The organism is Coprococcus sp. AF16-22, from assembly GCF_003461545.1.
GTDB classification, from domain to species: Bacteria; Bacillota; Clostridia; order Lachnospirales; family Lachnospiraceae; genus Coprococcus; species Coprococcus aceti.
The window spans coordinates 1-57671 of the sequence record NZ_QTXH01000003.1 but is presented as its reverse complement, the minus strand read 5'-3'; the positions used below and the strand labels follow the sequence as shown (position 1 = coordinate 57671).

Here is a 57671-nt window from a genome sequence, read left to right as displayed (position 1 = left end):
TTGAATAGGCACTCTCATAGGCTTGACATGTCCCCAGCTTTCGTGTCAGTGCGCTCTCTGCCGAAGACCATTTCAGGGAATGATCGTAATCAAGCTGCTGCAACAGCCAGTCATGCAGCCACAATGCCTTTTCATAGTCTGAACCATCAGTCTCCTTGCTGCACTTTTTTACAGCAGCATTCACGATGTCACCCACGCTCGGATAAGCCCTGTCAGATACCTGTATATTTGTGCTCACACGCATATAATAGACCCCTGAGGTTTTATCCATTACATAAAACCTGAAGTTATAGACTCCCGAAGCAGTCATTGTGAATTCAAAGTCGTGAGATTCGCACTCATCTGTGTATTGAATCCACGCTCCGCGGCTTGGATCCGCCACGGATTCAAAGCTGTACTCACCCGGATCGGAATAACTCGGTGCATCCATTCTGAACAAATACCGGCCACTGCCACCATCCGCTGAAACATGGAATGTTGTATCCTCTCCTAATTTCGGTTCGTTCCATTCAACCTTTAATGCGACACCTTTTTGAGGATCACTTTCAGCACTGTACTTGTATTCTGTAACTCCCTCTTGGGGATTTGTTGATGAACCAGAAGATTCTTCCTGCGCATAGCCTATCACACGAATCGTCGATACACCTGTCATCACCAGTATTAATGTCAACATAAATGTTGCTAATTTCCTTTTTATCATAAGCAATACCTCGTCACTTTCACAAATCATGCACCCTTAAATCTACTCCCCATGCCTCTTCACCTCAATCCTGCCTCTTCCACTCTCCTTAACATCATAGAGGGCGTTATCCGCCTCCTCATACATCTCGTTGAATGTCAGTTCAGTTCTTGCGATCACCGCACCCATGGAGATTCCTGTTCCTCCCTCTGTGGCCTTCACAGTCAGGTTCACCTTGTCAAATATCTGCTGGGCACGTTCCCTTATCACGTCATCAGACACACTCTTGTTGAAGAACAGCATGGCTGCAAATTCATCACCGCCCATACGGCATGCATGGTCATCACCGCGGAGTGCCGCCTGCAGTGTCTGTGCCACAAGGACAAGATATTTGTCGCCATTGTGATGTCCGTAGGTGTCGTTGTACTGCTTGAATCTGTCTACATCCATCATGATCATCACCGCTGTGTGCGTACACTCAAGAAGTCTCTGCTCCATGTCACTTCTAAATGCCGCATGGTTCAAAAGTCCTGTGAGGGGATCTGTACGATAGGTATTCTCCCAGTTTCTGAGTCTCACATCCGCCTTATTCTGCTCCGCATCTGTCAGCATCTTCAAAGCATATGTACTTGATACATCCACTATTACTATTTCTCCTCTGTCTTTTTGAAGTGCCGAATCATAAAACATTCTTCCAGTGCACAATACATATATATCCCTGCCATCCTTCCGGTGTATCTTGTGTTCCTGAAATACAAATGTGCTCTTTGCCAGATTCGCATTTACCTGACAAAGATATTCCGTTTTATCCTCGTCCGGTATAAGGTCGATCTGGGTTATGATATTATTCTCTATGTCCTCCTTGCTGTAACCCGTAAGCTCCTCAAAATTATCGTCTACAGATATGATCCTCCAGTTTTCATCCACCAGATATCTGCTATATTTGACTGCATGTACACGAAACGCATCCTTGCCATATTCAGTAGAATCCACCATCTGTCTGCGCGCCATAATCCGGATCTCTGTCTGTTCGTCGTCTGTGCTGGCACCATCACCATCAGCGTCCGCCAGACCATCTCCTGGGGCAGTTCGATCACCAACATTCTCTCCATTACCATCTGCACCGACACCACCATCAGCAGCCCCTTGCTTTGAGTCAGCTGCCAGCGAATCTGCATACTTCTCTGATACAAGCCTTATAAACTCCGAAACTATATATGGATCAAACTGGCTGCCCGCGCAGCTCTTTAATTCTTCTATCGCTTTTGATATCGGCATGCCCTTTCTGTAAGGTCTGTCATTGATCATTGCGTCAAATGCATCGACCACCGCGATCACACGTGACAGAACCGGTATGCTTTCACGGCTCAGTCCATCCGGATATCCATTTCCATCCCATCTCTCATGATGATGCCTTATCTCCTCCGCGATCTGTCTGAGTTCTGTGTTGCTCATGGCGATCTCATAACCCTTCTCAACGTGGGAACGCATGATCTTCCATTCCTCATCCGTGAGTTTTCCCGGTTTGTTAAGTATCTCCATAGGAACTCCTACCTTTCCTATGTCATGGAGCAGACAGAGCAGCGCCAGCTTGCTCTGCTGGCTATCTGACAGCTCTATTCGTCTGCCAAGCTCAGCCCCCAGCTCCTGTGTACGACGCACATGCTGTTCCGTATCGCTGTCGCACTCCTCAAGAGCCCTTATAAGCGATGTCAGCATATCTGAGTGCGATGATTCACTGTCCACAAGCTTTTTTGTCTTCATGGCTGTTGCCGCATCAGTGATTGCAGCGACGATGCTCTGTCCCTCATCCGCAGCCACCCCCACTGCATACTGTATACTTCCATTATACTGTTCTTTGACCTTTTCAACACATGCCGCCATCTCTTCCTCACTGCTGTGACTGCAAAGTGCTATCAGGTGCGCATCAATACCCCTGACATAATATGTTCTCTCTGGAAAGTTCTTTCTCATGATGCCCGCAAGTGCATTTATCCTCTGGTCACCCGCCTGATTACCACGAGTGCTGTTGATCACAGACAATCCGTTGATATCGCATATTGCCACTCCAACCGGAAACGTAAAATGGTCCACCTCTTCCATGGCAAGTCTCTGAAAGCTATCCCATTTCTGAAATCCTGTAAGCATATCCGTCTCCAGAGATATATCAGAAAATACAAACATCTGACCAAGTCTGCGGCCTTCCTTGTTGTCAAGCCTTCTGATATCGCACCTTAAAGGTCTGTCTCCATCATCACCTTTTATATAGCACTGCAGAGAAAAACTGTCGTCATCAGCTGCAAGATCAACGGACAGATCATACGTCTCAAGAAACTGCTGCAGATTCTCACATTTGCAGAGGAGTTCCTTTCCAAGGAAATCATCCGCCCTGTCATTGTGCAGGATCAAATGATTGTCATAATCAAACAAAACTATTCCCTGACCTATATTCTCGAATATGTTTGTCTTTAGTTTGTTGAGCATTCCATGGGTTGAATAATTAAAGCAGCTCCAGTACAGAATATATGATGTAAGACTGTAACCGCAGATGGAATAATCCAGAAGTTTGTACACCTCCGCTCCCGGAACGTAGAGAAATATTGCATTTATCCCAACGAGCGCAAGAAGTCCCAGGATGACACTGCTGTACTGCAAACGATATTCATGTGGGATCTTGCAAAGCTTCTTTACAAGGAGTATGAGTACTACACACACCAGCGCATATGAAAAAACCAGATGCATATCATACAGCGGTTTCATATCATAGCTGTATTTTGCTATCACGGTGTCTCTTCTAACATACCCTATCGCTATATTTTTGAATGGGTTTATGGCAAATATTACAAGCTCATACAGACAGTAAAAAAAGCATACGCCTATCGCTGCTCTTCCATACTTTGAAAAACGTCCTTTTGTAAAATAAACAATAAATATGAGCAGACACACCAGCATATAATCAATGCTTACGAAATATATACTCGACATGACGGACATGGCCATATACGAATCGCTTATAATGCTGATAAGATAACTGATATCAACTATAGCTGCTCCTATGCAGGCAAGCCCCAGAAACCTTCCCGTCGTCTTATTCTTTTTTATGGATTTCATACCCAGTATAATATCTGTAGCGGCTATTATGATCGACGAAAAGACATATGTCTTCAAAACGACTTCATTCATACTCATTCCTCCTGAAGCGCAGCAAAATATGGTTATATTTTACTACGTATCAAGATATGGGGCAATGTGGAAATTTTATCTATTCTCTCCCTTTTGAACATAAATTTCACTTGGTCTGACGGAATTCAAATATTGAACACACCTGTATTTGATGATAAAATCTACTATATTTATTGAATTTGGAGAACTAAGATGCAGAAAAAAATCGCTCTAATAAATGATGTTACAGGATTCGGAAGATGTTCCATCGCTGTCATGGCGCCGATAGTGTCCGCCATGAAGATCCAGGCAGTCACTGTGCCGACGGCAATACTATCTACACATACACAGTTTCCTATATTTTACTTTGATGACTACACACCCAAAATGCGGGATTACATCCAGACCTACAAAGATCTGGAGCTGCAGTTCGATGCCATATCAACAGGATTTCTCGGTTCTGAAGAACAGGTTGATATAGTTATCGACTTTATCAAATACTTTAAAAACGAGAAGAATTTTGTTATCGTCGATCCAGTCATGGGTGACTACGGCAAGCTGTACCCAACCTATACCGCGTCTATGTGCAGCAAGATGAAGGAGCTTGTAAAATATGCCGACATTATCACTCCTAATCTGACGGAGCTTTGCACCCTCCTTGATCTTCCATATCCGGAGCACACTGTGACCGTGAACGAGCTAAGGCAAATGTGCATGACCCTGGCGGAGCAGGGACCGGAACATATCGTTGTGACAGGAATACATTTCAATAAGACTCAGATAGCCAACTTCATCTACAACAAGGATGAGGATTTCCAGATGGTCATGGTTGACAGGATCGGCGGCGACAGGAGCGGCACTGGAGATGTGATCGCAGCCATCATTGCGGGTATGTATCTGAACGGACACAGCGTCTATGAGTCCGTGAAAAAGGCCGCTTCATATGTATCAAAGTGCATAAGCTACTGCGTTGAGAACAATGTTCCGGAGAACTGGGGATTGTGCTTTGAGATGTACATGAAGGATCTGACGGAGGAATAACTTAAACGATTGGAGATTCAACTATGGTTTTATACACTGTAACCGGAAAAGTCGGTGAGGAAGGTTACCTCGACATTGCAAAGAGCGGGGATCTCACAGGCAAAAATATATATGTAAACATGACAAACAAATGTCCATGCAGCTGTGTGTTCTGCCTGAGGCAGACAAAAAAGCAGCAGGAGAACAATACTCTCTGGCTGAAGGATGGCGAGCCTTCTATAGAGGAGGTTCTGGAGCTTTTCTCAAAGTATGACCTGAATATCATAAATGAACTTGTATTTTGTGGATTTGGCGAGCCTCTTGAGAGACTTGAAGACGTGTGCGCGGTGATCGATTCACTGAAAAACACATATCCCAATCTCAAAGTCCGTCTCAACACCATCGGACTTGCCAATCTTATATATGGGAGAGATGTCACACCAGAGCTTGAGGGCCGATTCGACACTGTATCAATATCCCTGAACGCCCCTGATGAAAATGAATTTCTTGAACTGACCAGATCACGCTATGGAATCCAGTCCTACGCGGCCATCAAGGATTTTGCCGTTCTTGCCAAAAGGTACGTGCCACACGTTGTCATGACAGTTGTTGACAAGGTCATGCCCGAGGATAAGATCAAGCGATGCCGCCAGATATGCAAGGATTTAGGCGTGACTTTGAGGGTCCGTCCATTTGAAAATTAATCGCAATTTACAGTGACACTTACAAAGGAGGTACCGCTATGTTTCAATCTCTAGAGTTAAAACACCCAAGATTTTATCAGGTATTTCGCCTGTTCATCGTCGTATTTGCATCTATACTATACGCATGGAATCTCCGATGCTTTGCCAAGACCGCAGGGCTGTTTCCAAGCGGGTTCTCCGGAGCATCCCTGCTTCTCCAGAACATTGGAATAAAATTTCTGCACATAAGCGTGCCTTTTGCAGTTTTCAACATTGGGCTGAATCTGTTTCCCACATACATATCATACAAATATATCGGCAAAAGATTCACCCTCTATTCGATCATAGTCATACTTCTGTCGAGTATATTTGTGGATATCCTGCCATCATATGTATTTACGGACGACATAATGCTTGTAAGCCTGTTCGGCGGTCTCATCAATGGACTCGCCATCAGCCTGTGCCTGAACGTTGGAACCAGCACCGGGGGAACTGATTTCATCAGCATATTCCTGTCCCACCAGAAGGGTATAGATGCGTGGAACTACATACTGCTCGGAAACATCGTGATGCTGATCGCAGCCGGTGCACTGTTCGGCTGGTCAAAGGCTCTGTACTCCATCATCTACCAGTTCTGCAGCACGCAGGTGATCCAGCTTCTATATAAGAGATATAAGAAAGAAACGTTGTTCATCATCTCCGACAAATCAAATGAGATATATCACGCCATCAAAGATCTGACAAATCACGACGCCACATTATTCACCGGGATCGGCTGCTATGAGGAGAAGGAGAAAACCCTTATCTATTCTGTCATCAACGCCGAGGCAAAGCGTGAGCTCATCCCGATGATCCGTGGAATAGATGAGCACGCGTTTATCAACGTGGTCAAGACCGAGGAGCTGGACGGTAGATTCCATGATATTCCGCACGACTGATGATCAATGAACTGCCACTTGTATCCGAACGATCATAATACCTTTACGAAATGAACGCACAATAAACATTCCTATCACCAAATACATATCTCTTATAAGTTGGCCTTATACAGCGTACCGCACCTCTTCATCCACACAAATGCTCCCACGCATATCACTATGGATATAAATGATCCAGCCGGTGCCGCAAATCCCATCGGGAACAGGGTGTCTGGATACATGACAGATGCCAGATATGATCCCGGAATTCTTGCACATACTATGGCTATCATATTGTGAATAAACCCTATATAGGATTTGCCATAGGCACAGAAATATCCGGTGAAACTGAAATGTATTCCCGCAAATACGCAGTCCACTATATAACTGCTGATATACTGAACTCCCATCGCTACAACTACTTTGTTCTTACTAAAGAGTCCCACAAGTTCCGGTGCAAATATTTCAACTACCGCAATAGCTATGGCTCCGTATACCACTATGATCCCCAGCGCATACCTTAGTATCTGCTCCGCCCGGTCATGCTTTCCTGCGCCAATATTCTGTGCGGCAAGTGCCGATACTGTGGCGAGCATTGACGATGGAACTATGAAGATAAAGCTTATCATCTTCTCCACAACACCCACTGCCGCCGCGTCATTTACACCACGTTTATTCGCAATGACGGTTATGATGATGAATGCTATCTGTATGCATCCGTCCTGAACAGCCACCGGGAGACCGATCTTCACTATCTCGCCGAGCACGTTTTTTCTCGGAACAAAGTCATTTCTCGTGAGCTTCAGCCCGGTATTCATCCTCTTTATTGCGGCAAATGATATGATGACACTGAACGTCTGAGCCAGCGTTGTTCCAAGTGCTGCGCCAAGAGGGCCCATGCCGCAGGCGCCTATAAATATATAATCAAGTGCAATATTAAGGCCGCATGCAACCGCGATGAAGTACATTGGACTTTTGGAATCGCCGAGTCCCCTGAATATGGAACTTATCACGTTGTATGCTGTTATAAATGGAATTCCTATAAAGCAGACTATCAGGTAATCGGTGATTCCTTTTACAGCCTCCTTGGGTGTATCCATGACCGCAACTATTGGATTTATAAAAATGAGCAGCATTACTGTAAGTACTACTGATATTATCATGAAGATGGTGACTGTATTTCCGATGGCAGCCTGGGCATCCTGAAGCTTTTTTGCTCCCACTGCTTTTCCTATGACAACAGTTGTTCCCATGGCAAGACCAACCAAAATCACCGTGAGCATATGCATGACCTGAGATCCATTTGCAACCGCTGTGGTGGCCCCGGCATCATTGCCACAGAACTGTCCTATGATGAACAGATCCGCCATCCCATATAATGTTTGCAGAAAATAAGATAAAAGATAAGGCAGCGCAAAATACGCCATCGTCTTTGGCACACTTCCGGTCGTAAGGTTCTTCTCCATTATGTATGTCCTCGTCTTTCATGTTGATGGGGACGGAGATACCTGTCCCCTCCGTCCCCACATGATATTAAACCTTACAACAGTTGTAATGTCAACACATCAACTCTACCAAGGATACTGTCCTTTCTTGGCATATGGCAGGAGTTTTCCGTCAAACTTGATGATGACTCTGTGGTTGCCCTCGGCATCCTCAGTCACATCCACGTCAAGGCCAAAATCGATGGCACTCATGATGGCATTTCCGCCCTGCTCGTGGATTATGTCCTTGATGGCAGGACCATATGTATCAATGACCTCATGAAGTCTGTAGAGAATAGGATCCGTGTTGCCTTTATATGGGTGCTCTGCAAGAAATGCCGTGGCTGACTTATCTATTCCCAGTGCTTCTGCAAGCTTATCGCAATATTCTTCAGGCACATACTGCTGTCCCTCAAATGCTGATGCGAGCCATACTTTATTCACACCTATTTTCTCTGCCAGCGCCTCGTATGTGAGTCCGCTTGCCTTTTTTGCTGCCTTCATAGCGTCAAGTTCATCTGCGTGCTGCAATCTGATAAGATAATCTGCATTGTTCATCGGTGGCATAATATCATCCTCCTCAAAAATCTGTACGGATATAAAATCCATCATAAAAAAATAGAGGCACTGCAAGATTATGCAGTACCTCTTTGTACATCTGAGCTAATAATAGTCCTCTATCCCCAATATTGCAATACACAACATTATTTATTTTAATTTAATTCTTCAAATATCTATGCCAATCTGAACATTGTCATTCTCTTAATCACATACTTATCATGCAACTATTATGGACATAAGATAGAATGGTGTTGTACCCACACTCTCATCATCAAGAACCGTTATCTCAAGTGTGTGTTTCTTCTTCTCACCATGATGAAGCACAGGCTCTATATACAGACAGTCACCCCAGTCCTCATCAAAATTGCCATCAAGCAATATCGGATGTGCAGTATCCCCATCAAGCACAGCCTGCGCCCTGACCGCCGGTCTTGATATGGTCTTTCTGTACTGAATTCCTATGCAGCTTCCCTCAAGTTCAAATGTTATGCTATCACCGGCATGTACACCTGTCCATCCATTCTTGAAATGATCAAGGTGTCCCATCTTCTCATGAGTATCAGCCCTGAACCCTGAAAGCTTAGGACATATCTCGCGTATGGTAAGCCTCTTTGCATACTCATAAGCATTTGCGGTAACAGGGGTAGGAAGTACACATGAGCAGGCTGATTCGTCCTGGATATCATTCTCTGTGTCCGCGCCAGCATCTGCGGTATCCGTATTTGAGTCATCAGCCAAATTCTCATCTTGTATGAGATCCTCCATAATTCTCTCAAGAAACTTTGTTATCTCACCGGCTACCAGGCCATGTCCCTTGTCATTTGGATGAAGTCCATCCGGGGTTATGTCGATCCTGTTATATTCTCCCGCCTTCATCCGCCTGTATATGGTATCGTACACGCTCACATGCGGCACTCCATAATGATCTGCAAGTCGGTTGTGGATATCCTGGGTGCTCACACCCGTGTCGTAGAAAACGTTATTGAGCACCACCACCGCCGGTCTTGATGACCAGCAAAGCAGTGTTCTCAGCACACCTTCAAAGGTCTCTTCACAGTATATGTTATCCACATCATTTACGCTAAAATCCACCACAACTAGATCCGGCTGATACATGAGCACATCAGTGACCGCTCTTGACACCCCATAATAGGAATCCGTACCGCCGATTCCGCCATTCACATAATTGAACTTTGCCTGTGGAAATGTATCACACCACCACTTGTATACCCTGTATGCATAAGTATTTTCATGCTCCGTCGCCAGACTTCCCTGCGTTATCGAACCGCCAAGGAAACCTATTGTAAGTTCCTGTCCACTCTGGGCGCGCTGTATAACTGATTTTATTCTTTCAAGATCATAATTTTCCATGGTTCATCCTCCATATTTGAACATCAGCTCATTAATAATCCTATCTTACCTCTAAGTTAGGATATAATTTAATTCCACCCCTCAATTTCGAGACCTTCTATATATTCGGTCAGCTCCGTTGCCATCTCACACGCCTCCGGTATCCTCAAATGTCCTGGCGTGCCGCATCCGTTTCTTCCATATACATAATGAGTTATCATTTTATCATTCATAGTGTCAACCACTTCATCTATAGCCTTGTCCCATGAACAGTCGTGACAGAGAAGTGTGGTACAGCAGATTATGTGTGCATCCGGATATGTCTTCCTGAGTTTTCCCAGAAATTTCATGTAATGGTCACGCCACGTTTCCGCCTGCCTGCCGTTATAGTCATCTTTCATAAAATCATACGGATGGTTGTCATTCTGTCCTATAGCAACTATAACAACCTGAGGTGTGTACTGAGAGAAATCCCACTGTGTCACCGGACCAAATGTAGGGTTGTAGTGAACCTTATCCCACACACTTTCCATGCCAATCCGATTCGGCTCTTGGAACCATCCTATCCTGTCCATGAGAGCTATCCCTCCCTGGGCTATGTCATGAATCTGTGCTTTCAGCTTTCTTGCAGTAATCCACGCATACGAATACCAGCTATTAGAATAACCGCCATTGTGTACCGGGTCTTCCTTTCCAACGCAGTCGACAGCCTCCGATACCTCGCCCGCTGACACCGAATCTCCATACACCTCTATTCGCCTGCCTGACAGCGGTTTCAAAGGAAGAAGTCTCTCCCCATCTCCAATCTCATACTCAAGTATTGTTACCTCATGGCATGCATCCTGTCTCTTGAAGAACAGTACACAATGTTCATTTGTATCGTTATCCGGAACAACTATATCAAGTTCTGTAATTCCCTCTTTATTTAAAAGATAACTTCTCTGCGACTGATCGATTATACATCCAAGATAATTGTCCCAATAGTTATTCCTGTTGGACACCTTTATCTTAAGAGTATTGCCCGTAAATTTCATCTCCGCAGATGTACAAGGATATACCCACACCGGCTTCTCCGCATCTGTCCAGTCAATACGTCCTGTATACCTGATCATAACATCATTTGGCTTGATCTTCATAATATTGTCTCCTGTCATTCCATTTGTTCTATATACATTATACATTTCTGTTTTCATATTAGTTAAGCTCTACCTAATAGTCAAACTTAATTTAGTTAAATATTAATTATTTTTTAATCACTTTAAACAAAATATGATTGAGAAGGTAGTTTCATATCTATAACACACCCCCATATACGTCTATTGATTATTTTTAACTGCAGTTCTATTATATGAAAGTAAACTATTCAATACATTTTGTAAGGAATGAAATCTATGAAAAGAGTAAACTTTGAAAATGGAAAGATAACTCAAAATATACTCGGTGTGGCCATGCCTATGCTAGTGGCTCAGCTCATAAGTCTTCTGTACAACGTGATCGACCGGATCTACATAGCAAGAATACCTGATGTGGGCACCGCTGCTCTCGGCGGAGTCGGTCTCTGTTTCCCGATCACCATCATAATCACTGCCTTCAGCAATCTGTTTGGCAGTGGCGGTTCCCCTCTGTTCTCAATCAGAAGAGGGATGGGGGATGATAAAACCGCAGATACCATAATGAATACAGCCTTCACTATGTTATGTGGTGCTGCCATTATTCTCATGGCTGTCGGTATGATATTTGCAAGACCGCTGTTGGTCCTGTTCGGAGCATCGGAAAGCGCACTCACATATGCGTACCCATATATGATGATATATCTGCTTGGCACTCTGCCATCCATGGTATCAACAGGCATGAACCCATTCATCAATGCACAGGGATATTCTGTAACAGGTATGCTGACAGTGGCCGTCGGTGCTGCCGCCAACTGTATTCTCGATCCCGTATTTATATTTGTCCTACATCTCGGCGTCAGAGGTGCGGCCATAGCCACCGTGATATCGCAGATCATGTCTGCCGCTTTTGTCCTCTACTTTCTGAAGAACAAAGCCGAATTGCAGGTAAAGTTGCTTTCATTGGGACAATTCAGGGAGTGTGTGACATATGCAAAGGATATTGTCAGTCTGGGAACCGCTGGATTTGTGATGCAGCTCACAAACAGCCTTGTATCAATATGCTGTAACAGTGTCCTGTCACGTACCGGAGGCGATGTCTATGTGTCAGTCATGACCATCGTGTCAAGCGTCAGACAGATCGTCGAAACTCCTATCTGGTCAATAGCCGAAGGTGCTTCCCCAGTCATCAGCTACAATTATGGAGCCAGAAAGCCCGATCATGTCAAAAAATCCATAGCCATCATGTCTCTGCTTGCAGTGATATATATGGTCATAGCATGGGGAATCATCCTGATTGCTCCGGGAGCACTTATATCTGTATTCAGCTCAGACAGTTCACTTATAAGTGACTCCATCCCGGCTCTCAAAATATATTTCGCTGCATTTGCATTTATGCTGCTTCAGTATATCGGCCAGACTACTTTCAAATCGCTGAACAAGAAAAAGCAGGCGATTTTCTTCTCTCTGCTCAGAAAGGCGATCATCGTAGTCCCTCTTACATACCTGCTGCCGTATGCTTTCCATCTCGGAACAAATGGCGTATTCATGGCTGAACCTATATCAAATATACTCGGAGGAAGCGCATGCTTTTTCACAATGCTGTTAACCGTAATACCGGAGCTTAACCGGATGGAAAAATAAAAATGATCCCACAGATATCCATAATAATATCTGTGGGATCAATAATTCTCTCTCTATTTTATTGTCTGGTTAAACTGCTTATCATCTAAGCTGCCTTCTTATCCTGAGTCATGTCTTTTGCATCTGGAGCCGTGATATCCTCTGATTCACGGTGCATCTTCTCACCCCAGTTTTCGTCCACAAAGCATTTGATTGCCGCTACAAGTGCTATAACCCCAAATGTATAAGCCAATATATCCATTGCCATAATTATCTCTCCTTCACTGGTAATCTCTATTACATTTAATTCCCAATGAAGGTGCGTTTCTTCCCGTCTGACCTGTGTATATATTCCAGGAGTATCCACCTGCGGCTGTTCGTCACCTCAGGACATCTGCCTGCAGATGCACATACACAGAATATCAGACTTAAGAGCAATGCCACAAGGACTGCCGACAGCATCCATGTGTCGTCTATGGATTCTTCCGAATTTCCCGTGCGGATATTCCTTGTCTGGATCGCGATTCCCGCAGAGCTGTCCACCATGAGAACATCGTTGTTACCGGCATCTATTCCCCGGCTCTCACCCAGTGATGATATTGAGTGGGCGGAGTAATTCCTGACATTCACGTTGTAAAGCCCACAAACTCCAAGATATGAGACGCACATAACCACAGCAATTATCCATGCATATATATTGTAATGCGCTCTGCATCCTGCCATATGTGCCACCTCCCATACTTGATAAATACATCTGTCTTACTTACCATGTATTATATTATATAAGGGAGTTTTTTTCTTCCGATACACCGCTTCTTTAGCTGTCTCTTTGCCGTTTATTTGTCAATTCTTATCCTGCTCAGGCTGGACAACCTCTATCCTGAACACATTGATCGTGTCCACATCAGGACAACAGAACACTGCAGTTCCCGGCTCATTTCCCGGGATGGTTCCACCATATCTAAGAATATCCACATATGGAAATGCCACATGCATGGCCATGGGACAGAGCTGCCCTCGCTCAGTATCAAAATCGTAGCTGTCACCTATCTTATGCCCCCTGTGGCAGCCGTGAGGGCCTTTGCGGTCTATGAGTGTTATCTTGATCTGCGGTCTGCTCATTCCGTTATCACCTCTATGTACTGTTCAAGAGGGATTCCCTTGTACTTGTCAACATTGTCCTTGTTCAAGGCTATAAGCTTCTCCACCACTTTCATGGCTGACTGCACACTGTCTTCTATGCTGTGTCCGCCTCTGTACTTTCCGATAAGCACAGCAGAGAATATATCACCGGTTCCCGGAAATCTCACAGGAATCTCTGTATATGGGAACACGTTCATTTTGTCTGTCTCGCCATCCAACAGGAGAGTGCTTGTCTGTCCATCTATATTCACGCTGGTAATAACTACGGTCTTTGCCCCATATCCGTGAAGCGTATGTGCCAGATCTTCGGCCTCCGCCATGGTCAGTATCCTCTTGTCAGTGTATTTGCTGGCAAGAAATGCTGCTTCTGTGCAGTTTGGCACTATGAGATCCGCCACTTTGCACATCTGTCTCATATAGCCAACCGTATTCTCCGTAACACCGTTGTACAGGATTCCGTCATCGCCCATGATCGGATCGACAAATATAAACGCACCCTGGTCTTTCTTCTTCTCACAGAACTCAGCCACAAGCCTGGTCTGTTCCTCCGATACAAGAAATCCGGTTGCTATGGTGTCAAATGTAAATCCAAGCTCACCCCACACTCTCATGCTGTTCTTCATATATCCGGTCGTCTCAAGTATATCGAACTTCCCGTAGTCCAGTGTATTTGACACGAGTGCCGTCGGAAGGTTGTACACTTGGAATTTCATGTTGGACATTATCGGTATCATCGCTGACAGTGCAACCTTGCCATAACCAGCCATATCGTTTATAAGCAGTATATTATTCATAGTCTCTTCCTCTTCCTGATCAATTAAAGTATATTATTTTTATAACATATATTTGTCACCGGATAAAGACTGCTTTATGAACTCGTACTCTTCATCGGTAACTGAGTACAGCTTCCTAACAATGTCATCTATCTCTTCATACAATCTGTATCGCTGCAAATGGTCTTTACCTGTCTTATACGTCTGCATTTCTGAATTCACAGAACTTTCTGTGATAAGTTCTTCTGCCATAAGCTCTTCTGCCTTTGAGATTATGCGTCTCTGTGTCTCCTCGTCTGCGACTGGAACAGGAATATTCTCTATATGGGATCTCAGAACCTTCACTGCGTTGTACCGCTTCTCATATATGCACTGCGCCACCCTTGAATTGAGTATCGCCATGATATATCTCATATCAAGTCCCGGTATATGTGGAATGACCACATTGCAACTGTTCAACGTAAGCCTCTGCCTGTCGTCATATGCAAATACAAGCTGTCTGTTGATAAACCTGTAGATCAGTTTCTCCGGAGCCCGGTAAAGCTCCAGCGGCGCCGCCTGCTGATACAGGGTAAGTTCCGGATACATATATTTTTCCGTTTTTCCGCATCTGTATCTGTATACATCTGCTCCGGTTATCACTGCCTCCATTCCCTCTCCGCATTCTGTGGACACATATTTCGCATTATCCCCGGTCACTATTCCCAGTGCAAAATCTGCCTGTCCACGCAGGAATTCACAGTTATCTGTATTTTCTATTCTGCAAAGCAGCCTGTACTCATCATCAGTGAGCCTAAGCATAAAATTCTCACTGCCAAGCGGCCTGTCCGTTCCTACAACAAACTCTCTGCCGTCTCTCTCGATCACCGCACCTTTGCTATGTCCAGGATCAAAACTCTTTTCAAGCTGCAGCACCAACGATGGACATTGCACACCATAGAATGCATCGCCAAGGAAACTCACCCGGCTCACATTTGCCGATTCGGCTATGATCTCCCTGATCGTCTTATGATTATGTACATCTAACAATGCCTCCGGCAGCACAAATGCAAGAACTCCTTCATCTGTCAACAGCTTCAGCGCACACTCCACGAACACATCAGACGACTCCACGCCCCTTCCGGCTGCAGTTCTGTATGCTTTCCTGAGTAATGTCCGTGTCTCCCTGTCAAATGTATATCCCCACGGCGGGTTACCGATGATGATGTCATATCCCGGATCAGCCAAGAGCTTCTTATCATCCCCACCACATTCTGAATCATTCCTGTATTCTGAAATGAAGTCTCTGCGCTCTATGTGCTCATATATTGTCCGGATCGCTTCGTCCACATTGACATGTCTTCTTCCGGACAATCTCCCAAGTGCCAGATTGAACCTCGCAAGCTGTACACTGAGTTCATCTATATCGCACGCATATATATTATTTAGTTCTATATCATCCGGAAGCTGTATAAGGAAATTACCGGTTCCGCAACATGGATCGAATAATCGCTTACCGCCCTCAGATATTCTGCTTCCCATATCACCGGTCACATCACTTATCAGCGTTCTTACTACCTTTGTCGGCGTATAATATGAACCAGCCGCCTTCCGGCTGCCTGCATCTCTTATAGACATATAGAGAAGTCCAAGTACGTCCTCCCCCTTTTGATAATAGTAATTGGTGTCCATAAGATTTTTGTTATTATTTGCCCATGATAATGCTGCTTTTTTGTCCTGAATTATATCATCGATCAGCGCACTCCATACACCAATTGTCAAGCTTCCATCTATATATGCAGGGAATATTTCTCTGTCAACAGTAATCTCACCACTGCTTACCAGCAGCTTGAGTGCACAATCCGCCAGCAGAGTTCTCATGACCATCTCAGTCACACATATATTCTGCCTCTCCAGCTTATCCACCAGACTTTTTACTGTGTCTGTACTCTCGCAAATGTCTGACACATATCTGTCATACAATCCTTTGCCGGACACATACCGCTTATTCCGCCGGCTTCTGAGCGACCTTCGTTCACCAGTTTCCAGTGACTGTTTCAGATTACTTACGTACTCCTCTGTGAAATACATCTGACCGGCCGGATCTATGCCCTGTGATTCAATTTTCCCAAGTCTGAGCCAGTTCCGCCCCGTTGCCCTCGATATTGAAAGCTGCTGACACAATCCATCCAGCGTTATGTATTCCTCACTCATACACAGCCCCTCGTTTCTTCATATGTCTGCCTCATATGCTTTTCCTGATCATATTCAAATATATTCATACGCAAAATCTCCGCCTTATTCTTCTTCAAAAAATCAGCCAGAATATTATTCCTGCTCTTATGAAAAATGTGATATAAAAGCATGAGAAATTCGCAAATTATAGATACGTTGGAATGGTCCGTTTCTTACGTTCGGACTCATAGAAACCTTCGACTTGAAACCTATGCTTTGAACGGATTGTAACACCTCGCCCAGCCTTTGTCTATACTTTAGGCAAAACTCTCCAAAACGGAGAATTATGACTCTGGCTGAGGTTCTTTGGATGGCTCTACACAGCCAGAACCCGCAAGCTGTCTCTTAAATATAGTTCTAAATATCAATCTCACAAGTGGTCCGCAATAGCAGAGCTGCCAGAGCAGTGCAACAGGGAGATTCATTCCCCATGTCTGGATAAATGTACCAACACTTGGTGAATCCTTGAACAAAACAGTTGCTATAAGGCTCATGGTTGGACACATCATTATGCAGATGTAGAATGATATCATGAAGGTTATCACCTGTGGTCTGTCAGCCGGTCTCACAATCTTGAACGCAAGCATTGGTGCAAGCTTTCCAACCACGAAAAGCTCAAGCACAATAGCTATCGGCCACATGATCGGCATCTCATGAAGTGCCATGACAAATGTCTGATTGGTGAAACCTCCTGTGCTTAATGCTACATTGTAGCAGATCATTCCATAGACCATGAACATGGCCATGATCGTTGTGAATACGAATTCCTGTAATTTGTTTTGTGGCATAATAATTTCCTCCTTACGAAAATAATATTGAGCATGCGCATTCAAAAGCGCTTCGCGCAGGCGCATGCGTGCTTCTCAAGGATTCCTCCCGCTTACGCGGGCCCCTCCTTATGAAAATAAAAAGCCCAACGAAACTTTCATCTCGTTGAGCTTAACTGCGACTACCATTAATTGCCCCTATGGTAGCACAAATATTTTTAAATTGCAAGTAATTTTCTGTTTTTTGTAAACAATTCGGCTTACGCCTGCCCAGCCACGGCCTTCTTGCCTGTGTACAGCTGATAATATCTGCCCTTCATGTCAATGAGCTGATCGTGGGTGCCTCGCTCTATGATGCGTCCCTGCTCCATGACCATGATGCAGTCCGCGTCCTTGACCGTGGAAAGTCGGTGAGCTATGACAAATGACGTTCTACCCTCCATGAGGGCATCCATTCCCTTTGAAACCATAGCCTCGGTTCTCGTATCAATGGATGATGTAGCCTCGTCCAGGATCAGTGCTGGTGGATCTGCAACCGCCGCCCTCGCAATCGCAAGAAGCTGTCTCTGTCCCTGACTGAGGTTTGAACCGTCCCCGGTGAGCACCGTGTTGTAGCCGTCAGGAAGTCGCTTTATGAAATCGTGAGCATTTGCAAGCTTTGCAGCCTTGATGCACTCCTCATCCGTGGCATCCAGCTTGCCGTATCTTATGTTATCCATGACTGTTCCTGTGAACAGATGTGTATCCTGAAGAACTATACCAAGACTTCGTCTGAGATCCGGCTTTCTGATCTTGCCTATGTTGATATTGTCGTACCTTATCTTGCCGTCCTGTATATCATAAAACCTGTTTATCAGATTGGTTATGGTCGTCTTGCCCGCGCCTGTACTTCCGACAAATGCTATCTTCTGACCAGGCTTTGCATACATATTTATGTCGTGCAGAACTATCTTATCCGGATTGTAACCGAAGTCCACATTCTCAAATTCAACCTCGCCTGTGAGCTCCCTGTATGTGACCTCGCCAGTCTCATGCCTATGTCTCCATGCCCAGAGTCCGGTTCTCTCCTCGGTCTCCGTGAGATTGCCATCTGCATCCTTCTTTGCATTTACCAGCTCAACATAGCCCTCGTCCTCCTCTGGCTTCTCATCCGTCATGGTAAATACCCTGTCGGCTCCGGCTGCAGCCATGACTATGGCGTTGATCTGCTGGCTTATCTGTGTAACCGGCATCGTAAAACTCTTGTTAAGCGTCAGGAATGCCACAAGCGTTCCTATGGTAAGACCTGACCATCCATTTACTGCAAGTACACCTCCAAGTACAGCGCAGAGAACATAGCTTATGTTTCCAAGGTTCGCATTCACCGGCATGGTAATGTTGGCTATCATATTTGCCTTGTAGGCGCTGTCCTGAAGAGATCTATTCAATTTGCAGAAATCGTCATATGCCTTTTCTTCGTGGCAGAACACCTTGACAACCTTCTGGCCGCTCATCATTTCCTCTATATAGCCATTTACCTTACCAAGATCCTGCTGCTGCTTCATGAAGTATCTTCCCGACTTCGCGCCCAAGCTCGACGTCGCCTTTATCATGATAAGCACCATGACGACCGACAGAACCGTGAGCGGTATATCAAGGACTATCATAGCAATGAGTGTTGAGATAAATGTGATGCTTGAGTTGATAAGCTGCGGCATACTCTGGCTTATGACCTGACGGAGTGTGTCAACATCATTGGTGTACACCGACATGATATCTCCGTGTGCATGTGTGTCAAAGAAAGATATCGGAAGGGATTCCATACGTTCAAAAAGTTCAACTCTGAGTCTCTTCATGGTTCCCTGAGTCACATTTACCATGATCCTGTTGTATGCGTATGCGCAGATGATTCCCAGCACAAGTATAAGTCCAAGCCCCAGCATCCTGTGGGCCAGGGGACCATAATCAGGTGAGCTCTGTTTCATCATCGGTTCAATATATACATCGATAAGTTTCTGCATGAACATCGATATACTCAGTATCGCAAGCGCCGATATAAGTATGCTGACCACAACCGTAATACATGCCAGCTTGTATTCCTTAAGAATATATCTGATCAGCCTTCCAAGTGCCTTCATGGGATTTTTGCCCTGATCCTTTCCAGGTCTCTTCAGCCCTGCATCCACTTTATCATCCATCTTATTTTCACTGTATTTCTCTGTATTTCCTGTCATTACACTGCCTCCTTTCCTTCATAATTAATTCATCTTCTCATCGAAATCACCGCCGCCAGACATCTGTACGTCGTAGATCTCCTTATATATCGTGTTGTTCTTTAACAGATTCTCATGTGTGTCGAAGCCGCTGACCATTCCGTTATCCAGAACTATGATCCTGTCAGCATCCTGCACACTTGATATTCTCTGGGATATGATGATCTTGGTGGTGTTCGGTATCTTGGTTGCAAATGCCTGCCTGATCTTCGCATCCGTAGCGGTGTCAACTGCGCTTGTGGAATCATCGAGAATGAGTACCTTCGGGCTCTTGAGCAGCGCTCTGGCAATACAGAGTCTCTGCTTCTGACCACCAGACACATTGCTTCCGCCCTGCTCGATCCAGGTGTTATATCCATCCGGCATCCTGTCTATGAACTCATCCGCACAGGCAAGCTCGCACACCTCACGGCACTCATTCTCCGTGGCATCCGCCTTGCCCCATCTCAGATTATCAAGTATCGTACCCGAAAACAGCACATTCTTCTGGAGCACAACCGCCACTTCATTTCGGATGACCTCCATATCGTAATCACGCACGTCATGTCCTCCGACACAGACCGAACCACCGTCCGGTTTCACATCGTAAAGTCTGCTTATCAGATTGACAAATGTCGACTTACCGCAGCCGGTTCCACCTATCACACCAACTGTCTCTCCAGACTTTATGTGAATGTCAATATCCTTCAGCGTGTCCTCTGCACTTCCTGCCTTATATACAAAATCAACATGGTTAAAATCTATTCTTCCATCAGGGACCTCCATGATCGGCTCATCAGGATTGGTCATGGTAGGTGTCTCCTCAAGGACCTCAGATATTCGTCTCATACTTGCCATACTCATGGAGATCATGACAAATACCATGGACAGCATCATCAGCGACATCATCATGCTCATGACATAGCTGAAAAGTGATGTAAGATTTCCAGTTGTCATGCTACCACTGACTATGAAGTGTGCTCCGATCCACGACAGGAGCATCATACATGTAAAGATGACAAACATCATGATAGGATTGTTGAAAGCCAGCAGACTCTCAGCCTTTATGGACAGTTCCGCAAGAACCTCTGCTGCCTTCCCAAACTTCTTATCCTCATATTCTTCCCTGACAAATGCCTTTACAACTCTTATCGCTGATACATTTTCCTGAACGCTGGCATTCAGGTTGTCATAGTTTCTGAACACCTCGTCAAATATAGGTGTCACCTTGAATATGATGTAGAACAGACCAAATGCAAGAACCACAAGTGCTGCCACAAATACAAGTGACAGCTCCACGTTGATTGTAAAGCACATTATCATACTGCAAATGAGCATGAGTGGCGCACGGACTGCGATTCGTATGAGCATCTGGTACGCGTTCTGTACATTTGTCACATCCGTCGTCATACGTGTTATAAGACTGGCGGTGCTGAACTTGTCAATGTTGGTAAATGAAAACTCCTGCACATTCCTGTACATGCCCTCCCTCAGGTTACACGCGAATCCTGTTGATGCGCTGGCAGCGAATTTGCCCGCCATCACTCCAAAGAAAAGGCTTAGGAAAGCCAGTACAAGCATGAGTCCGCCATACATATACACCTTGCTCATGTCCTGTCCGTTGATTCCATCATCAATTATCTTGGCGGTCACAAATGGAATGAGGATCTCCATAAAGACCTCTGCCGCCGTAAAAACAGGTGTAAGTATCGAGTCCTTCTTGTACTCGCCCACCTGACCAAGCAATGTTTTGATCATTCTATTTCCTCCTTGTTTCGAATTGAAATGCTGACAGAATCCTCAGATGCACAAAATCAGAATCTTGATTTATGACATGCGATATCTGATCGTCAGCTATGTGTGATTTGACGCAAGTTGCATAAATAGTAATACTTATATTTTTTAATGTCAATAGCATATCCAGGGGAGTTATTTGTGAAATTTCTGTGTATTTAAAGACATATTAAAATAAGGCATATGAACATCTTTTTAGTCCATATGCCTCATTTTATAGAGATCTAATATTTAATTTCCGCTCTAACAGCCATTTCATTCAAAGCCATCAATGGGTCTTGAACCTTTTCTTAACACAAATTCCTGCAACCCCCACTATTGAAACAAACATAAGAATCACATACAACTGCAAGTCTGTACTGTCACCAGTTTTTGGAGATGATTGTGTTGTTTTATCCGTTGTACTTGTCTCCTGTGTTTTATTGGTTGTATCTTTCGAAGGCTCCTGTGTTGTACTGGTTGTGTCTTCCGAAGGCTCCTGTGTTGTACCGGTTGTGTCTTCCGAAGGCTCCTGTGTCCCCGTTGTCTTCTCGTTTACTGTAAAATGAGCTGTCGCTGTTCCGCTCTCAGAGACAATGCCAAGTGTATGCTCACCCTTCGAAAAACCGGCAACATAATCCTCTTTCAATGTTACGATTATACTTCCAGATTCCACCGTATAATTACTCTCATCTATGGTCTTTCCGTCAACCTCAACACGAATAAAATCCCTGTATGCAGCATCAGATGTGAATGATAGTGCATTCTTCGCACCTGCTGTTACTGTCGCTCCGTCTCCCTTGATAATAACAGGGGCAAGTTTCGCAAGCACTGTGTCTTCCTTTTTAATTTCATTTTCTGCTTCTTCATCACTAAAATACTTATTACATTTATCACAGAACCAATATGTGCTGTTTCCTTCTTTTGCAGCAGTAGCAGCTTGCTTTTCTACTTTTTCCATATCGTGACCGGCGTTTTCTGCTGTCCGTACATTTTCCTTTGTTTGAGATTCAAAAGCAGAATTTTCAAATGTCACACTGTATGTAGTTAATTCTGGCAATACGCAGTTCTTTTCCTGTATTACTGTTGCTGTTGTATCTGCTGTCTCACTTTCTACGCCATCACATGCTGTACATTTTCTTTCTGCTGTACAGTGTTGATTGTCTGTGCTCCATGTGTATGTTACATCTCCATAACTATGACCTACTGCCGGAATCTCCGTATAGGTGGTGTAATCACAGTTACTGCAGGTATCGTAAGCTTCCCAACCGTTTGCGGTACAAGTCGCCGCCTGTGCATCGTGATGTACGAGGTCGTGACCCGTAGCTTGGATCGTCTCTGTTTTTATTCTGCCGCATCCAATGCAAGTATACTTTCTCTCCCCCTCTGTTGTGCAGGTTGGAGAAATAGTTATAGTGCCATTATCCCAAATATGTATTCCAACATCGCCCTTTTCTGCGCAGACATTACACTCATGCCAATGATTGTTTTCATCCGAAATCCAGTTTGAGTTCCAATCATGTCCGGGAGGGGTGGATGTTCCTCCGCAGATCGTACAAGTCTGTCCGCTTGTGCAGGTTGCCGTTCCGCTCCACACATGCGCAGAACGCGGATTGCTGATATTAGTGCCACATTCTGTGCAATAAACATGATTCCAATGATATCCAGCGTCTTTATATTCATAAGTTCCGGTTGTACTTACCCATTTACCACAGATGTCGCAATAGGCTCTGCCCGCATATGCCGGTATCCGCAGCAGCATCAGCACCATGCACATAGTGAGCAGGGTAGTCAAAATTCTTCTCTTCATATAGTTTCCTCCCTTAAAAATAAATCTGAGTTTGGTTAGTGATTTCTGTATATAAAGATTTTATCATTTTGACTTCTTCCATGTAATCTCCGTTTCGATACGAAAATGTATATTTTCCTATTTCAGCATATAATTTTTCAGCTCATCCCTCTTATTTATATTCATTTTTTCATAAATCCTGCTCAGATAAGTTTTAACCGTATTGGGTGAAAATCCCAGATAATCTGCAATTTCCTGATTATTCCAATCTCGGCTTGCCAGCATTGCAATCGAGAATTCCACTGTGGATAATGCATCCGTCACTGAATTTCCTGACATAGGATTGTGGATTGACATCCATCCCCTGCTAAAGGCAATGACTTTATCAGATAATTTGTTATATAGTTTTGAATCCTCCTTGCGGATACATGACTCCAGAAGTCCCTGCAGCAAACCATGATGTTCAACGAAAGGTTCCAGAAATTCGTCTTCTTTCGCCACGTTCCACGCCAGCATCAATGCATCTTTTGCTTTCTGCTGATTTTTCAGATTCATCTGACACATTGCAATCATACAATACAGATAGATCATACTAATAGGATATACATCATCCCTGAACATCAATGCTGCCTCGCAAATTCCAAGTGCCCTGCCATACTCGCCTTTTAAATATGCCATGTGAGCTATTACATAGGCAGAAAACAGCTTAATTCCAGGCGGCAATGTTACTGCATAAAGCTCCACATCTGGATGTTTATCCACCGGGAGATGCAAAAGCACAGAGGACATATATCCCGCAAATACACTGACAGCCCTGTCCTCAGCGGATGAAGGATTTTTCGTCTCTTTTTCAAGACATTCCTGAATCTCCCTCAGTCCTTTTCTTGATGCAGTTTCTCTGCCAAGTGTCAGATTAGAGTATACATATAACAGGCAGGATGACATCTTCAATTTTATATTATGGCTCATCAGATAACGTTCTGCTATATGATTGCAATCCTCCGCCTGCCCGGTAAAATAATAGTATTCAGCACGTGCTATCTCCTGAAAATCCCTGTCTTCAAAACTATCTACCATCTTTTTCGCTTCACCCGGCTGAAATGCTGCATTGATCAACGGCAGTATGGTATATTCACTCATAATCGTATCCCTCCAAACCAACGATCCGCCAAATCATTTATCAATCGCTCTAAGTATAAATCCTGCTGCCACTCCAGCTGCCACGCCTACCACTATTCCGCCAATGATATCTGTCGGAAAATGCACATACAGATACATTCTTGAGAACGCTATGAGGATCGCTATCACACAGGATATTGCGCCCAGCAGTTTCTCTCTGCTCATGAACAACGCCGTGACAGCTGCAAATGATGCCGCCGTGTGTCCCGATGGGAAGGAATAATCCTTTGGTTTCTTCACTATCAGATCTGTAAAATTCGCCACATCATACGGTCTTGTTCTGGCAACCAGATTCTTTAACAAGCAGTTGGTTATGAGAAGATCAAGGATAAGTGCGATGGCCATGCACAGCCCTGCCTTCCTCGTCTTTGGAATGATCAGCAACACAGCCGCCATTACTATCCACAGTATTCCCGCATTTCCAAGGGATGTGATCGCCACCATAATCTTGTCAAGCCATGGGGTATGTATATTCTGGAGAGCGTCAAGGACTTCTATCTCCCACATCAGAAATTACCGCCGTTCCAGCCCCAGTCATGTACGCCGTGGTAAGTCACGTACACCGCATTTCCCGGAATTCCAAGCACATCTGCAAATATATCGCAGATCTTTCCTGTCATGGCATCACACGCTTTAGGAGTCACATCACCGAATACGCTGACTTCCACATATGCACCCTTATCAAGTTTCTTTCCGCCCATGAACAGGTCGTATCCATCGTTGATGCCGACCATAAGGTAGCTCTCCGTCTTGTTCATCGTTGTTATCGCCTGACCGAGACTGCTCTTAAGAGTCTCCTTCTGGTCATCACTCATCTTCACTGTAACCTTTGAATCTATAAATGGCATTTCTTTGTCCTCCTAAATTATATTATTCATATAAAATATATACACGACTTTTGTAGACATTTGTCTTTGTATGCTATATTGTGGCAGAATCATAATAGCACTACCAAATCAGGGGAATACGATGCCGCCGGTCCTTAGTTGGCGCAACAGGCGGCACCTTAGTACCGTTGCAGGCTGAGTTAAGCGGGAGCGACCCCTGATTGGTATGCTATTATGATTCTGCCACGTTAATAACTATCCCAGGCAAATGTCTACAAAAAATCCTCAAATTCTATCTCAGACGGCAGTCTCAGATCTCCTCTCGGGCTGACCGACACGGTTCCAACTTTCACACCGTCCGGCATACAGTTCCTCTTGAACTGCTGGCGGAAGAATCTCGTGTAGAATACCTTCTGCCATTTATCGATCTCGCTGTCTGAGAAATTGTACTCGTCACTCTGTCTTACAGCCTCCTTGCACAGCTCATTTACCTCCTCAGGTGACATTCCATATCGCAATGTATAATATAAGAAGAAATCGTGCAGGATGTATGATCCCACGGTGTCCTCCGTCTTCTGCGCGATGGTTCCGTCAGGGTTCGGTGGCAACAGCTCCGGGCTGACCGGTGTGTCTATAATATCGTCTATGATCGGCGCGATGCCCGCAAATCCGTCAACCTCCATGAAGTGTCCGACTTCGTTCACAAGTGAGCGCACCAGCGTCTTTGGTATACTTGTATTCACCGCATACATGCTCATATGGTCGCCGTTGTAGGTGCACCAGCCAAGTGCCAGCTCCGAGAGATCTCCGGTTCCAACCACGAATCCGCCCTCCTTGTTGGCGACATCCATGAGTATCTGTGTTCTCTCCCTCGCCTGACAGTTCTCATAAGTGACGTCATGCACGCTCTCGTCCTGTCCAATATCGGCAAAATGCTGTCTCACCGATGCAGCTATGCTTATCTCTCTGCTGTCACAGCCGAGCAGTCTCATGAGTTCCGTGGAGTTGTTCTTCGTCCTGTTTGTCGTTCCAAATCCCGGCATGGTGATTCCCACGACAGTTGTGGATGGAAGTCCCGCATTCTTCACCGCCTGTGCCGAAACCAGCAGAGCCAGTGTGGAATCAAGTCCACCTGACACTCCCACGACCACACATTTGCAGTGGGTCGCCTCTATCCTTCTCTGAAGTCCGGCAACCTGCATCTTGAATATCGCCATGCACCTCTCAAGCTTATTTCCCGATGGGACAAATGGTGTCATCTTCACCTTCATGAGCACATTCCCTTTGTCCATGAGCGGAGTATCGCACACCACCGTCTCATACTTTCTGAATGCGAAATCACGCTTACAGTCGGCAAATGACTTGTTGGCTATCCTGTCGTGTCTTATCTTGGTAAGACTTATATCCCTGATCAATACTCCGTCCTCAAATGGCTTTACCTCGCCGAGGAGTTTGCCGTTCTCGTACATCAGATTGTGTCCTGAAAATACCAGATCCGATGTGGACTCATACATTCCAGCGGACACATACACATATCCGCACAGGCAGTCCGATGACACACTTCCTATCAGCTTGTGCCTATATGCAGCCTTTCCTATGACCTCATTTGACGCGGAAAGATTGAGTATCACCTCTGCTCCCGCCATGGCGAGAAGTCTTCCCGGCGAAACCGGAGTCCAGGCGTCCTCGCATATCTCTATGCCAAGCTTGACTCTCTGGTCTCCGCTGCCCATCTCTATCATCACATTGTTGCCAAACAGCACTTCACTGCCAACAGCCCTGTCCCCGGCTTTCTTTGAACCGGCATTGTATTCAAGCTCATCTCCATCATCTTCCGGGTCCATGAGATTGACCATCACCGCATCATACTTTCTGGCTGAGAACCATCTCTTCTCGTAGAACTCACCGTAGTTTGGAAGGTAAGTCTTCGGCACGATGGCCACGACTCTTCCGCCCTGCAGGAACGCCGCACAGTTGAACAGCTCTCCGTCCACCTCAAATGGCAGACCGACCACCAGTGCCGACTGACCAGTACATGTAGCCATGGCAAGCTGAAGAAGTCCTCTTCTCGCACCATCTATGAGCTTTCTGTTCTCAAACAGATCCGCACAGGTATATCCCGTGATAGACAGCTCCGGCGTCACTATGACATCCGCAGCATCCTTATACTCTTCATATATGTCCATTATCTCTCTGACATTTCCGCTGACACTTCCGATGTGAACCTTCGGCGTAACGGCTGCCACACGCAGCATATTCTTCATTGTTACCTCCTTGTAAAATCTCATTTGATTTTGCCTTTTCATAACATTTACACTTTACCACCCGGAGACATTTATTTCAACGAAGTTCACAACTTGATGAGTCTCTATTTTCGGTCATTTCCCAGTTCAGGGCTTGTCCGCCGGGTGTCAGATAACTTTTGTTTTTTATCTTTTGGCGAAAATGCTTTAAAAAAAGACTCCCGGACATATCATTGCGCCGGGAGTCTTTTTTCTGCCATGCAGACATCCAGTGACATACGGTTTATCCGCCATCACTCAACACTGCATCTATATATTATAATGTACTGATTACTTTCCAAGTGGCTTGCCTGTGAGCTTCTCATAGCCCTCAAGGTAGATGTCGATGGTCTTCTGTGCGACATCATCAGGAAGCTTCCAGCCCTTGTCAGGATTAGCCTTCAGCCAGTCACGTGCGAACTGCTTGTCAAATGATGGCTGGCCATGACCTGGCTCATATACATCTGCTGGCCAGAATCTTGAGCTGTCAGGTGTAAGCATCTCATCGCCGAGAACGATATTGCCATTCTCATCGAGACCAAACTCAAACTTTGTATCTGCAATGATGATTCCTCTTGTAAGTGCGTACTCTGCACACTTCTTGTAAAGTGTGATGGTGTACTCCTTGAGCTTTGAAGCGTACTCCTCGCCCTTGCCAGGGAAGTACTTCTCAAGGTGAGCAATGCTCTGCTCATATGATATATTCTCATCGTGATCGCCAATCTCGGCCTTTGTTGATGGTGTGTAGATAGGCTCAGGAAGCTTATCAGACTCCTTTAATCCCTCTGGGAGCTTGATTCCACATACTGTGCCGTTCTCCTTGTAGCTTGCCCAGCCGCTTCCTGTGATGTATCCACGAACGATACACTCGATTGGAAGCATCTCAAGCTTTCTGCACATCATGCTGTTGCCGTCGAACTTCTCCTGCTGGAAGAACTCAGGCATATCCTTTACATCAACTGAGATCATGTGGTTAGGAAGAATGTCCTGTGTCATGTCAAACCAGAACTTTGACATCTGTGTCAGAACTGTTCCCTTCTTGGAAATTACATTGTCGAGGATGACATCGAAGCAGCTTATACGGTCTGTAGCTACCATGATCAGGCTGTCTCCATTGTCATAAATCTCACGTACCTTACCTTCTTTGATTGGCTTTAATTCCTGCATTTTTTTATCTCCTTGATATTTGTATTAATACCTGTTAGAAATTGTATCCATATAAGTGTGTATCACTTTTTATGGTTGCTTGTCAAGGCTTTGGAAGCCCTCAAAAATTTTTTCTCAAAATTTGTCAAGGTTTATGCGCCTCACGGGATTTTTATTGTGTAAAAGCACATTTTTCATCTTTACAATGTTATTTGTGATGGCTATAATAACAGAGCACAATATCTAGTGGGTGTTTCACATTATCTCCACCAAATATATTGTGTTTACATATTTTTTCTTTATAAATAATTCCATGCGGCACAGGCAGCCGCATCTACTATATTACGTCGAACCAGACCTGATTGGCCTGATTTCAGTTAACTTGAATGATTGGAATATTACGATTAAATTTACCATTGAATTGGAAGAGGGAGGCTATTGCTGTGTCAGAGGAAGCTAAAACACACGTACACGTAATCAAAAGGAATGGAGAAGAGGTGACATTTGACCTGTCAAAGATCGAGAATGCCATCAAAGCTGCCAACAATGAGGTTGACAAACTCCACCAGCTCAACGAATATCAGGTTCACGCCATCGCGGACAACCTGGAGAAACAGATAGAATCAATGTCCCACGCAGTTCACGTGGAGGACATTCAGGATATGGTCGAGACCGGTATCATGGAGATGAGAGGATATGAGGTTGCACAGAAATATGTGCGTTACCGTTACAAGAGAGAGCTCGCACGTAAGTCCAACACCACGGACAACGGAATCCTTGCGCTCATAGACCATATGAACGAGGAAGTCAATCAGGAAAACTCCAACAAGAATCCGGTGATCAACTCGACACAGCGTGACTACATGGCCGGTGAGGTATCCAAAGATCTGACCAAGAGAATGCTTCTGCCTGAGGATATAGTTGAGGCACATGAGGCCGGAATCATACATTTCCATGATTCTGACTACTACGCTCAGAAGGAGCACAACTGTGACCTCATCAACCTTGAGGATATGTTGCAGAACGGAACAGTGATAAGTGAGACCATGATCGAGAAGCCGCACAGCTTCTTCACGGCATGCAACGTCACCACGCAGATCGTGGCACAGGTTGCCAGCAACCAGTACGGCGGACAGACATTTACCCTGTCCCATCTGGCACCATTTGTGGATGTGAGCAGGAAGAAGCTCCGTGCACAGGTCATCGAGGAGCGCAAGGACTGTGGCGAATCCCTTGATGATGCCATTATCGACAAGATAACAGAGAAGAGACTTCTGAACGAGGTCAAAAGTGGAATACAGACTATACAGTACCAGCTCATCACCCTGATGACATGTAACGGACAGGCACCATTTGTCACCATGTTCATGTACCTGGATGAGGTTCCTGAGGGACAGACAAGGGATGACCTGGCGCTCATCATAGAGGAGGTCCTGAATCAGAGGATCAAGGGAGTTAAGAACGAGAAGGGAATCTGGATCACTCCGGCATTTCCTAAGCTCATATATGTTCTGGACGAGGACAACATCACCACAGATTCCAAATACTGGTATCTGACCGAGCTTGCCGCCAAATGCACCGCAAAACGTATGGTTCCTGACTACATCTCCGCCAAAGTCATGAGAGAGATGAAGGACGGCGACGTATATCCATGCATGGGCTGCAGATCATTTCCTACAAAGGAGGACGGCATCAGGAATCCTGATGGATCCCGCAAATATTACGGACGTTTTAACCAGGGCGTCGTGACCATCAATCTTGTTGATGTGGCATGTTCATCATACGGCGACATGGACAAATTCTGGAAGATCCTGGACGAGCGTCTTGAGCTTTGTCACAAGGCACTCAGATGCAGACATGAAAGACTGCTTGGAACCATATCAGATGTCGCTCCTATACTGTGGCAGCACGGTGCGCTGGCAAGACTTAAGAAAGGCGAGAAGATTGACAAGCTGCTCTTCGGCGGCTACTCAACTATTTCCCTTGGCTATGCCGGTCTCTGCGAAATGTGTGTCCGTATGATCGGCAAAACACATACATCCGAGGAAGGCAAGAAATTTGCGCTCGCTGTAATGCAGAAGCTCAACGACAAATGTGCTGAGTGGAAGGCTGCTGAGAATATCAGCTATTCCGTATACGGAACACCTATGGAGTCCACTACTTATAAATTTGCCAAGAATCTGCAGAAGCGTTTCGGCATCATCCCGGGCGTAACAGACAAGAATTACATAACCAACAGCTATCACGTACATGTAACCGAACACATAGACGCCTTCAGCAAGCTGAAGTTTGAGTCAGAATTCCAGAAGCTGTCACCGGGCGGCGCCATCAGCTATGTTGAGGTTCCAAACCTCCAGAATAACATAGACGCAGTCCTTGAAGTCATGAAGTTCATATACGACAACATTCTCTATGCAGAGCTCAACACCAAGAGCGACTACTGTGAGAAATGTGGCTATGACGGCGAGATCAAGATCGTGACAGACGATTATGGCAAGTTGGTGTGGGAGTGCCCTAACTGCGGCAACCGCGACCAAAACACTCTCTTCGTTGCAAGACGTACCTGCGGTTATATCGGAACCCAGTTCTGGAATCAGGGACGTACACAGGAGATCAAGGACAGAGTCCTTCACCTGTAGAATTAGTCAGCTTAAAACTGATACTTTCAAATAAAAATACAGACAGCACAATTGTGAATGAAGTGACCTCAAAAAACAATTGACTGTCTGTATTTTTATTACTTTCTTATAACTACAATATCTAGCATACCCTCATGTAAGCGGCATCATCTGCAAAATCCGGCTGATCCGAAACAAACTTTATAACATCTGCGGATTTTACGCCTGGATTTCTTTTGATATAAGCAGTGAGCATTTCTAATCTTGCTGCATTCTTCTGAGCATAATGCTCCATAGCCGAGACAAACTCAAAATAAGAATCATCTATATTGTTGAGCAGTTTTCTTAATTCTTCCATAACTACGCCCCCTTACATTTCTATTCTCATATATATATTATAGTTATCATATCCATGATTCTCAAAATAATACCAATATGGTTTATTATCTATTCCATACGAAATATGTACTGCGTATGTTTTTCCTTCGTATTTACTATAATTCGTATTTATTTCTCTGCAGATTTTTGCATATTCTGCCCTATCCAAGATAAATGTATTATAAACAAATCTCACAACTTCTCCTATCATTCATAATATCATCTGCACATAAATTACACAAGCTAACACCAAAACATATTATATACCCTAATTTGTGATAATTAATGCAAATGTAATTTTTGATAGATTTAGATGTAATAATCCGTTTAATACGTCTCCCACAACTTCATCTTCTTGGCATTATCCACTATGTCAATGCAGCTTCCGTCAATTGCATTTATACATATAATCTGGGATATCTCCCCTACCGTGTCCTGTCCCCGGAGCTCCTCGCTCTGTGTAAATATCCATGCAGGAATGTAGCAGAGCTTTCCATCGTCATCTGCTGTCGCCATGTATCTGAGTGCCACGTTGTTGAACTGAACCTTGCCATATCTGGTCTGGTATTTCTCATAATATGTTGCAATGCCCTCATTTGCCTTTGCGATCATGTCGTTCCAGCTCATGAGTTCCACATCCTCCGCCTGCAGGGATGAAGGATCTGTGTAAAGCTGGGCAAACATATCTACAACTCCATCATCATCAATATTTAATGTTACACTGTCACCAGGCTCAAACATATAGCCATTCTGTGTCTGGAGATTGTCAACGTTATTTAATTCGCCCTCTCTCTCCTTTGCTCCGTATATAGACCTGCTGAGCGTTACCGAGTATCCACTCACCTTGGTCTGCTTTACCTCGCCATTGTCATCCGACCATATTCTGGCAAGCGGCTCTGTCTTTGTACTCTCCATACCGTCTATCCCCATCTTTGAGAGGAAATTCATCGCTTGGGATACGGCATCGTTCTCCGTGAGTTTGCTCTCATTTGTGACATTGGTCAGATCTATGTCTGTGGCATTGCTGATGCCTGTCACATAGGTGTATGTTGCGCCGTTCACACCATCCAAAAGCTTGTTTTCCTCACTCTCGGATTTGTAAAATGATATATACACACCTGCGTCTGTATTGTCATCCTCACCGCCATACTGTGATATACTCACCGTATATTCCTTGTCTCCATATTTGCCTGTATACGATGAATACGGATCATCATAATTCTCCAGCAAAGGAAGTGAATCCGGTGCATCTGCCATCTGCTTCTTGTATGTCTCTATCTGGGTATCATACCAGGCATCCGACGAATCATCCCCCTGACCCTGAGCCTCCTTCTTGAACTTCTCTGTACTCTCTATCATACTCTTCAGCTCATCCTTGGTCTGCACTCCATCCTTGCGGATATATATGCCCTGGGACTTGTCCAGGAGTCCCTCGACAATGCTCTGTATCTGTGCAGCATCAAGCTTCATAGTGCTGTAATATACCCTCTTCATGGAATCCGTATCAGGAATATCTATCGAACCGGAACAGCTTATCTCTGACAAGCCCGAATTGCCCACATCAAATGTCTCATCACACTTCTCCGGGATTCCCAGACTCTTTGCAAGGCTGCCACCCGCATCGTTACTGCCATCATCACTGTATCCACTTGCCGAACCCGACTCTCCATCCAATGTATAATCAACCTTTTTATTTCCACATCCTGTCATCTGCATCGCCATCACTCCTGCCAGCACACATGCCGCTATTCTTGTCGCTCTCTTTCTCATGATTATCTTCCTCCTTGTCATTTCGCAAATATTCATATATTAGACATTTCACCTGACCATATCAGCACATTTATTTTGATATGGTTTTTGTTCCTGCCCCAGTCTCCGGGTCTGTTCCGTACCATGTCTCAAGACATTTTGCAGTCTCAATTATATCTACACAGCTTCCATCCACTGCGTTTATGTACACAAGCTGCACTATATTATCGTATGCGCCATGCTCCTCCTCAATGGAATCACCATATATGTATTCTGTCCTGTCCTCATCACCGCTCGACCTGTTCTCACAGCCACACATGCCACATACGGCAAGTACAGACATGACCAGCGCAGTTTTCCGCCACGAATTTCCTGACATTTTCTGCCTCCCTTCACATTAAACTTCAGAAATGTCTCTGCTCATAATGTATTGTAAAATGGGTGTACATTAAGAAACAATTGCCGGGAACTTTAAGATATTCTTAAGACGAAAAAATCCCTTCCGTATGATGTACCTAATCATACGGAAGGGATCTGTAATCCACATTATATTTAGAATTTGAAAAACATCAGCAGGAGTATGATTCCCACAAGCGTGAGTGCCGCTCCCACCAGAAAGGCTATCTTAAACCACTTCTCATCACCTGTCACCCTGTCAAATGTATCATCCTCAACCTCAACAAAGCTGAGTGCCGTCATGGTCATAAGCCCAAGTCCGGTAAAAATCGCAGATGAAGCAGGTATCCTTATGGCCGGTATAACCCACAATATAAAATATACTACATCACATCCAAGCAATATAAACAGCTTTTTTCCATACTTCTCAAGCATAACCCTCGATCTCCTTAATATAACACTTAACCTGTATCATAACACCTTATATGTGTTTACTCAAGCTTTCCGCCTTTTTGTTCTTAAGCCTCCTTATTATGTCATCACATCCACAGACTGCACTTATTCCCACCGCAATCCCAAGCACGAACAGCATTGTGGAATTGCCATATGCGCTTGCGGCCTTCCAGTCTGAATCAAATGCCGCGCTCAGTGTGTAATAGAGCGGAGCCCCCGGCAGAAGCGGGATAAGTCCGACTATGAGATACTGATTTGCTGGTGCTTTCATGATCCTTGCCGCTATCTCAGCATATATGGCAGCCCACAGGCTTGCCGCAAGAGATGGGATAAATACGTCATCTATGATATTTCTGACCAGAATGTATACTATCCATGTGCACATTCCATTGACCGCCGCCGGTATCACATTTCTCTTTCCTAGATTGAACATAAAAGCAAATCCCAGCGAACCTAATAGAGCAGTGACAACCTGTATGATCGTTTGCTGCACTTGTCTGCACCTCCTAAATCGTGATAAATACCGCCAGTGCAAATCCGCAGGCTATGCCTGCCGCCCACAGCACTGACTCAACCAGTCTCAGGCTTCCAGTTATCGTATCACCGACAAACATGTCCTTCACTGCATTTGTCAGCGCAAGTCCCGGGATCAGCAGCATTATATCTCCTATCATGACCTTGTCCTCATGTATTGGAAGCACGTGCCCCGCCAGTCCTATCAATACACCCGTGGCAAATGAGCACAGGAAATTAAACAGTATGTTGTTGGTACATATCGGGGCGAAATACATCTGCATCAGCCATATCCCCACAGCAAATGCCGCCGCCATAGCTCCATCAAGTATGGTTCCGCCGAAGAATACCGCAAGCGCTCCCGCCGCCAGCACGCTTCCCACGCACACCCGGAATCTCGGCGCTGATGCCTGCTCTATCTCTTCAATTCGTTCTTTCAGGCCCTCAGTGGCTAGTGGCTGTCTGCAATACTCTCTGCTCAGGGCATTTATCCGCTCCAGCTTCCAGAAGTCCGTCTTTGTCCCATCCCTGGTTCCTCTGGTCATGGAGCACACCGATCCATCCGGCATGTTCATGGTACATACCAGAGTGGATGTAATAGCAAATACGTCCATACGCTCTGCTCCATAAGCAGCTCCCATTCGTCTGAGTGTATCCTCCACTCTCTTCACCTCCGAGCCATTCCGGATCATCATGGCTCCCACATCCATGAACAGGCCGAGCATTTTCACATCCTCCGGACTTCCCTGAGGCATATCCCGCAGCTTCTCCATTCCGCTGTGCCTGTCAATATCCGCCATACCCATATGCCACCATCCTTTTTGTACAGATATACCTCATGCCATTATCTATCTCATTGGAACCTGCTGGAAGTACTGGTGTCTTCTCTCATCCACCATTTTCTCCAGTTCCTTCTGATTGTGGTTATATATCTTATTTATCTCATCGTTGTATCCTATTATTATGTATGGAACCATGCTTTCTATGTATGCAAGGGTGTCATCACAGTCCTTCTCCTTCCTCATCGGAAGCGCCATTCCGCTGCCATCATTCAGCCTGACCTCGATCTGGTAAGACTTACCCGCCTTAATTCCGTACACTTTGTTCTGGTTTATGAGCTTATATACCCACATAAGCTCCCTGGTCTCGGCAAAATTCACCGTGTCACCCTTGATATACATGAAGAACTCGTTATTTAATCTGAGGCCATTCACTGCAGCACCTGATCTGTAAAACTGCTCTATCCTCTCCATCTCATATTCAGGATTTGGCTTCTTCTTGCAGTAATCCAGTACGTCTCTTATGTTGCTCTGCCTTATTGCCAGGGATACAAACCATGCCGCAAATGCGAGGAACATCGCGGATCCAAGCCCTATCCATATCGATCCTTCATCTACCCCCATTGCTGCAGCAACACCGGAGATTCCGATTGCTGCAAATATCACTGCTCCAATAATACATTTTATCCTGTACTTTGTTCCAAGCTTCTTTATCATCTGTTTTAACCCCATTTTCTTAATTGTATTCAGTCATATTCCACCTTCATCAGGCAAAGTCCATGTGGAGGCGCCGTAGGCCCCGCCAGCTGCCTGTCCATCCCGGCTATGATCTCAGGAATATGCTCCGCACTCATATTCCCATATCCAACATCTACCAGTGTTCCGGTCAGTATCCTCACCATGTTCTGCAAAAAGCCATTTCCATGGAATCTCATGTGGACGTAGTCTCCCTCCTTGACTATATCCACATCGTATATGGTTCTGACCGTGGATTTCTTCATCTTATTGTTGCCACAAAAAGATCTGAAATCATGCTTTCCGACAAGATACGATGCAGCCTTTTTCATCACATCCACATCAAGTGCACTGCCCTGCGGCACACACCACACATAATTTCTGTCAAATACAGGTTTCTCAGCACCTACATACAGCGTGTATTCGTAGACTTTACCGGTTGCATTCAACCTTGCATGAAACCTGTCCCCGGCCACAGCAACATCAAGCGCGCAGATATCCGCAGGCAGATATCTGTTCAGATAATCTTTTATCTCTTCCGGAGTCTTATCTGTTTCTAGCCTTCCGTTCGCCACCATGGCTCTGGCATGCACTCCCGCATCAGTCCTGCCTGCACCATGGATGTCGACCTTTGCGTCGACCATCCTGGTGAGGACCGCCTCTATTCGCCCCTCCACTGTATCCGCATTTGTCTTGCTCTCCCAGCCGTGATAACGTGTGCCATCATAGCTGAAAGTAAATCTGTAATTTACCATATGTCCTCTCCAGGGACCTGCTCGCCTGTGTCTGCCTCAAATTCCTTTACCTGTTCAAGCCAATATTGCTTATCTTTTTCTGTTATCGGTCTTATGACTTTACATGGATTTCCAGCAGCTATCACACCATCCGGAATATCCTTTGTGACAACCGCCCCTGAGCCTATGACAACATTTGAACCTATGGTCACACCCGGATTGATGACCGTATTGCCGCCGATCCATACATTATCGCCTATTGTGACCGGCTTGCCAAGCTCCACACCGGCATTTCTGATCATCGCATCTATCGGATGACTTGCGCAATATATATTGACCCTTGGTCCCAGAAATGCATGATCTCCAATGACGACGTCACACTGATCCAGGACTATCAGCCCTGTATTTGCATAGAAATAGTCTCCCACATGTATATTTGTTCCATAGTCGCAGTAAAATGGCGGCTCTATGTAACACTCCTTTCCCATGTGTGCGAATAATTTTCCAAGATACTCGCCGGTTCTTGTCATTGTCTCAGACCTCGGAGCACCATTGAACTTATCAACCAGATCCTTCGCCTTCCCCTCTGGATCCCAGTCCACACATTTATATAACTTGCCAGCTTTCATTCTGCCAAACATTTTCTCTACTCTATCCATAGAATTTTCTCCTCGTATTATAATATTTACTCATCATGTTTATATCTGACTAAAAGATACCATTCTTTATGGCTGCAATCAACCGCAAATATAATTACTCGTAAATCGAATCCAATATAAGCAATAAACTTCTATCGGTAACAGAAAAACTGCTCTCCAGATATTATAATAAGCCGCGTGCCTGTATTCTGAATCGATAGCGTAATCGACTGAACTTCAGCGCTTATTGCCGGAGCGGCGCGCACAAACGCCCTTATCGTGCGCAGAGCGCAGTGCAAATATAAGCAAGCTGAAGTGACGGAAGATTAGTGTGATTCAGAATACAGGCACACGGCTTATTATGTCTGGAGAGCATTTTTTCGTCCGTCCTCAATACACATAAAGGTACATCCCAAACCAATGCAGCGCAGCCCCCAGCATCACAAAGATATGCCAGATAAAGTGCGCCCCCTTGGTGTCCTTCACAAATGGAATCATGCCAAGCGTATAGACAATACCACCGCCCACGATCCATCCCAGAAGCGGCTTGTCATTTCTGAACCAGCCCGGAATGAACATGATAGCACTCCATCCGATAACGAAGTACAGCGTATAGTGTATCGGTCTGAACCTGCCCGGTCCGAACACACATATGATGGTGATCCCCGCTATTATGAGCGCCCACTGCACACAGAACAACACTATTCCAAGCACATTTCCCCAGTACACAAGGTACAGCGGAGCAAATGTTCCGCCTATCAGCAGATATATCGAGGAATAGTCAAATCTTCTCCAGAGCCGCTTGACTGCCAGACCGGATTTGTATGAGTGATACAGACAGCTCATGAGAAACATCAATATCAGTGATATTCCATAAAAACACGATGCCATCACTTTGAGTCCTGTGTCTGACTTCAGGAGAAGAAGGACAAAGCCGGCTATGGCAAGCCCTGCTCCTATTCCGTGGGTAACAGCATTTCCCACCTCCTCGAGAACGGTGAGCTTTGGCGGCTCATTCAGTTCCCTGTAGTGCTGCCTTTTTGCTCTTTTTGCCTCTTTCTTCTCTTCTTTGCTTTTCTCTTTGTCCAGTTCAGCTTTCTGCTGACTGCTCATGTCTGAATTCTTGATTTGTGCCATATTTTAATTTTGAACTTCTTTCTATCTATAATTTATACTGCTATCTATAATCTACACTGTCTTACAACCGCAGTCTCCAGCTCCCGTGCAGAGTACAGCCCTGGGATCATCATCGCAGACCGCTAAAGTGCCTCAAACACCTGCACCCCGCGTCTCTTCAGCCATATCCTAAACAAAACTGCAGCGGCTGCCGTCAATGCAGTGCTTATTGCTAGATACATTGTCGCTCCGGTAAAACCTCCGAATAACAAATATCCCACCACAAGTACAATAATATATACAAAATTCGATAAAATAGCAACAAGTACACCCATGCTCTGCTTCACGACTGATGCTTCCGACGTCCAGTCAAGCTTTGGCATCTTGAGATTGACTGCAAGCCCTATGTATGCAGTCAGGCACACATAAAGACATGGTATCAGTAACATCATCACGCCATCTACAAGTGATGGTGTCACAAAAACAAGCATCACTATATCAAGGATCAGCGCCGGAATCAGGGTAAGTATCACATGCATCCTCAGTTTTGCCCTAAGTATCTGCCACGATGTAACTGGAAGCGAACGCACGATCCAAAGATTCTTTCCCTCCAGAGATATCGATGGTGCAGTCAGATCATTCATCGACGCGGCGGCACATACGGCTATACACGCCCCAATTATAAGTACACCATCCGGTAGTCCGGGAGTTTTCGTAATCATATCTACTACATACTGTCCTTTAACAAGACAAACCACTGCCATAGCGATCATTATCAATGTCCCCAGGGAACAGTTGAGCATATATACGGCAGATGCTGCCAGTCTTTTGAACTCTTTCTGAAGAAGTGCTGCATCCTGGCTCTGCGCCTTTGCAGCTTTTATTATATTCTTCCTTTTGGTATGTCCGGCTTTTGTCGTCACGATTCCGATGAATGTTCTCTCAAGTACCAGCCACACTGCAAGAGAGATGATCAATGTGCCTGCTGCCACAAACGCCAGCTGCAATCCATCTCCTGTAGCCGCACGGCCAATTGAATAGAGCGGATATGCAGCACCTTTTATCTTTGCACTGTATTCTCCGCTATTTGCCAGGATCTTTGAGAGCAGCTTATTTGCATTCATGTATACAGCATAATATGCGGCTATAAATGCCAGTGACAATACAACTGTCACAAAGCTCTTATTTCTGGTCTTATTGCCTATCTTCCCCACTACCCAGCCAAGTATGCACGAAAGTACCAGAACGACAAATGTCAGGAGGATCATCACTATGACCGCTGAAATCACAGCACCTATACCCGGATGCGCCACTATCCCATATACTATTATTCCCGGAACCATGGCTGTTGCCGCAAATATCGCGCCCATGACATACACTCCTGCCAGTCTGGAAAACAGTATAGCTCTGACCGGTATTGGCAGTGACAGCATCAGGTCATTGTCTTTTGCCTGATACAAGCTCGCATATGTATTGAACACGCTTCCAAATATACCTATGGCAAGGGACATCATAGCCATCATAGCCATATACATCCAGTCTAGTCCCACGGCGCAGAGCTGAGCACACATCGAGTATGCCACGCTGCCAAACATGCTGCCCATGCAGCCGAGTATGAGCGCGATATATATGACTATTCCACATACCACAGCGCCTTTGGGTCTGGACTTTCCAGTCTTCCGGTCAACGAAAAATCCACTGAACAGCATCTTAAGCTGTTTCTTCATCAATATCCTTATCATGACTCACCCTCCAGATCAAGGAACACGGATTCAAGTGACTCGTCTCCCTTCACCTGCTCCATTATGCCCGCCTTCACCAGTCGTCCGCCTTTTATGATCGCCACTTTATCGCACAGCTTTTCTGCGACTTCCAATACATGTGTGGAGAAGAATATCGCCCCTCCGTCATCACACATTTTTCTCATCATCTGCTTGAGTATATGGGAAGCCTTTGGATCGAGTCCGACAAACGGTTCATCCATGATGACAAGTTTCGGTTCATGTATCCATGCTGATATGATTGCCAGTTTCTGCTTCATACCATGGGAATACTCGGATATCAGCTGTCCTAGGTTGTCTTTTATCTCAAATGCGTCAGCATATTTGTCTATGAGCTCGTCCCTGACTTCCTCCGGCACGTCAAATATATCTGCTATAAAATTCAAATATCCGATTCCGGTCATAAAATCATACATATCTGGATTGTCAGGAATATATGCCATCTGTTTCTTGCATTCCAGCGGTTTTTCCTTTATGGACACACCATCTATAAGGATATCTCCCTCCTCAAAATTCAGGATCCCTGTACACGCTTTTATAGTGGTTGTCTTACCTGCCCCGTTGTGTCCGATGAAACCATATATCTCCCCCGGCATTATATGTAGGCTTAGATTGTCCACCGCCAACTTATCTCCATATCTCTTTGTGAGATTTTTTATTTGCAGCATATTATTTTCTCCTTTTTCAAAACAGGGGACGGAGGTACCTGACCTCTCCGTCCCCATAGATTATCGCGCTCTATGCTTATTTCGCTTCATCCTGCCCCTGAACTCATCAAGTGCCGCGCGACCAGGTCCCGTCATAGGTTTGATCCACCTTCCTTTTAACAAGTACGGTGTCAGTATGACAAATCTCAGAAGTTCATCCGTGTAAACAAATGAGAACACTGCGAGGAATGGCAGCTTGAGCACCATTCCTGCTACCCATGTAGCCGGGACCGAAAACAACATCAGTCCACTGATCTCCATAACTGTTCCAACGATGGCCTCACCGCCTGCACGGAAGCACTCGTTCTGTATATAGCAGCATGTTCTGACTGCTCCGAAGAACAGATATATTATAAGCATATACTTTGTGTACATCATCGCCTCAGCCCCGAGTCCAAACAATCCAAACAGCGGATTGTGCAGCAGCATCGTGATGAGCACAATTGTGAATGTGATGGCAGGACATACCAGTGCAGCTCTCTTGGCATAGGAAAGTCCCCTGTCCAGATTACCCGCGCCAACTTCATTTCCCACGGCAACGCTGGACGCATTTGCCAGACCACCAAAGAATGCATATACAAACCCTTCACATACACGGAATGCAGCCATGGCGGCTATGGCGGAATCACTCTGATGTCCCATGACAACGTTGATTATCATCTGGCCCACGCCATAGAGGATCTCGTTGCATACGATCGGGAATGCCTTGGACGCATAGGACTTCACAAATCCCATATCAATATCAAATGCCTTTCGCGCACTGAACTTTATCTCATGCCTGCTCTTTGCAAGATACAGAATGAGCAGCGCTATGTTCACGATACCAGACACCAGTGTACCTATAGCCGCACCAGCAACTCCCATCTTGGGAGCACCAAATTTACCATAGATCAACACAAAATTTATACAAAAGTTGAGTAAAAGTGAGATGACCGAGCATACCAGTGGCACCTTCACCCTCTCCGTTGACTTAAGGAGTGCTGTAATTATTGCGGCAAATACCTGAAGCGGATAAGACCATCCAACTATTCTCATATATGGCTTCGCAAGTGCTATGATCTCTACTTTATCTGTATATATTCCAAGTATCCACCCCGGTGCAACCACAGTCACCACCGCAAATGCTATTCCAAATATTCCCGCACATATGATCGCCAGACCAAATGCCTTGTTCATTCCCTCTGGATCCTTGGCACCCCAGTATTGAGACATGAACAGAAGGGAGCAGCTGACAAATCCCCAATATGTTGAAAACAAAAGTGATCCTATCTGTGCACACACGCCAACCGCCGCAACGGCGATCTCGCCCTCACTTCCTATCATGATGGTATCAACCATACTAGCGGTGGTCGCCAGCAGATTCTGCATCGCAATAGGCACAGCAAGCACAGCCAGCATTCTGGCAAATTCTTTCCATGTCACCTTTTTATTATTTTTTACAAAGCCCGTAGCAGCACTTCCCATTTTTGTTACCTTTTCCTGTTATTATCTCTTTCATCATTTAATTTGATGCGTCCGATTATTGTACTCCCGAATAATTGTATTTGCAATGGCTTTATACCTGTAGTATGAAGTATTTTCTTATTAATTTTAACAGGCGCACCACTTTTATTCCATCTGTGATGCGCCAAGCCTTGTTATTTTCAAGTATTATATTTTTGTGTGCCATTGTTACATACTGTTGTTGGTTGACAAATCTTCAAGCTCACGCTCTACTCTCTCAAGCTCGCCGTCACTCCAGTTCTCCCCCAGTGCAAATACTGCCCTGCACACACTGAAGTTCACCTCGCCATCTGCGTTGATCTCCCCGGAGATCACTCTGTGGGATATCTTCTGAAGTGTGGAAAGTATGTCTATCCGCACGTCCGATATGACAGAAGGCTCTGCCACATTGCCATCTCTATTGCCTTCCTCGTGCTCTGTCCGTTCTTCTCTGTACACGCTCTCCCAGTCATAATCTGCAGTCCTGCCACATGGTGCACCGCATACACTGCAGTCAGGGACAATTGTATGCTTATCAGCATGCACCCTTGCGATCATCGCCTTCATGTCTGCATCAGAGATGCCAAGAGCAATATCAGACATGTGCAAACCTTCTATTATTATGTTATTTGTATCATCAGTCACATGCATCATCCCATCAGTGGCTCTCACCAGCCCTATCAGAGCACCGACCAGACGACTGCCTGTCTCAGTTGTAATTCTTATTTTATCTTCCATTGTCTTTACCTTTCATGGTGCTGTGAAGAGAATGTCAGTCAAGAATTCTTCCATCTATTGATATTGTTGCAACCTGCCATGGGATAAACTTGCCGCTGTCCTGAAGTGCCTTCTTCGCAGCCATCTCCAGTCCTCCACAACAAGGAACCTCCATACGGACTATTGTAACACTTTGTATGTCATTTCGCCTGATAATCTCTGTAAGTTTCTCTGAATAATCGACACTGTCAAGTTTCGGACAGCCGATCAGAGTCACATGTCCCTTTATGAATTTCTCGTGGAACGATGCATAGGCATAGGCTGTACAGTCCGCCGCTATAAGCAACTTTGCACCATCAAAGTATGGCGCATTTACCGGGGCAAGTTTGATCTGCACCGGCCACTGTGTGAGCTGGCTCGGGCGCTCATAATTATATATGTCACCCGCCTGCTGATTGACTGTTTTATCAGTTGTATTCTGTACGCATTCTACTGCTGCCTGTTCATATGAGCTTGCCTGTACTGCTTCACCTGAAGCTGCTGCCGGTCTCCTGAATATGCTTCTCGCCATGGAACCAGGGCAACCGGAGTGTGCCGGACTTTTTTCATGCATCACTCCTGAGCCAACCATATTTCTGGATTTTTCTGCATCGAGTCTTGCCTGTTTGTTTGCCATGACTGCCGCCTCATCATACGCAGCCGCCTCTCTCTCCACAAATGTTATGGCTCCTGTAGGACACGACGGCAGGCAGTCGCCAAGTCCATCACAATAATCGTCTCTGAGCAGCTTTGCTTTGCCGTTTACCATGCCTATAGCACCCTCATGGCACGCATTTGCACAGGCTCCACATCCATTACACTTGTCCTCGTCTATCTGTATAACTCTTCTTATCATATATATTTCCTCCAATCTTTTTCCTGCTTTTAACGTCATTATATTCAGTCAGAGCATTTGTGTATGTTGAATTTTCAACATAAAAATGTTATACTTTCTAGGGACAATCCTTGTGACAAAAGTAGCGTCCCCACTAAGAGGTAATATGAACAAATACATGGACACATTATTGAAATCCAGTCTTTTTTCTGGTATTATCGCCGACGACGTTGACTCCATACTGGACTGTCTGGGTGCAATCATCAAAAAATACCAAAAAAATGAGTGTATTCTCATGGCTGGCAACACAACAGAATATATAGGATTGCTGCTTACAGGCAAAGCGATAGTCATCCAGGAGGATTACTGGGGGGGTCAAAGCGTCATGTCTGCCATCCTGCCCGGACACACGTTTGCGGAATCATATGCCTGTACCCCTGGCTCCGTACTCGACGTCAGCGTATATGCTGAAGCTGCAAGTTCTGTATTGTTTCTGAATGTTCAAAAAATGCTCACCACCTGCCCGGTAACATGTGGCAGACATAATCAGATGATAAGAAATCTCCTGTGCGATCTCGCCGGCAAGAACCTGAGGCTCGGCGAAAAATCAAAGCACATGAGCCAGAAAACAACCAGGGATAAGTTGCTCTCCTACCTGTCATCGGAGATGCACAGACATGGCAGCAACGAATTTGACATACCATTTTCCAGACAGCAGCTCGCTGACTTTCTGTCCGTGGATCGCAGTGGACTGTCTACTGAACTTGGCAGGATGAAGACTGATGGGCTGATCGACTTCCACAAATCTCATTTTGTTCTTAAGTCTCCTGCCCAGGGGTGGACTGATGTGTGATGTTGATGTATCATGTAATTAACTGTTCAGGGAAATTCATTACAGATGGGGGATTTTCCCTGATTCAGGATTTATCAATATAATATGATCAGGAGGGATTTCAATGAAACCAATGAAAACTATCAAAGACGGATGGAACAAATTCACTGTTGTCGTAAAGGATAAAGACTACTCAACAAGAGAGGCCGTGCTTTTCGCTATCTGCACATTCCTCACAGGGCTTGTGCTCGGAATGCTCTGCTCTCCTAGAAAGAGCCAGACATTTGGCTCATACAACGGCAACTGCAGCGATGGCGGCTGTAACTGCGACTGCGATTATGATGAGGACGATTTTGAGTAGGCTGCGAACTGATAACTAATATCCCAAAGCAAAAGACAGGTGTCGATTATCTGACACCTGTCTTCTGTGTTTCACAGGATACATTTCACTTATATCTTCCAGCTAACTGCCAGTTCTCTCGAATCCACAAATCTTCTGTAGATTCCGTCCTGCTTCATGAGTTCTTCGTGGGTTCCCTTCTGGGCTATTCTTCCCTGATCCACCACTACTATCTGATCCGCATGTCTTACGGTCTTGAGTCTGTGGGCAATCATGATGATCGTCTTCTCCTTTGTCAGGGCATCCACTGCAAGAGTAAGCTCCTTCTCGTTCTCAGGATCGACATTTGCAGTCGCCTCGTCAAGGATGATGATAGGTGAATCCTTCATGATGGCGCGGGCTATGGATATTCTCTGTTTCTCACCGCCTGAGAGGGTTGCACCGCCCTCACCGATCACAGTGTTGTAACCGTCAGGAAGCTTGCTGATGAAGTCATGGCAGCACGCCTTCTTTGCAGCCTCCACAACCTCTTCATGGGTTGCCTCCGGCCTTCCGAACTTGATGTTGTTCTCTATGGTATCAGCAAAGAGATATACATTCTGGAATACAAATGAGAAGTTGTTCATGAGACTGTTCATGCTGTAATCCTTAACATTTGTTCCGCCCAGGGTTATCTCACCCGAATCCACATCCCAGAATCTGGCGATCAGATTGCACAGGGTTGTCTTTCCACCGCCAGATGGTCCGACGATCGCCGTCGTTGTCTTCTCCGGTATGGTGAGTGAGATTCCGTCTATTATCTTTCTCTTGTCGTAAGAGAACTCTATATTCTTAACCTCTATATCGTGATTTTCAGGATTGAGTTCCTTTCCATCTATATCCATTGTGTCAAGTCCGAGCACTACATTTGCCTTGTCTACGCACACACTGACCACATGTAGCAGTGATGAAAATGTTCCCATGGTCTCAAGGCCCCCGTAGAGCATGAATGCCGCGATCGACATACCCACAGCATACAGAACGCTCATGCTGCCATTTATATAAAAGTAAGCCGAAAGTCCTATTATCGCTACCCCTGTAAGCTTTGTCACAATGCTTTGGAGAAAATGATATGGGACATAGACAAGCTCCATCTTTACATTTGCCCTGACGCAGGCTTCATTTGCCGCATTGAGTCTCTTCGTCTGCTTGCCGATGAGGTTGTAGGACTTGACCTCTGATATGCCCTGTATGTACTCCATGATCTGATTTATGAGTTCAGTGTCACAGTCAACCTTGGCTGAAGATGCCTGCTTTCCAGCATTCTGCATCACCGTGTTTATCACAAGGAATATGGCAACTCCAACAAGTGATACCAGTGCGATCCTCCAGTCGCAGAGCAGGATCATGAGTATGATCATGGATGTCTCGAGGAGTCCCTGGGTCGTGAGCATGACAACTCTCGTAGCCACATCTCCCAGATTCTCCATGGTATTTGTCGTAACTGATGCGATCTCACCTATGCTGTTGGAATTGAAATATCCCATAGGCACATATCTGAGGTGCTCCGCCATCTCTATACGCTTGAATGCCGCTGTGGTGTAGCCACCCTCTGTCTGCAGCACGGTCGACGACATCTTGCACAGTATTCCAACTACGATCGATACCGCCATGATGGCTATTGAACCAAGTATATATTTTCCAAGGTCTTTTCCTTCTATAACGCCCATGAGTACACACATTATAGCCGGGATCTTCAGTGCCGATGCCAGTGCATCTATCAGGCTTATCACTATTGAACGCTTGAATTTGCGGCTGTTTTCCTTACCTGAGAACAGGAAGAACTTTTTTAATACTCCAAACATATTACTCGCCCTCCTTTTCATCGCCTGCCGTATCCTTGACCGAGATGTGCGCCTGCCACATATCCCTGTAAAGTGTGCATTTGCTAAGAAGCTCCTCATGTGTTCCGTGAGCCTCCACATTTCCTGCATTTACCACAAATATCTGATCCGCATCCTTGATGGTGGAAAGTCTGTGGGCTATGACTATCAGCGTCTTACCCGCCACAAGCTTGGCGATAGAGATCTGAAGTATGGCCTCATTCTCCGGATCGGTGTAGGCTGTTGCCTCGTCCAGTATAACTATCGGCGCGTCCTTCAGCATCGCCCTGGCGATGGATATCCTCTGTCTCTCACCGCCCGACAAATGTCCACCTGCACCGCCGACCACGGTGTCAAATCCATTCTCAAGATTCATGATGAAGTCATAGCACCCACTCTTTCTGGCTACCTCCTCGACCTCAGCGTCCGTGGCGTCCGGTCTTCCCTGTCTTATGTTGTCCCTGACTGTCTCGTTGAACAGGTAATTATCCTGTGACACATACGCAAGCCTGTCGTTGAAATCCGTCAGCGCGATATCCTTTATGTCCACGCCTCCGATCTCTATGCTTCCGCTGTTCACATCCCACAGTGAAGCTATCAGCTTGGCTATTGTAGACTTTCCGCTTCCCGACGGACCGACTATCGCATTTACCGTTCCCGCCTTTATATCCATGCTCACGCCGTGGAGTATCTCCTTGTCGTGATAGCCAAATGTGATATCTGTAACCTTTATTCCATTGTCCTTCGGCTGTGCCTTTGTTCGCTCAGGTCTCACAAGCTCCGGCTGCTCCAGGATTCCTGTCACCTCTCCGATGACTGTCGACAGCTTGCCTAAGTCATCGGTGTATGAACCGATGGTGAGCAGCGGGCCGACTATTCCAAGTGAGAGGATGATACACACAACGAAATCCGCTGTGGTGAGCGAACCATTTGACACATAGCGCGCACCTATCGGAAGGACCGTTGCAAGTGTGTACGGTGTGATGACGAACATGGCTGCTTGGAAGAATGAGCACTTCTTCATCCAGTTGATATACGAGTCTGCGTTCTCCTTTGCCGCCTTTGTGAACTTGGCATATGAGCTCTCTGTCTTGCCAAATGCCTTGATGACCTCAATTCCATCTATGTACTCCACTGCTGCGTCGTTCAGCGCCTTGGTCTTCTCAACTGTCCTGTTGTAGTTCTCCTGGAAATCGATCATCATGCCCATGTACGTTGCAAATCCAACGACTATCGGGATAAATGAGAACAACGCCAGTCTCCAGTCAACCATGAAAAAATACACGATGACAATGATAGGCGCCAGCAGGTTGGATGTAAACTCAGGCACAACATGTGCCAGAGTCGTCTCTATGCTGTCTATTCTCTCCACCATGATGTTCTTGAATGATCCCGATGGAGTGTCCTTCACATATCCAAGCGGCACCCTTGCAAGCTTGTCACAGCATGACTTTCTGATATTTGCAAGCACGGTAAATGTCGCCTTGTGGGAACATGCCGTTGATACGCTGTGGCAAAGCTCTGCAAGTATAAATGATCCCGCTATGATAAGAGCCTTCACCATATATTCCCTGAGATCCTTATCCCCGTCAAGGAACATCCTGACCACGTCCGCAATGATGAAATACGGAACTATCTTGAATACTACATTGATAACCGCCAAAATGACGCTCCACACATAGGATGACTTCTTCTGCCCCGCCCATGTGAGGACCCAGCTCACCGCTGATTTCTTTTTTTCTTCCACTTTTTCTCCTCCTTATATCTTGAGCAAAAACTTGTTCGTTTTCACTTATTTGCATTAGTTTCGCCTAACCTCATAGTTTAAAATTATGCGGTTCGGTATTTTACCTTGCCGCATACCTACTGACTACTCCGGAAACTGCACCTTCCATAGTCTCTCCCAGCCTCCGGTGTAGAACTTCTTGAGCTTGCCGACATTCTCTATCGCAGTCTCACGATCCATGTCGTGTTCTATGATCTGGAATATCGCCGAAAAAAAGCCACTATATATCATATGACAAAGGCTGTCGCTTATGTCCGGCACATTTATACCGGCTCTGTGCATCTCATCCACATACTGCTTTGAAGATCTCATCTCACGGTCTACCAGATTATGTATCATATCTCCGTATTTCTCATTGTCGCTGCACCGCAGCAGAAGTTTAAAATTATCATAATGATCATACACATAATTAACCATCTGATCCATTCCGTTTCCGGATGCGCTTGCCATATTCTCTGTCTGCTTCTCCGGAGGCAGACTTTGGAACTCCTCAAGCACGCTGTCATATATCCCATACAGCTCATCCACATACGGATCTATCAGTGCATCAAAAAGTGCCTCCTTTGTAGGATAATATTTATAGAATGCACCTGTTGTAAGTCCGGCATCTTTCACAATGCTTCTGAGCGATGCCCCTGCAAATCCATACTCAAGGAAATGATTCAGTGCTGTTTTCAAAATATTTTGTCTTGTGTTCTCTGCTTTTTCTGTCATAAAGACTCCTCTCCCGTTTAATATGCCTCGCTTCTGACCGAAACAGATTCCAAATGCAAGTGCCATACCAACCATCAGACACGCGCAAATATAACAGTGTTATATTACACTGTTATATTTTATATATAATCCCCCTGTTGTCAAGTGCTGTTTTGATATTTTTTCAGCCATATCAAATTTTTGATAAAATATGCGCTTTACCCTTATAAAAAACAACCACCTGATATACAATACGATATCAAGTGATTGTCTAATTAGTTTTTCTCTCTTCTTCTCTGCTCTCTTGTCTTATTCTTTTCTCTATCTCCACACTCTTCATATACTCAAGACCTACCTCTCCATCTTTCTTAACTGCGGTCACTATCCGATGAAGCTCTCTCCTAATTTGTTCTGAGTGTATCATAATTCCAAGCAAAGTCCAACTACGGATTGCAGTTCTTACAAGGTTCATATCCCTCAGATATAAGCTCGTCCCTTGTGGTCGTTCTCTCAGATTTATTCGCTTCCTTCATCTGTTTCACACTCCTGCATGATGGCTTATGAAACTTACCGGTGTTGGTGTTGACTATGTATGTATCCTCATCCGCAGACTCCTTCTGGATCTCCGATGTATCACTGCCAATATCTGACTCCGTATCCTGAGTTTCTCCGATCATTCCAGCTTCTGCTGTCTGGTCATCATCTCCTTTTTCCTCTGATACTTTAGTGCTGGCATTCTCTCCCGGCACCACATAATCCGGATCCGCTTCGCTGTCCCCTGTAGCATAGTCGATTATCACGCCTGGCTGTACATTGTACACATACACATTGAAACTTACTCCTGCGCCTTTATCCTCCACGGACTCCGCCTCCATCTGCACTCCGGACGCAACCAGATTGTCTCCATCGTATACAGGTGTAACCCTGTAAAGCACATGATTTCCAGTACTTTCCACATAATCAGCTACCTCATTTTCAAATGGCAGCATGCCAGTGACATTCAGATATCTGGTTCCAGTTATCAGATTCTTTTCATTTGCATTCTCCCCGGCAAGCTGATATCCGATCAGATGGCAGCGATTATACAGATAATTGCCGTCTATACGATCATTGTATTTAACTGTATGCCACCCTGAAGGCTTTATCATACCTATCTCGCCGCGCTCCTCCGTTGGCATAATCTCCTTACAGATATTGGCATAGGCAACTCCACATCTTCCAAGAAAGTCCAGGTCGCTGTAATTCTCAAATGCCTCCGTCACCATCTCATCCTCACTGAAATAAGGCACATTGCCATTTATCTCACAATATGCCTCTCCCGAATATATGGGAATATCAGCAATCTCCATGCTCGAAGCCTGCTGATCTGCAATATTCTCAGATGCTGCCGCACTGCTTTCAGGTGACGTGTTGCCGGTGTTATCTTTTTTCTCCGCAGCTGTGGTATTCTCTGATTCTGAGGTATCTTCTACAGTCTCCTTCTCATATCCCTTTACCGCGGACCTGCTGCCATCCGCAATTTCTGACATACTGCACCCGGACATCAGCAATGCAAATATTGCTACATACAGTACACTGTAAAATTTTCTTTTCACGTCACATTCTCCTCTCTGAAAATGTTATCCCTGCCTATATACATCCTATTAAAATTTAGCTATCTTTTTCCAAAATGTATAATAACATTCTACATTTTGTCATCCGTTTTGTGAATACATCCCCGCATAAAACCTCAATTCAAAACAAAGAGTTTTCACTAGCTGCTTTAACAAATCATTGCAACAAAAAAGAGGATATATACCACATGTGATACATATCCTCCTTACAATTTATGCTCCCTTGTGTAAGCTTTTCCCTACACCATTCCATTTGCGACCTTATACTTGTAGAGCATCTCCGCATGATTCTGCTCCTCGATCTGTATATCCGCCAGAAGCTTTCTCACCGCACTCTCGCCAAATGCAAATATCTCTCCATTGTACTCGCCTGACACAAGCTTCTCTGTTCCAATACAGTCTGTTGCAAGGAACTCATCATTCTTCTTATCCTCGGAATCGTCCATCATCTTGTATGTCTGCTTTGGCTCATAATCTTTTCCATCGCTGTCATTGCAGTCACACTGTGGAACCTGTCCGTCAAGCACCTGGGTAAGTGAATCATAGTGCTTCTGCTCTTCCTTCTGTATAGTCTGGAACAGATTCTTAAGCTCAGGATCCTTCGCCTGCTCCGCATATCTTCCATATTTCTCCACACAGGACTTCTCCTGTGTCTGAAGATCCTGGATAACTGTTTTCTCTTTTTCCTTTAATATCATAGCAATACTCCTTTCGATTAAAATTCATCCCATCGCATAGATATTATTGTCCAAAATAGTACAGCTCTATTCCTACATCTCTATTTTTTTATATTTTTCTGCCTTCTGGTCATTTATATATATGTATGGCAATGAAAAATCTCAGGACCGTGTCATACAATAAAAGGCGAATGCCCTGCAATTGTCATACAGCCATCCGCCATTATATCACATATATTTATTTTATTTCTGTAGTCTCACAAACTCTCTGCAATAAGCCACATACATTACAATCAACACAAGTCCAACAGCCACTATTGGCATCACTCCTGTGTCAAATGCAAACATGCTCATAAACGTAAGTATCCACATGACAAATCCTGCCTTAATTCCAGTCATAAATCCCTTCTTGGAGGATTTGGCTATCATGATAAGCTCAGCCTCGTCCGATGTGTTCTCCCAGTCACGGCGAAAATGCATATCGAATATATTTCCGCTTTTCTCCGGGTTAAGCTTCTTCTCTTCATCGATGACAAGCTTTTCAACCACACAATACAGTGCCATAGATATCAGAAATACGAGCTCGGACAGCACTGTCAGGAATGTGCCACGCCCATCACTGTACGTCCTGTCCACAGCGTATATACACACCGGAAACAACACAAGTCCAACGAACACGATGACACACGGGAGATATGAGGCAGTCGTGATCCGACTCTCTATATCCACTATCACATCCTCGTTCTCTCCGTCCCAGCCACTGATCGTCCTCTTTATCTTCCCATACATGACAAATGACACCACGAACACCGCCAACATGAGCACTCCATATGCTATAGGCAGCGTATCAGCCACTATCCTCCATATATTATCCCAGTTGATTCCATCCAGTGTATCCTTGTTCACCGCTGCAAGCCTTCCAGCCAGAAACCCTCCAAGCAAACTTACCAGGATCATTATCGCAAATATTATATATATCTTCAGATTACTTTTCTTGTTCACTTTTTTATCAGTATCATTCATCTCATATCCTCTTTTCATTCTATGAATTAACACGACCTTATCCATATGTCAGAAGTCACTCCTCATCTTCCTCATATTGGAAGATATCCTCCACACTGGCACCACACACCTTTGCGATCTTGAGTGCCAGAGTCACCGATGGACTGTAATCTCCCCTCTCTATCTGACTTATCGTCTGCCTCGAGGTCTGCACCAACGCTCCCATCTCCTGCTGGTTTACTCCCAGCTTCGCCCGATATTCCTTCAGCCTGTTGTACAGCGGCATCTATATCACCTCCAGCTTGTTAATCTGTATTGTCATCATAATCAGGTCCATTATCTGTTTATGCCGTCCTCTCCATCAGAGCCCAATCCTTTTATTACATTGTCCGCATCTTCAGCTTCTGCTCTGTCTGCCAGCCCATGCTCTGCATACTTATGTGTGGATGTTCCCCATATCATGGAAAAGCTTATTCCAAAACAGAATCCAATGGAAATTCCAAGCGCCAAATTGTCAAACAGCATTCCGTACACTATACCAAGTGCAACACCAATTAGAATTCCAAACGGTGCGCCAGTGGATTTATCACGCTTACACACATATATTTTATCCTTCAATAAAAATCCATCACTCTTATCATCGCCAAATACATCTATCACTTTCTGATACATATTGCCATGTGCAGCCTCCATCATATCTTCCGTCAGATTGTCCACATCAGGATGAATATAATACTTTCTAAGCTTATATATACTTAGCATATCCTTGCCACTCTCTGGTTCAGGCGTCAACTCACTCCTGGCAATATCTTCTTTATCAAAGATAAAGCAGCTCCACATCTGTTTCTTCCTGAAGAATCCATACACCGGAAGCCCCTTCTTCAGACTTTCCCGGAGCTCATTCTCAAGCTCATTTATATCACAGACCTCAGCCATAGCATCTCCTAGCTTGTGCTTCTTTAACATTCTTTCTGTGATCGGTGTCACGGAATATCCCTTGACCTGTGTCTTTAATTTGTCCGCCGGTTGGGAGACGATCATGCCCTCAAACATAGCTTGTAGTGTTTCACAGGTAGATTTCTTATTACCTTTATCCATGCCATTTTCACTTAGATTGTCCTTTTTATTTACACCTTGCTTTTTCCTCATATCCTCATAACTCCATTTTAATTCTTACCACTAAAATCCCATTCCAAATTCAAGATATATATATTATATATGCCAAATGACAACTATAGTTGTCATTTCTTTTACAATGGAGTATAACAAATGACAAGGAAAGTTGTCAATAACTTTTGACAACTTTCCTTGTCATCTCAATGTTGGAACGGAGGCACCTGAAACCTGGAGAACCGCCAGACTGATGCCTGGCAGTGCAACAACTAAACAATTGAGCAAGATCATCTTTTGTTAAATGATATCATACTTCTCCACATCCACGACTGCCTGTCCCTCACATAACAGCTCTATTCCATCCGCTTCAATAGGTGTATATATCGCCGTGCTCATTGTCATAGCTCCATCATTTACAAACAGCTCTATCGAATTCCTGTCCAGTATAAATCTGAGCTTTATACTATCTTGAGCCTCCTGCTGTTCATCAACCTTTCCCTTGACATCCCCGTAACATTCTGCTGATTTCACGCAGGCCCTTCTGATACACACCACATCTTTCTCAAATCCGGCAAATGTCCTGTCCATCTCTATTATATTATTTTCTCTGTCATATATAAATCGAGTATAATATCCGCTTCCCTTTGCCAGATTCACGGTAAATCTGCTGTATTTGTTTCCAGTGATTACAAATGTCACATCCAGACTTCTTCCACTTATACCTTCCAGACTACGCCGTCCACTCACTACTTCATCTGAGTACCTGACCATATTAGCATGATACTTCTCTATCTCTCTCACTGGCTTCTGTATCAAGCATCCATTTTTCAGAGATATCTCCCTCGGAATCGTCATCATTCCCTGCCACTTCTGTCCACCGGGTATCCACAGATTATGCCACGACTGCATCCACGCTATCATTATCCTTCTGCCATCCGGCAAAAGTGTAGTCTGAGGCGCGTAGAAATCTGTTCCATAATCAAGTGATAATGGCTCTCCACCGTCAAATTTCTTCTCACCTTTATCAAATTCTCCAACAAAATAGATAGAATTATTTCCATTGTGGAATTCATATCCCTCTGCTTTCATTCCCGTAGGCGATACGAGAAGTACATGATGATCGTCTAATTTGAAGAAATCAGGGCATTCCCATACGCCGCCCAGATCACCTTCATTCCGTGCAAGGATACTCTCAAATGTCCAACTTTCCATATCAGCGCTCGAAAGTAATACCACAAGCCCCTTATTATCCTGATCCACACAGCCTGTAGCCATATAGTATCTGCCATCCTCAAGCCATGCCTTCGGATCTCTGAAATCCGCTCTGCTCAATCCCTCCGGCAGCATATCTCCAGTCACCACCGGGTTATTCTGTATTTTTTTATATGTAACGCCATCACCAACCGCTATGCTCTGGTTCTGCAATACCCCATCACCGTCGGGATTTTTCATAACACTGGTATATATCAGGACATGCTCTCCATCTTTTTCAATGGCCGTACCTGAGAAACAGCCCTCGGCATCATATATCGTATCAGGTGCAATCGCCACAGGAAGCTGCTCCCATCTTATCAAATCGTCACTGACCTGATGCCCCCAATGCATAGGTCCCCATTCCGTACTGTACGGATGATACTGGTAAAACAAATGCACCTTACCATTATACACAGAAAATCCATTCGGATCATTCATCCAACCGACAGGCGGAGTCACATGAAACAACGGTCGCTCATTCTTATCTATTTCATTCTGAGTTTCGTATTTCCTCGATGCAGCAAGTGCCTCGCTAACCACATTTTTTCCCGCCATCTTCCCATTTATATCCATCTCTTTTTCTCCTTTATACTTACATGGTTTATATTTTGCGTTCTTTCAAATAACACATTTAAATCAATAAAATAGAGACATTTCCACTGTACTATACATAGCATCTCTTGAAAATGTCCCTAAATAAATTTATTTCCTATTTTATAATAAACCTACACTGAAATATCTTTCAGCCCTGTCCGCCATAACTGTAGCTATAACCTTATCCCTACCATACTTCTCTGCCATCTGCATAGCTGCCCATACATTTGCACCGGATGACGTACCTACAAGAAGTCCCTGTTCTTTGGCAAGTCGTCTCGCCATCTCAATGGCATCCTTATCCGCCACTTCCACCACATCTGTTACCAGTGATGTATCCAGGACATCCGGTATAAATCCATCACCAATACCCTGTATCTGATGGATTCCCGGGCCATCTCCATGTAGCGCTGACACTCCCTTAGGCTCAACGGCAACAATCTTCGTATCTGGATTTTTCTCCAACAGATATTTAGCTATACCTTGGAGAGTACCCCCACTTCCAACACCAGACACATATATGTCTATCTTCTGACCAAGCTGTTCACACATCTCAACTGCTGTTGTGCGATAATGCGCATCTGGATTTGCCTGATTGACAAACTGCTGCGGCATGAAATACTTCTCTGGATCAGATTCTGCTATCTCATTTGCCTTATCAACAGCACCACCGATGCTTAGAATCGGATCCGTAAGTACCAGCTCAGCACCAAATGCCCTGATAACCTTCTTTCGCTCCTCACTCATATTCTCTGGCATCACAATTATCACTTTATAACCTTTCTGAACACCACAGAGTGCAAGCCCTATTCCGGTATTACCGCTCGTAGGCTCTATAATAGTCATTCCCGGCTTGAGTTTTCCCTCACTCTCTGCAACCTCCAGCATGTTTTTTGCGATCCTGTCTTTAATACTTCCACCAGGATTAAGAAATTCCGCCTTGGCAAATATATTGTATCCTGTCGACTTTTTCAGACACATAAGCGGAGTATTCCCTATCAGATCAAGCACATCATTGTAATACATATTAATCCCTTCTTCTCTTTACTTTATATTATAATATTTTACATATTTTTCCACCAAAGTCACTATAAAATATATAGAACTGCCTTTATATTAATGTGGTTCATTCTCCTTTTTCATAGTTTGCCATTTTCCTTCCCACTAATATAAATAAAGCCTTGAAACACTGAGTTTTCAAGGCTTTTTAGCAGGGGATGAGAGAATCGAACTCCCACCAAAGGTTTTGGAGACCCCTATCATACCATTTGACCAATCCCCTATATACAGAAAAAATTTAACACCTGTTGCAGCGTTAAATTTTCTCGGTACTTTTATTTTGTACCTTCAGAATTTCACACAGAAAGCTAGTAACCTAACCCCATCTAACAACCAACGACTGTTTCAAAGTAAACTTTATTCTTTACTGTGTATGCCTTAGATTCTGCACCTTGCAGATATCATGCACACTTGCGTATCTCCAAAGCTTATCTCTTAGAAACCTCTAAGGATAAGTCCTCGAC

General features: G+C 44.9%; 54 protein-coding genes and 1 tRNA gene (1 of these 55 running past the window's edge). 7 read left to right on the top strand and 48 right to left on the bottom strand.

All coding sequences use genetic code 11. The annotated features are described in order from the left end of the window. Together DWW60_RS04580 and DWW60_RS04575 are read right to left on the bottom strand one after the other, a co-directional pair. On the bottom strand, positions 1-673 hold the 5' end (the start) of the coding sequence (locus DWW60_RS04580) for an InlB B-repeat-containing protein (RefSeq protein WP_243002917.1). The gene continues 971 nt to the left of window position 1, outside the view; the window shows 673 of its 1644 coding nt (coding positions 1-673); it begins with the start codon at positions 671-673; its stop codon lies off the left edge, out of view. A 69-nt stretch (positions 674-742) separates the two neighbouring features. After that, positions 743-3862 carry a diguanylate cyclase domain-containing protein gene (locus DWW60_RS04575; protein WP_117874484.1) on the bottom strand — a complete coding sequence of 1040 codons (3120 nt, stop codon included), beginning with the start codon at positions 3860-3862 and terminating at the stop codon, positions 743-745. Between the two features lie 192 nt (positions 3863-4054). Between DWW60_RS04575 and DWW60_RS04570 the strand changes: the two genes are divergently transcribed. From DWW60_RS04570 to DWW60_RS04560, 3 genes are read left to right on the top strand one after another with little or no spacing between them, the layout of a single operon-like run. After that, positions 4055-4882 carry a pyridoxamine kinase gene (locus DWW60_RS04570; protein WP_022216280.1) on the top strand — a complete coding sequence of 276 codons (828 nt, stop codon included), beginning with the start codon at positions 4055-4057 and terminating at the stop codon, positions 4880-4882. A gap of 23 nt (positions 4883-4905) precedes the next feature. Next, positions 4906-5565, top strand: a complete 660-nt coding sequence (locus DWW60_RS04565; RefSeq protein ID WP_055147560.1) for a TatD family nuclease-associated radical SAM protein — start codon at positions 4906-4908, stop codon at positions 5563-5565. A gap of 38 nt (positions 5566-5603) precedes the next feature. Further along, positions 5604-6482, top strand: coding sequence for a YitT family protein (locus DWW60_RS04560; protein WP_117874483.1), 879 nt, complete (start codon positions 5604-5606; stop codon positions 6480-6482). A 92-nt stretch (positions 6483-6574) separates the two neighbouring features. On the opposite strand, the gene DWW60_RS04555 is transcribed toward DWW60_RS04560, so the two are convergent. From DWW60_RS04555 to DWW60_RS04540, 4 genes are all read right to left on the bottom strand, one after another. Next, on the bottom strand, positions 6575-7927 hold the full coding sequence (locus tag DWW60_RS04555; RefSeq protein WP_117874482.1) for an MATE family efflux transporter: 1353 nt from the start codon (positions 7925-7927) through the stop codon (positions 6575-6577). Positions 7928-8032: 105 nt separating this feature from the next. Beyond that, positions 8033-8512, bottom strand: coding sequence for a cyanase (locus DWW60_RS04550; RefSeq protein WP_117874622.1), 480 nt, complete (start codon positions 8510-8512; stop codon positions 8033-8035). A gap of 210 nt (positions 8513-8722) precedes the next feature. Continuing rightward, on the bottom strand, positions 8723-9877 hold the full coding sequence (locus tag DWW60_RS04545; protein ID WP_117874481.1) for an SGNH/GDSL hydrolase family protein: 1155 nt from the start codon (positions 9875-9877) through the stop codon (positions 8723-8725). Positions 9878-9945: 68 nt separating this feature from the next. Beyond that, a complete protein-coding gene (locus DWW60_RS04540; RefSeq protein WP_117874480.1) occupies positions 9946-10992 on the bottom strand; it encodes a GDSL-type esterase/lipase family protein in 1047 nt (348 codons plus the stop codon). Between the two features lie 255 nt (positions 10993-11247). On the opposite strand from DWW60_RS04540, the gene DWW60_RS04535 reads away from it, so the two are divergent. Continuing rightward, positions 11248-12609, top strand: a complete 1362-nt coding sequence (locus DWW60_RS04535) for an MATE family efflux transporter (RefSeq protein WP_055273226.1) — start codon at positions 11248-11250, stop codon at positions 12607-12609. An 85-nt stretch (positions 12610-12694) separates the two neighbouring features. Here the strand turns inward: DWW60_RS04535 and DWW60_RS13490 are convergent, their stop codons facing one another. From DWW60_RS13490 to DWW60_RS04470, 14 genes are all read right to left on the bottom strand, one after another. Then, positions 12695-12856: a hypothetical protein gene (locus tag DWW60_RS13490; protein WP_022216273.1), complete on the bottom strand. Its 162-nt coding sequence runs from the start codon at positions 12854-12856 to the stop codon at positions 12695-12697. 35 nt (positions 12857-12891) lie between these two features. Beyond that, positions 12892-13311 carry a hypothetical protein gene (locus tag DWW60_RS04530; RefSeq protein ID WP_117874479.1) on the bottom strand — a complete coding sequence of 140 codons (420 nt, stop codon included), beginning with the start codon at positions 13309-13311 and terminating at the stop codon, positions 12892-12894. A gap of 120 nt (positions 13312-13431) precedes the next feature. Beyond that, entirely contained in the window at positions 13432-13710 is a 279-nt protein-coding gene (locus DWW60_RS04525) for a TIGR04076 family protein (protein ID WP_022216852.1), read from the bottom strand. Then, entirely contained in the window at positions 13707-14525 is an 819-nt protein-coding gene (locus tag DWW60_RS04520; RefSeq protein WP_015533605.1) for a pyridoxamine kinase, read from the bottom strand. Before DWW60_RS04520 ends, DWW60_RS04525 begins: the two co-directional genes overlap by 4 nt. A 39-nt stretch (positions 14526-14564) precedes the next feature. Further along, complete coding sequence (locus tag DWW60_RS04515; RefSeq protein ID WP_117874478.1) at positions 14565-16697, bottom strand: TaqI-like C-terminal specificity domain-containing protein; 2133 nt, start codon at positions 16695-16697, stop codon at positions 14565-14567. Between the two features lie 305 nt (positions 16698-17002). Further along, complete coding sequence (locus DWW60_RS04510) at positions 17003-17506, bottom strand: DUF2798 domain-containing protein (RefSeq protein ID WP_117874477.1); 504 nt, start codon at positions 17504-17506, stop codon at positions 17003-17005. Between the two features lie 239 nt (positions 17507-17745). Continuing rightward, positions 17746-19662 (bottom strand): ABC transporter ATP-binding protein, encoded by a 1917-nt coding sequence (locus DWW60_RS04505; RefSeq protein WP_199414449.1) that lies wholly within the window; start codon positions 19660-19662, stop codon positions 17746-17748. A 60-nt stretch (positions 19663-19722) separates the two neighbouring features. Then, positions 19723-21474: an ABC transporter ATP-binding protein gene (locus tag DWW60_RS04500; protein WP_117874475.1), complete on the bottom strand. Its 1752-nt coding sequence runs from the start codon at positions 21472-21474 to the stop codon at positions 19723-19725. Between the two features lie 304 nt (positions 21475-21778). Continuing rightward, positions 21779-23299 (bottom strand): hemoblobin-interacting domain-containing protein, encoded by a 1521-nt coding sequence (locus DWW60_RS04495; RefSeq protein ID WP_117874474.1) that lies wholly within the window; start codon positions 23297-23299, stop codon positions 21779-21781. Positions 23300-23416: 117 nt separating this feature from the next. Then, positions 23417-24418 carry a helix-turn-helix transcriptional regulator gene (locus DWW60_RS04490; protein ID WP_117874473.1) on the bottom strand — a complete coding sequence of 334 codons (1002 nt, stop codon included), beginning with the start codon at positions 24416-24418 and terminating at the stop codon, positions 23417-23419. Positions 24419-24451: 33 nt separating this feature from the next. Beyond that, positions 24452-24964 (bottom strand): phosphatase PAP2 family protein, encoded by a 513-nt coding sequence (locus tag DWW60_RS04485; RefSeq protein WP_199414445.1) that lies wholly within the window; start codon positions 24962-24964, stop codon positions 24452-24454. Continuing rightward, positions 24964-25305, bottom strand: a complete 342-nt coding sequence (locus tag DWW60_RS04480; RefSeq protein ID WP_015533597.1) for a phenylpyruvate tautomerase MIF-related protein — start codon at positions 25303-25305, stop codon at positions 24964-24966. The genes DWW60_RS04485 and DWW60_RS04480 overlap by 1 nt, the downstream gene beginning before the upstream one ends. Positions 25306-25556: 251 nt before the next feature. Continuing rightward, on the bottom strand, positions 25557-27548 hold the full coding sequence (locus tag DWW60_RS04475) for an NAD(+) synthase (RefSeq protein WP_022216858.1): 1992 nt from the start codon (positions 27546-27548) through the stop codon (positions 25557-25559). A gap of 309 nt (positions 27549-27857) precedes the next feature. Next, positions 27858-28733 carry a phosphoribosylaminoimidazolesuccinocarboxamide synthase gene (locus DWW60_RS04470; protein ID WP_015533595.1) on the bottom strand — a complete coding sequence of 292 codons (876 nt, stop codon included), beginning with the start codon at positions 28731-28733 and terminating at the stop codon, positions 27858-27860. 422 nt (positions 28734-29155) lie between these two features. On the opposite strand from DWW60_RS04470, the gene nrdD reads away from it, so the two are divergent. Then, positions 29156-31351 (top strand): anaerobic ribonucleoside-triphosphate reductase, encoded by a 2196-nt coding sequence (gene nrdD, locus DWW60_RS04465; protein ID WP_022216859.1) that lies wholly within the window; start codon positions 29156-29158, stop codon positions 31349-31351. 121 nt (positions 31352-31472) lie between these two features. On the opposite strand, the gene DWW60_RS04460 is transcribed toward nrdD, so the two are convergent. The 16 genes from DWW60_RS04460 to DWW60_RS04385 form a co-directional block, all read right to left on the bottom strand. Then, positions 31473-31688 (bottom strand): hypothetical protein, encoded by a 216-nt coding sequence (locus tag DWW60_RS04460; protein WP_015533594.1) that lies wholly within the window; start codon positions 31686-31688, stop codon positions 31473-31475. A gap of 12 nt (positions 31689-31700) precedes the next feature. After that, positions 31701-31904 (bottom strand): hypothetical protein, encoded by a 204-nt coding sequence (locus DWW60_RS04455; protein WP_055280430.1) that lies wholly within the window; start codon positions 31902-31904, stop codon positions 31701-31703. A gap of 131 nt (positions 31905-32035) precedes the next feature. Continuing rightward, complete coding sequence (locus tag DWW60_RS04450) at positions 32036-33478, bottom strand: DUF6034 family protein (RefSeq protein ID WP_117874471.1); 1443 nt, start codon at positions 33476-33478, stop codon at positions 32036-32038. A gap of 70 nt (positions 33479-33548) precedes the next feature. Next, positions 33549-33836 carry a hypothetical protein gene (locus tag DWW60_RS04445; protein ID WP_117874470.1) on the bottom strand — a complete coding sequence of 96 codons (288 nt, stop codon included), beginning with the start codon at positions 33834-33836 and terminating at the stop codon, positions 33549-33551. A 173-nt stretch (positions 33837-34009) separates the two neighbouring features. Next, entirely contained in the window at positions 34010-34288 is a 279-nt protein-coding gene (locus DWW60_RS04440; protein ID WP_015533590.1) for a hypothetical protein, read from the bottom strand. 46 nt (positions 34289-34334) lie between these two features. Then, positions 34335-34799 carry a threonine/serine exporter family protein gene (locus DWW60_RS04435; protein ID WP_022216862.1) on the bottom strand — a complete coding sequence of 155 codons (465 nt, stop codon included), beginning with the start codon at positions 34797-34799 and terminating at the stop codon, positions 34335-34337. 13 nt (positions 34800-34812) lie between these two features. After that, positions 34813-35625 carry a threonine/serine exporter family protein gene (locus DWW60_RS04430; RefSeq protein WP_055273240.1) on the bottom strand — a complete coding sequence of 271 codons (813 nt, stop codon included), beginning with the start codon at positions 35623-35625 and terminating at the stop codon, positions 34813-34815. Positions 35626-35667: 42 nt separating this feature from the next. Then, positions 35668-36315 carry a DUF6709 family protein gene (locus DWW60_RS04425; RefSeq protein WP_055273242.1) on the bottom strand — a complete coding sequence of 216 codons (648 nt, stop codon included), beginning with the start codon at positions 36313-36315 and terminating at the stop codon, positions 35668-35670. A gap of 29 nt (positions 36316-36344) precedes the next feature. Beyond that, positions 36345-37088 (bottom strand): tRNA pseudouridine(38-40) synthase TruA, encoded by a 744-nt coding sequence (truA, locus tag DWW60_RS04420; protein WP_055222922.1) that lies wholly within the window; start codon positions 37086-37088, stop codon positions 36345-36347. Continuing rightward, a complete protein-coding gene (locus DWW60_RS04415) occupies positions 37082-37726 on the bottom strand; it encodes a sugar O-acetyltransferase (protein WP_015533586.1) in 645 nt (214 codons plus the stop codon). The genes truA and DWW60_RS04415 overlap by 7 nt, the downstream gene beginning before the upstream one ends. Positions 37727-38095: 369 nt before the next feature. Further along, positions 38096-38842: a PAQR family membrane homeostasis protein TrhA gene (gene trhA / locus DWW60_RS04410; RefSeq protein ID WP_117874469.1), complete on the bottom strand. Its 747-nt coding sequence runs from the start codon at positions 38840-38842 to the stop codon at positions 38096-38098. Positions 38843-38964: 122 nt separating this feature from the next. Beyond that, the gene (locus tag DWW60_RS04405) at positions 38965-40563 is read right to left on the bottom strand and encodes a putative ABC transporter permease subunit (protein WP_117874468.1); all 1599 of its coding nucleotides are present in this window, start codon (positions 40561-40563) and stop codon (positions 38965-38967) included. After that, entirely contained in the window at positions 40560-41270 is a 711-nt protein-coding gene (locus tag DWW60_RS04400) for an ABC transporter ATP-binding protein (protein WP_015533583.1), read from the bottom strand. Before DWW60_RS04400 ends, DWW60_RS04405 begins: the two co-directional genes overlap by 4 nt. Positions 41271-41330: 60 nt before the next feature. After that, positions 41331-42773, bottom strand: coding sequence for an MATE family efflux transporter (locus DWW60_RS04395; protein ID WP_015533582.1), 1443 nt, complete (start codon positions 42771-42773; stop codon positions 41331-41333). 207 nt (positions 42774-42980) lie between these two features. Further along, entirely contained in the window at positions 42981-43529 is a 549-nt protein-coding gene (locus DWW60_RS04390) for a hypothetical protein (RefSeq protein WP_015533581.1), read from the bottom strand. A 34-nt stretch (positions 43530-43563) separates the two neighbouring features. Further along, positions 43564-44403: an ATP-binding protein gene (locus DWW60_RS04385; RefSeq protein WP_015533580.1), complete on the bottom strand. Its 840-nt coding sequence runs from the start codon at positions 44401-44403 to the stop codon at positions 43564-43566. Between the two features lie 145 nt (positions 44404-44548). Here DWW60_RS04385 and DWW60_RS04380 point away from each other — a divergent pair, with 145 nt between their 5' ends. Then, entirely contained in the window at positions 44549-45235 is a 687-nt protein-coding gene (locus DWW60_RS04380; RefSeq protein WP_117874467.1) for a Crp/Fnr family transcriptional regulator, read from the top strand. Positions 45236-45338: 103 nt separating this feature from the next. Beyond that, positions 45339-45575, top strand: coding sequence for a hypothetical protein (locus DWW60_RS04375; RefSeq protein WP_015533578.1), 237 nt, complete (start codon positions 45339-45341; stop codon positions 45573-45575). Between the two features lie 89 nt (positions 45576-45664). Here the strand turns inward: DWW60_RS04375 and DWW60_RS04370 are convergent, their stop codons facing one another. The 12 genes from DWW60_RS04370 to DWW60_RS04315 form a co-directional block, all read right to left on the bottom strand. Further along, on the bottom strand, positions 45665-47398 hold the full coding sequence (locus DWW60_RS04370) for an ABC transporter ATP-binding protein (protein ID WP_117874466.1): 1734 nt from the start codon (positions 47396-47398) through the stop codon (positions 45665-45667). Between the two features lies 1 nt (position 47399). After that, entirely contained in the window at positions 47400-49163 is a 1764-nt protein-coding gene (locus tag DWW60_RS04365) for an ABC transporter ATP-binding protein (RefSeq protein ID WP_117874465.1), read from the bottom strand. A 123-nt stretch (positions 49164-49286) separates the two neighbouring features. After that, on the bottom strand, positions 49287-49916 hold the full coding sequence (locus tag DWW60_RS04360; RefSeq protein WP_117874464.1) for a TetR/AcrR family transcriptional regulator: 630 nt from the start codon (positions 49914-49916) through the stop codon (positions 49287-49289). A 250-nt stretch (positions 49917-50166) separates the two neighbouring features. Beyond that, complete coding sequence (locus DWW60_RS13485) at positions 50167-50367, bottom strand: hypothetical protein (RefSeq protein ID WP_117874463.1); 201 nt, start codon at positions 50365-50367, stop codon at positions 50167-50169. Then, positions 50339-51490: a DNA/RNA non-specific endonuclease gene (locus DWW60_RS04350; RefSeq protein WP_022216874.1), complete on the bottom strand. Its 1152-nt coding sequence runs from the start codon at positions 51488-51490 to the stop codon at positions 50339-50341. Before DWW60_RS04350 ends, DWW60_RS13485 begins: the two co-directional genes overlap by 29 nt. 257 nt (positions 51491-51747) lie before the next feature. Next, positions 51748-52206 (bottom strand): ferritin-like domain-containing protein, encoded by a 459-nt coding sequence (locus tag DWW60_RS04345; protein ID WP_055147620.1) that lies wholly within the window; start codon positions 52204-52206, stop codon positions 51748-51750. Positions 52207-52428: 222 nt separating this feature from the next. Continuing rightward, entirely contained in the window at positions 52429-53208 is a 780-nt protein-coding gene (locus tag DWW60_RS04340; RefSeq protein WP_055222901.1) for a DUF3169 family protein, read from the bottom strand. Between the two features lie 55 nt (positions 53209-53263). Then, a complete protein-coding gene (locus DWW60_RS04335; RefSeq protein ID WP_055222898.1) occupies positions 53264-53473 on the bottom strand; it encodes a helix-turn-helix transcriptional regulator in 210 nt (69 codons plus the stop codon). A 50-nt stretch (positions 53474-53523) separates the two neighbouring features. After that, a complete protein-coding gene (locus DWW60_RS04330; protein ID WP_243002916.1) occupies positions 53524-54336 on the bottom strand; it encodes a hypothetical protein in 813 nt (270 codons plus the stop codon). A gap of 261 nt (positions 54337-54597) precedes the next feature. Continuing rightward, on the bottom strand, positions 54598-56127 hold the full coding sequence (locus DWW60_RS04325; RefSeq protein WP_117874462.1) for a glycoside hydrolase family 32 protein: 1530 nt from the start codon (positions 56125-56127) through the stop codon (positions 54598-54600). 141 nt (positions 56128-56268) lie between these two features. Continuing rightward, complete coding sequence (gene cysK, locus DWW60_RS04320) at positions 56269-57174, bottom strand: cysteine synthase A (protein WP_117874461.1); 906 nt, start codon at positions 57172-57174, stop codon at positions 56269-56271. A 185-nt stretch (positions 57175-57359) separates the two neighbouring features. After that, a tRNA-Trp gene (locus DWW60_RS04315) sits at positions 57360-57430 on the bottom strand. Positions 57431-57671: the final 241 nt, after the last annotated feature.

Bases quoted from the DNA above. Each gene is read 5' to 3' on its own strand.
- DWW60_RS04505 (WP_199414449.1), bottom strand. From the start codon at position 19,662: ATGGATGATAAAGTGGATGCAGGGCTGAAGAGACCTGGAAAGGATCAG.
- DWW60_RS04555 (WP_117874482.1), bottom strand. From the start codon at position 7,927: ATGGAGAAGAACCTTACGACCGGAAGTGTGCCAAAGACGATGGCGTAT.
- DWW60_RS04405 (WP_117874468.1), bottom strand. From the start codon at position 40,563: ATGATAAGGATATTGATGAAGAAACAGCTTAAGATGCTGTTCAGTGGA.
- DWW60_RS04345 (WP_055147620.1), bottom strand. From the start codon at position 52,206: ATGATATTAAAGGAAAAAGAGAAAACAGTTATCCAGGATCTTCAGACA.
- DWW60_RS04390 (WP_015533581.1), bottom strand. From the start codon at position 43,529: ATGGAAGATAAAATAAGAATTACAACTGAGACAGGCAGTCGTCTGGTC.
- DWW60_RS13485 (WP_117874463.1), bottom strand. From the start codon at position 50,367: ATGAACCTTGTAAGAACTGCAATCCGTAGTTGGACTTTGCTTGGAATT.
- DWW60_RS04535 (WP_055273226.1), top strand. From the start codon at position 11,248: ATGAAAAGAGTAAACTTTGAAAATGGAAAGATAACTCAAAATATACTC.
- DWW60_RS04430 (WP_055273240.1), bottom strand. From the start codon at position 35,625: ATGGGTATGGCGGATATTGACAGGCACAGCGGAATGGAGAAGCTGCGG.
- DWW60_RS04485 (WP_199414445.1), bottom strand. From the start codon at position 24,964: ATGTGGGAGATAGAAGTCCTTGACGCTCTCCAGAATATACATACCCCA.
- DWW60_RS04360 (WP_117874464.1), bottom strand. From the start codon at position 49,916: ATGACAGAAAAAGCAGAGAACACAAGACAAAATATTTTGAAAACAGCA.
- DWW60_RS04510 (WP_117874477.1), bottom strand. From the start codon at position 17,506: ATGCCACAAAACAAATTACAGGAATTCGTATTCACAACGATCATGGCC.
- trhA (WP_117874469.1), bottom strand. From the start codon at position 38,842: ATGGCACAAATCAAGAATTCAGACATGAGCAGTCAGCAGAAAGCTGAA.
- DWW60_RS04460 (WP_015533594.1), bottom strand. From the start codon at position 31,688: ATGGAAGAATTAAGAAAACTGCTCAACAATATAGATGATTCTTATTTT.
- DWW60_RS04325 (WP_117874462.1), bottom strand. From the start codon at position 56,127: ATGGATATAAATGGGAAGATGGCGGGAAAAAATGTGGTTAGCGAGGCA.
- DWW60_RS04575 (WP_117874484.1), bottom strand. From the start codon at position 3,862: ATGAATGAAGTCGTTTTGAAGACATATGTCTTTTCGTCGATCATAATA.
- DWW60_RS04425 (WP_055273242.1), bottom strand. From the start codon at position 36,315: ATGATAAAGAAGCTTGGAACAAAGTACAGGATAAAATGTATTATTGGA.
- DWW60_RS04440 (WP_015533590.1), bottom strand. From the start codon at position 34,288: ATGCTTGAGAAGTATGGAAAAAAGCTGTTTATATTGCTTGGATGTGAT.
- DWW60_RS04530 (WP_117874479.1), bottom strand. From the start codon at position 13,311: ATGGCAGGATGCAGAGCGCATTACAATATATATGCATGGATAATTGCT.
- DWW60_RS04565 (WP_055147560.1), top strand. From the start codon at position 4,906: ATGGTTTTATACACTGTAACCGGAAAAGTCGGTGAGGAAGGTTACCTC.
- DWW60_RS04540 (WP_117874480.1), bottom strand. From the start codon at position 10,992: ATGAAGATCAAGCCAAATGATGTTATGATCAGGTATACAGGACGTATT.
- DWW60_RS04330 (WP_243002916.1), bottom strand. From the start codon at position 54,336: ATGAGGAAAAAGCAAGGTGTAAATAAAAAGGACAATCTAAGTGAAAAT.
- DWW60_RS13490 (WP_022216273.1), bottom strand. From the start codon at position 12,856: ATGGCAATGGATATATTGGCTTATACATTTGGGGTTATAGCACTTGTA.
- DWW60_RS04370 (WP_117874466.1), bottom strand. From the start codon at position 47,398: ATGTTTGGAGTATTAAAAAAGTTCTTCCTGTTCTCAGGTAAGGAAAAC.
- DWW60_RS04545 (WP_117874481.1), bottom strand. From the start codon at position 9,877: ATGGAAAATTATGATCTTGAAAGAATAAAATCAGTTATACAGCGCGCC.
- DWW60_RS04495 (WP_117874474.1), bottom strand. From the start codon at position 23,299: ATGAAGAGAAGAATTTTGACTACCCTGCTCACTATGTGCATGGTGCTG.
- DWW60_RS04385 (WP_015533580.1), bottom strand. From the start codon at position 44,403: ATGATAAGAAGAGTTATACAGATAGACGAGGACAAGTGTAATGGATGT.
- DWW60_RS04520 (WP_015533605.1), bottom strand. From the start codon at position 14,525: ATGAATAATATACTGCTTATAAACGATATGGCTGGTTATGGCAAGGTT.
- DWW60_RS04560 (WP_117874483.1), top strand. From the start codon at position 5,604: ATGTTTCAATCTCTAGAGTTAAAACACCCAAGATTTTATCAGGTATTT.
- DWW60_RS04515 (WP_117874478.1), bottom strand. From the start codon at position 16,697: ATGAGTGAGGAATACATAACGCTGGATGGATTGTGTCAGCAGCTTTCA.
- DWW60_RS04335 (WP_055222898.1), bottom strand. From the start codon at position 53,473: ATGCCGCTGTACAACAGGCTGAAGGAATATCGGGCGAAGCTGGGAGTA.
- DWW60_RS04450 (WP_117874471.1), bottom strand. From the start codon at position 33,478: ATGAGAAAGAGAGCGACAAGAATAGCGGCATGTGTGCTGGCAGGAGTG.
- truA (WP_055222922.1), bottom strand. From the start codon at position 37,088: ATGGTAAATTACAGATTTACTTTCAGCTATGATGGCACACGTTATCAC.
- DWW60_RS04395 (WP_015533582.1), bottom strand. From the start codon at position 42,773: ATGGGAAGTGCTGCTACGGGCTTTGTAAAAAATAATAAAAAGGTGACA.
- DWW60_RS04445 (WP_117874470.1), bottom strand. From the start codon at position 33,836: ATGTCAGGAAATTCGTGGCGGAAAACTGCGCTGGTCATGTCTGTACTT.
- DWW60_RS04415 (WP_015533586.1), bottom strand. From the start codon at position 37,726: ATGGATAGAGTAGAGAAAATGTTTGGCAGAATGAAAGCTGGCAAGTTA.
- DWW60_RS04550 (WP_117874622.1), bottom strand. From the start codon at position 8,512: ATGCCACCGATGAACAATGCAGATTATCTTATCAGATTGCAGCACGCA.
- DWW60_RS04490 (WP_117874473.1), bottom strand. From the start codon at position 24,418: ATGAGTGAATATACCATACTGCCGTTGATCAATGCAGCATTTCAGCCG.
- DWW60_RS04380 (WP_117874467.1), top strand. From the start codon at position 44,549: ATGAACAAATACATGGACACATTATTGAAATCCAGTCTTTTTTCTGGT.
- DWW60_RS04340 (WP_055222901.1), bottom strand. From the start codon at position 53,208: ATGAATGATACTGATAAAAAAGTGAACAAGAAAAGTAATCTGAAGATA.
- DWW60_RS04375 (WP_015533578.1), top strand. From the start codon at position 45,339: ATGAAACCAATGAAAACTATCAAAGACGGATGGAACAAATTCACTGTT.
- DWW60_RS04470 (WP_015533595.1), bottom strand. From the start codon at position 28,733: ATGCAGGAATTAAAGCCAATCAAAGAAGGTAAGGTACGTGAGATTTAT.
- cysK (WP_117874461.1), bottom strand. From the start codon at position 57,174: ATGTATTACAATGATGTGCTTGATCTGATAGGGAATACTCCGCTTATG.
- DWW60_RS04400 (WP_015533583.1), bottom strand. From the start codon at position 41,270: ATGCTGCAAATAAAAAATCTCACAAAGAGATATGGAGATAAGTTGGCG.
- DWW60_RS04500 (WP_117874475.1), bottom strand. From the start codon at position 21,474: ATGATCAAAACATTGCTTGGTCAGGTGGGCGAGTACAAGAAGGACTCG.
- DWW60_RS04475 (WP_022216858.1), bottom strand. From the start codon at position 27,548: ATGAAGAATATGCTGCGTGTGGCAGCCGTTACGCCGAAGGTTCACATC.
- DWW60_RS04480 (WP_015533597.1), bottom strand. From the start codon at position 25,305: ATGCCATTTATAGATTCAAAGGTTACAGTGAAGATGAGTGATGACCAG.
- DWW60_RS04525 (WP_022216852.1), bottom strand. From the start codon at position 13,710: ATGAGCAGACCGCAGATCAAGATAACACTCATAGACCGCAAAGGCCCT.
- DWW60_RS04570 (WP_022216280.1), top strand. From the start codon at position 4,055: ATGCAGAAAAAAATCGCTCTAATAAATGATGTTACAGGATTCGGAAGA.